This window comes from Oceanobacillus sp. FSL K6-2867 (assembly GCF_037963145.1).
Lineage (GTDB): Bacteria > Bacillota > Bacilli > Bacillales > Amphibacillaceae > Oceanobacillus.
Genome location: NZ_CP150144.1, coordinates 3,228,447 through 3,286,117, shown reverse-complemented (window position 1 = coordinate 3,286,117; position 57,671 = coordinate 3,228,447). Strand labels below are relative to the sequence as shown.

Below are 57,671 nucleotides of genomic sequence, written 5' to 3'. Positions count from 1 at the left end.
AAACAATTTGATTATGAAAAGGAGGAGTTGGATCGTGTCATCCATCAATCTTAATAATCAACCAGCATCCTTAGCAGGTCTTGACCATCGTCCAGAGAAAAGCGGACGGATCGAGCTTGATCCTGAAGGTGCCGAAGAAGGTCTTGCTCAGCTTGTCCTTACCGTAATTGAGTTATTACGTCAACTTGTCGAACGACAGGCAATCCGCCGTGTAGACGGAGGGAATCTGACGGAAGAGGAAATTGAAAAACTCGGTGTTGCGTTAATGAACTTAGATATAAAAATGGAAGAGCTAAAAGGGATTTTTAATTTTACGGATGAGGATTTGAATATCGATTTGGGACCTTTAGGAAATTTACTATAGGTGTGTAACCTCTATAGGTTGAATGAAGGGTGAAATAGGATTTCCCAGGGAGGGTAAAACATGGCGAACGAAAACTCCCCACAAACAACTGCGGGGTCCAGTAATTTGGTTGATGTGCTTGAAACCGTATTGGATAAAGGGGTTGTCATTGCGGGAGACATACGAGTAGGAATTGCAGATGTGGAGCTGCTTTCCATCAAAATCAGATTGATTGTCGCATCTGTCGATAAAGCAAAAGAAATCGGAATGGACTGGTGGGAAACAGACCCATACCTAAACTCGCAAGCAGCAATGCAAGAACAGGATAAGTTAAAAGAAGAAAATCAAAAGCTGCTCGAACGATTGGAAAAATTAGAAGGTAAACTATCTGGCAATAGCTAGCAAATTTAAATTTCTATTAGGAGGAATAAATCATGACAGAACAAAACAAACAGCAAGTACAAACAAATCAAGAAGAACAAGAAAACCGAAATTCATCCGATAAGGCTTACACCAAAAAAGATGTTATTCGAGGTGGTATTATCGGTTGGGGAGTCGGTGTCGCGACCACCCTATTACTTGCTCCGAAATCCGGAAAAGAGCTGCGTGGAGATATTACCTATCAAGTGGGCTCTGCTAAAGATAAGGCAGTAGATAAATCGCGTGAACTCACTGATTCAGCAATGGACAAATATGCTGCAATCAAAGAAAATACCACAAATAAAACAATAGAGTTAAAGCATAGGCTTACCCCTGCAAAAAGCAAGCAATCAAATGGAGAGGAAACAGAGGCAGAAGACACAGAAAGCAATTCTGCGCCACAATCTAATAAAGCAGAGGAAAAACAAAACGAATCTGCAAGCACGAATAAAAAAGCAGAAGCTAAATCAAAATCCAGTTCTTCCAGCGCGAGTACTAGAAGGACACCAGCAAAACGAAGTTCAGGCTATAACCAAAAAGCACGTACTAAAACAGCCTCAGCTTCTAAATAATAAAGATTACTAAAAAATCAGCATCATCCCGAGACTCATAAAGTGAAGGTAGTAAGGTCTTTCATCCTTCACTTTATGGGTCTTAATTTTATGATAGGAACTTACATAACTACACAGAGAAAAAGGAAAGGGAGATCAAAATCCCTTTCCTTCTTTATCATACATATTAAGTTTTAGTTATGAATTGTTTCTGTTTTTGTTGTTGTTGTTTCGTTGGCGCGCGCGTGCATTCCCGCCCTTTTCGCCAATTTCTTCGTAGAATTCCTGATCGTGATTTCTTGCAGTTGCATTCCCGCCTTTTTGACCAATCTCTTCATAGAATTCCTGATCATGATTTTTTGCGGTTGCTTCACCGCCTTTTTGACCAATTTCTTCATAGAATTCCTGGTCATGATTTCTTGCGGTTGCTTTTCCACCCTTTTTTCCTGCTTGTTCACGAGACATCTTACCATTATTGTTCTTAGCCATTTTTATAGCTCCTTTCAATAGTTGATATTGTTGCTCGTACATTAATTATATTCCACGTTGCCCATTACTTAAACATGAAAAGCAGCTTATAAAAGGCTTGTATTCTAATTGTAACGTTCCTGATAATTTCTGTATTTCCTCTGGAAAACGCAAGCATTCGAATCTCTCATAATTCATTTTTTCATTACCTATTAAACATGCATCCATGAACAAAATGGTTTGTGAGAATGATTGAAGCAGACTGGTTTCTGTTTAAAGGAGTTAGTTGGATTCATAATCATGCTGTTCTAACATTGCAAGAAAAACATAACATATAATTACCAAATATAAATAATATGATCTGCCTAATCTGTCAAAGCTTCCTCCCGAAGTTTATCCCACAGATAAGATCCAGTTCAAAAATAGACTATTTGCAGTCTTATTTGAACTGGATTTTTTATTTTAGTTAAATTTCTTGTCTAAACTCACAAGTTGAAAGCATAGAGTCTAAACATAGGGGGTGTATAACTATTTCCAGTAACCATATTTTGCTAGACACACTGTTATTTGATGATTTCAGCAACTAAACCATTGGAGGTATTATAATGAAAAAAATTTTAATTATTTTTATGTTCCTAACCATATCTATGTTAATCGCTGCATGTAATGATAATAGTGATTCTGATGCCGCTGGCAAGGATGGTAATGGTGAAGATGCATTAGCTGGTGAATTTATTACGATTCTGACAGGCGGTTCATCTGGTGTATACTACCCACTTGGCGGTACATTAGCAAATATTTTCCAAGACTTAGGCGCTAATGCAAACAGTCAGTCCACAGCAGCTTCCACTGCAAATGCAACCACACTTAATCAAGGTAATGCAGAAATCGGATTTTCGATGGGAGATGCCGCACAAGATGCTTATGAAGGGATTGCAAGCGCCGAAGAAATAGGAGCTCAGGAAAACATCCGTACCCTTGCCTCGCTCTACCCAAACTATTTACAAATTGTAGCTACCGAAAAATCAGGCATTAAAACCGTAGAAGATTTAGCTGGCAAAAGAGTTGCTGTTGGCGCCCCTGCGTCTGGAACTGAAATCAGTGCACAACGCGTTTTAGAAGCATATGGCATGACATACGAGGATATCAATGCTGACTTTCTTTCCTTTTCAGAAGGAGTGGAAGGAATTCAAAATGGAAATATTGATGCAGTTGTTATTTCCTCTGGATTGCCAAATGCTGGAGTACTTGAGCTTCAGACAACACAGGATATTGTGATTGTAGAAATTGCCGAAGATATCATTTTAAAAATGCAAGACGACTATCCATCCTTTTTCCCAACAACTGTACCAAAGGATGTATATGACATGGAGAAAGACGTATCAACCATTGGAGTTAATAATGTTTTATTAACACACAGCGAAGTATCAGATGACATAGCTTATGCAATGACCAAAGCTATATTTGATAACCTTGATCAATTACAGAACACTCATAATGCAGCTAACGATATCACATTAGAAAATGCATTACAAAACTTACCTGCACCGCTCCATCCAGGCGCAGCTAAATATTTTGAAGAACAAGGGATAACGGAATAAAAGTGGACTTATCGACTGCTCTATGAAAAAAATATCACTTATTCTTACTATTTTGCTGGTTGGAGTCTGGATCGGTATGACTCCTCTCCAATCAGGCATTTTATTAACGGATGGAGAGGACAATCCATTATTTTTTCTGCCATGGGATTCAGAAAAAGTAACAATCGGGTGGAGACATTCTGTTGAATTAACTCCATGGAAAGAAACTTATCGAATAGCCGATAATGGATATCTGGTGTTTGAATCTACATTGTACCAATCATATGGAGCAGGTACGCCAGATACAGAAGGCAAAGTGGAATTTCTTCCGAATGGGTTTATCCAAGTTACTGAAATAAATCGGGTTATCCCCTATTATTCCCTATTCTATGTTCCAATTTCAAACTATTATCTGAAAGATAATGAAAAAAGATATTCATTATCCGACTTTATTCCGGATGATACAAATGTCCAAATCCATTATGAACAAATACAGGTCTATAAATGGCTGCTGTTAAAGATCCATAAGGAGGTATGGCGCTGATGGCTGATAAACAAAGTGAGATGCCAAAAGAAGAGCTTGTGAAAAACCATGAAGAATTATCAGAAGCAGAAAAACAAAAAATTGTTGAAAAATACGATTCAGAAGCTAGGTTCCGAAAATTGAGCATACCTTGGATGGCCAGGCTTGTTATGATTATCTCAGTTTCCTTGGCCCTATTCCACTTGATTACTTCGTTTACAGGGCCTTTAGTTACATTACAGCACCGGGCATTGCATACGGGTGTAGTAATGGCTCTTGTCTTTTTACTGTATCCCTCACGAAAAAATGCACCACAGACTCGGGCAACAATCATTGATTTTTTGCTTGCTATCTTATCGATTGCAACCATTGTTTATATTTTCACCGATTATATGGGAATTGTAAATCGAGCTGGATTACCAAGCCAGAACGATATTATCTTCAGCCTACTAATGGTTCTGCTTGTTCTTGAAGGAGGACGTCGTGTAGTTGGGAATGGACTGACCGTTCTCTGTACGTTGTTCCTGTTATATGCCTATTTCGGTCCTTATCTGCCCAGGATGGTTGCCCATCGAGGATATCAAATAGACGATATTGCCTCTTACTTGTATTTAACAACAGAAGGAATATTTGGGACTGCAATAGGTGTTTCCGCTACCTATATTTTTCTATTTATCTTGTTTGGAACTTTTTTAAATCGAACGGGAATGGGGCAATTATTTAATGATTCTGCAATGGCTATCTCTGGACATACTGCCGGAGGTCCTGCGAAAGTTTCCGTTGTTTCGAGCGGTTTTCTTGGTTCGATTAATGGTTCTGCCATTGCGAATGTCGTTACAACCGGTTCATTTACCATCCCACTCATGAAGAAAACAGGGTATTCCAAAAATTTTGCAGGAGCTGTAGAAGCAGCAGCCTCTGTTGGTGGCCAAATACTTCCGCCAGTAATGGGAGCAACAGCTTTTATTATGGCGGAAACGTTAGGGATGCCATACGCAGAAATTGCTATTGCAGCCATTATCCCTGGGCTTTTATACTACATGGGTGTGCTTTCAGTTGTTCATTTACGCGCAAAAAAACTCGGTTTAAAGGGATTATCCCGACATGAACTCCCGAAAATGAAAGATGTTTTAAAAGAACGAGGACATTTACTGATTCCGCTTATCATCCTCATTTATATGTTATTTGGTGGGTTTACCCCAATTTATGCTGCAGCATGGGCAATCATTTCGACTGTAATCATTTCTTTATTAAGAGCAACAACGCGAATGAATCTAAAAAGTCTTTTTCAAGCGCTGGAAGATGGAACACGCAGTGCACTTGGTGTGGCAATGGCCTGTGCAATGGTCGGAATTATTGTAGGTGTAGCTTCGTTAACAGGATTTGGCTTAAAAATGACCTCGGCAATTCTTATTCTTGGTAACGACACACTCATTTTGACATTATTCTTTACAATGATTGCATCTATCATTTTGGGAATGGGTCTCCCTTCCATCCCAACGTACATTATTACGTCCTCTATGGCAGCACCAGCATTGGTACAGTTCGGTGTCGAGCCTTTTGTATCCCATATGTTTGTTTTTTACTTCGGTATTTTGGCAAACTTAACACCTCCAGTAGCCCTTGCAGCATTTGCTGGAGCAGGACTGGCAGGTGGCGAACCGAATAAAACTGGATTTATATCACTGAAACTCGCAGCTGCTGGGATTCTCGTGCCATATGTTTTCGTTTATTCGCCTGAGATGCTGATGCAAGATGCTGACGCTTTAAGCATCCTATTGATCGCGATTACAGCAATTATTGGTGTTGTGTCTCTGGCTATCGCACTTGAAGGATACTTGCTGGAAAATCTAAATTGGGTTTTAAGAGTAGTTTCAGCGATCGCTGCAATCGTATTAGTAATACCGGGAATGTTGTCCGATGCGATTGGTATCCTTTTACTCGCGATTGTCATAGCTGCACAAATGTTAAAAAGAAAAAGGACGGCACAAGCTGAAGCTTAATCTGCCTATATTGATGATATGGTCACATTATTTCACGAAAGGTCGTCATCGATGATGGTTAACGTAAACAAGCAAAAAAGTCGCAATTCTAAACAGCATATAATTAAGCTGGCAAGTATTTTGATCGCCATTTCTGTTTTCTTGTTTTTATATTTCGGATTGCCGGATACATTTTCACATTCAGCGCGGCTGATGGCTGGAATTGTTAGTTTTGGAGTCATACTGTGGACACTTGAACCAATACCGATGGGGCTGACAGCATTACTGATACTTGTTATGATGTTAGTATTCAATTTAACGGATACCGAAGTAGTGTTCAGCGGGTTCGCTTCGCCTGCTACACACCTTGTTATTGCTGGTATGATGGTAGCCAAAGCAGTAAATGAAACTCCACTTGTAAAAAGAATCAGTTACTTGATCTTAAAAAAATGGGGAGGCCGTGCAAACGGATTGCTGGGCAGCTTAATACTCGTCCAGCAAGTCCAGGCCATCTTTATTCCATCATCTGCGGTTCGTTCCACCCTTATGCTGCCTATCTCCTCGATGATTGTAGAGACAGTAGGAGCAAAACAAGGAAGCAATTTACGTAAAATGATTATGATCGGTGTTGCTTTTGGTGGTAATGTTAGCGGAACTGCAATTATGACAGCAGCTGTTGGCAATATTTTAACGGTAGAGCTTTTGTATCGTTTTGCCAAAATTGAAATAACCTATTTTGAGTGGTTTCTGTATACATTTCCAATATGGATTATTCTCATACCGGCAATATGGGGCTTACTCATTAAACTATATCCGCTGCCTAAAAATGAGCAATCATTTCCCCAGCTCAAAAAAGAAATGCATTTCAAATTGAAGTCGCTTGGACCAATAACTAATCAAGAATGGCGATGTTTAATTATCCTGCTTATTATTGTAGGACTATGGATAAGTGAACCATTTCATGGCATGCATCCAAGCATACCTGCATTGATCGGCGCCGTCATAATGTCATTGCCTATGATAGGTTGTGCTAGATGGGAAAATGTTGTGCAAATAAACTTTAATACAGTTTTGCTTCTAAGTGTCACCTTGTCAATGGGCTATGCTTTAGTAGATTCAGGAGCAATCGCAACCCTTAGCGCATATTTAAGTGTGGGATGGTTCTTATCCATTGTGCAAAATCCATTACTGGCAGTGATTATCATTATTCTATTAACCCAAGTATTTCATAAAATGATCTCGAATGTGCCAGCTGCTGTTGTTACACTGATTCCAATTACGATAAGTGTCGCGGCAAACGCTGAGATCGACCCACTTGCTATGGCATTTACTGCTGGATTAACAAGTCTTTATGGATTTTTGCTAGTTGTTGAAACAATGCCGAATTTACTTGTCCATAGCACTGGTCTCATTTCACAGCGGGATTTTCTAAAGCCAGGCGTATATGCCACGGTAATTACGATTGCTGTAACTATCATTATTGCAGCTACTTGGTGGAAATGGCTGGGATTAACATAGAATTCGTAAATCCATCCTGCAAACCACGTATTCGGCAAGTAAGCTATTATATCTTTCAATAAAAACAATGTGAGGAAGAACTTTTATGTTCTTCCTCACACTGCCCAAATAGGTTATGAATTGTTTCTGTTGTTATTGTTGTTTCTTTGGCGCGCACGTTTGTTGCCGCCCTTTTTACCAATATCTTCATAAAAGTCTTGGTCATGGTTTCTTGCGGTGGCTTCTCCGCCTTTTTGTCCAATTTCTTCATAGAATTCCTGATCATGGTTTCTTGCGGTGGCTTCCCCGCCTTTTTGACCAATTTCTTCATAAAATTCCTGGTCATGGTTTTTGGAGGTTGCTTCCCCGCCTTTTTGACCAATTTCCTCATAGAATTCTTGGTCATGATTTTGTGCAGTTGCCTTTCCGCCTTTTTGACCAATTTCTTCATAGAATTCCTGGTCATGATTTTGTGCAGTTGCCTTTCCGCCTTTTTGACCAATTTCTTCATAGAATTCCTGGTCATGATTTCTTGAGGTTACGTTTCCACCTTTTTTTCCTGCTTGTTCACGAGACATCTTACCATTATTGTTTCTAGCCATTTTTAACAGCTCCTTTCAATAGTTGATAGTCTTGCTCGTACATTAATTGTGTTCCACGATATAAATTACTTAAACATAAAAAAACAGTTTTTATAGGTTAATATTCCGATTGTAATACTTTAATTACTCAGATAACCCTTGCCACTCTTGGGGAGAGTAGTATATAGACGATTTACTTCTTTTTATTTTTTTCATTCAATTTATCAAATACTTTTTCTGTTGCTGTTTCTTTTTCCTCTTTTTCTTTATCTTCCAATTCAAAGTCGAGGCGATCCTCTGTGGGCAAACTAAAAAACGAATCCTTTGATGACTTCTTTTCTTTGGAAACCATAAGCTCATTCCTTTCTGATTTTAAAATCGAGCATTAATTTCAGAATTCACATAGTTTTTCCGTTTCATCCATACAAACCCATCACCTTTTGTGATGACAGCCACATCAATTGGTGGACCAACAGACTCTGTTGCTCTTGTCACACGTCTTTTAAAGGAAGTAAGACTAATAAGCATTTCTGCCATATCGGCCAGCTCTTCTTTTGGCAAGGATCGCACAACACCAAGTAATGGCTCAACATAATTTGTTTGCTGATATTCCTTTACTGCATCTTCTATCGACTCATACACTTCTTTACCCAAGCTTTGCAGTTCTGTAACTTGTTCCTCGGTAAAATCTATCGATACATGCTTTTGAATTTGCTCTGGATAGTCTTTTAACACGTTAGCAATAATGTCAAAGATAACATCTTCCATATTCGGTTCCATTCCGCCTATGAATGAATCGACCATTTCTCGTTGCGCAAAAGCGGTAACAGCAGCTGTTCCATCCATTTTATCTGTCGTATAGCCAATCCTTTTTTCTTTTAGCTTTTTGTATTTCAATTGGTCAAATACAAAGCCTTCTAAGCGGTAGTTTAATAATTGGGGGAAAATCTCTTCTTCACCATATCCAGCAATTACAAATCCCGTGCTTCCTATACTGAAGTAATCCTTTTTTGTGGCTTCAAAAGCAAGCTCATATAATTTTTCCGTCTGCTCACTGGGAATTTCATACGTAATCAGCTCTTCTTTCACTTCATGAATAACAGAACCGAATTTTTCTTTAAATGCATGATAATGGAGCTCTAAAAAAGACTTTTTCTCATTTTTGTACGATTGTATATTCTCATTAATACATGTAACTAACCAATCCGTTACTTTTTCGGCAAAAATATCCCCATCTTTATTCTTTTCCTGCCTGATTATGTCCTCCACTTCTTTTACAATACGCTTTAGATTATCAGAAAAAATACGATAAATAATTATTTCTTCTACATCTTCATTTTTAAATCGCTCATCTTGCTGCAAAAAATTGAAGAAGTCCTCCACATAGTTGGTTAGATTAGCGAATTTCCGTTCACCAAGATTATCTCGATACGATTTAATAATGACGTCCCATGGCACCTCCATAAACGATGCAGCACCATAAACCATAATTCCGATTGGATGCTCACTTGATAAGGAGAATAGTTTGTTTGCTGTATTATAAACCTTTTGAACACCGTCTCTGCCACTTGTTATCGCACTATCAGCAGCCAAAGAAATACCTTGCTTATTCATTATCGCTATCTCTGCTGTCATATAACTCCCCTCCCCTTTCTTACTATGTATGTATCACGAATCAATGGATATGAAACGAAATCGATTATGCTGTTCCATCATGAAAAACAGCTAATAGTCCAGAAAGCTTAATAAATAGAAAAAAGGGTAATACAACATTAAATTGATTAAACATTTCAGAAGGTGGGATGAATCATAGAAACTTCCATAAGCATTAAAATAATTTGCGGACTTTTAGCCTTGCTGCTTGTTGTCCGTCTATTAGGAAAAAAAGAACTCTCACAAATAACACCATTTGATCTTGTCTATCTATTAGTTCTTGGTGGCCTGCTCGAAGAATCTATTTATGATGATATGGTAACTGTATGGCAAGTACTGTATGCGATAGGTTTATGGGCGGTTTTAATTTATATAATAGAACTGATTGTACGAAGATTTGACAGAATGAGAACGGTTATTAAAGGGGAACCATCTATTATCATAAGAGATGGAGAGCTTGATGTAAAAGCACTCAAAAAGAACAAGCTGGAATCCGAGCAGCTCCGAACAATGCTTCGTCAACAAGGTATCTTTTCTTTACAAGAAGTAAAATACGCAGTTCTGGAACCGAGCGGACAATTAAGTGTCTTGAAAAATGAATTATCATCACCAGTTACTGCTGAAATGCTATCCGTTAACCCCAAAGAAACTGCTTTAACACATTTGATCGTTGATGAAGGCAGGATAGAGAAAAAAGCATTAAAACGTATTCAAAAAGATGAAAAATGGTTACGAGCTCAATTAGCTGAAATGGGTTATAAAGATATACGTAAGATTTATTATGCTGAATGGTCCAGCGTAAATGGGATTGTTGTTAGAGGGGCCCAAAGGGATGACGAAGCTTTGTAACATAGAAAGAGTCAGCATATGATGTTTATAATAAGTCAAACAAGACAAGGCTTGCTTGCACCTTGTCTTGCTTCCCCGCATTATTGCGGTATATTCATAACTCCAAGCAACACTAAAATATTTACGATAACCCCTACTGCAATAGCTCCCATAGGGCCTACAGCCATTCGCACAATTGGGCGCCCAGCAGCTTCATTCAACAGATAGAATCCAGCAATAAAGAAGAAACCAAATCCTGGTGCAATCATATTTGCAGCGTTCGCACCACCAATTAATAAGGCAACTTCAAGCAACTTCGTCATGGCACTGCGGATATTTTCTCCAGAGTTACGTACTCCCGGATATTTATCTAAGAATTTAGCAATATAGCTCAATAGCATTACTTCTGCAAAAATTACTGCCGCACCAATGATAACCGCTAACCATACATTTGGTGAAAATAATCCAACCACGAAAATTAATGTAAATCCAACCGGACTATAAACTCCAGTCGCAATTGCTGTACTTGCAACTAATGGGATAAAACCAATTGCTCTGGCTGCAGCAGCAATTCCAGCGTCCGTTTGTTTGCCTTCTGCAAGTAAGTTAAGTGAAATCGGATCACCAGCCATCAATAATAGATTGGTAGCTCCAGCAATTAAAGCGCCAATAATCATAAAATACACAACATTTTTCTTAATACGTAATACCTTTTCACTGAAAACGGAGGCCAAATCAACAGATGATCCTTCTTCTGCTTTTTCTCGCATTGCATATGCGAATAAGAAAATCATGCCAACAATTAATGCCATACCTTCTTGGTTTAATGAAATAACATTATCACCGATTGTCAGCAAGCCTTGTTCATTTACTAATACTGCAAGTTGCCTTACCAAAGCTGCTGCCGCAAAAGTCAGGATACCTTTCTTAACACTGAATTGCATGGCAACTGCAAGTGCTGGAAAGGCCATAAATGTGACAACAACCGGTGTACCTACTTCTCCAAGCGGCTCTAGGAAATTAACTGGAAGGTATTCAAATAACTTCACAAAACCTTCCAGACCAGTGAGAAGACCCCATCCATACAGACCACCGACAATTGCTGCGACCGGAGTACCCCACTTGTTCTTAGGTGTTAATAATCCAATAATATCGGTTCCTAATAAAATACTGTGAATTAAAATAATACTTGCCGATAAAGTAAACGGTATCCCAAATCCAATCACCAATCCAAAACTCATAGCAAATGCAGTTAAACCAAGTTCTCTACGCTTTAAGCTCCCATCAATATGTTCTGAAACAATTGGCCGTAATCCGTCATTAAAAACAGCAATATTTTGATTTGCTAAAATAGCAGCCACTGCACCTATTAATATGACAAACAATGTTTCCATTTATTTGTCCTCCATTCTATGAATTTGTTTTAATCGCATTTAATATCATTGGTACCGCTGTCTCCACATGATCACCTGTAAATCCAAATGCTTTTTTTCCATTCTTGACTGCTTCTTCTACATTCTCTTCTTTAGGCTTTTTTCCTGGCATTGATACGGTTTGACAGAGATTTCTTCCAAGCATGGCAATTGCCATAGCTAATGCTCCTCCACCGCCGGTATGACATGCACCAAAATAGTAATCTGCTTTGCCTGTTTTCATTTCCATCGCTGCTTCTAAGTCAGACTTGACAACGGTTTCAATCGAAGGATCCAATTCCTTTATTAATCTTTCAATCTCCTTTTTCTCCACTTGCCCGCCAATAACAATTTTCATCGTAATTCCTCCTTGTATAAATTTGTATTTAATACTGTTACATAATGCATATAAAGAAATTCCTTTTCTCCCTGCGGCAAAGCCCGCATCCACTTATTCTCGATAAATGCTATTTGCTCTTCAGCTATAGCAAAATGCTCAGATTGTTTCACCTCACGCATTATTTCCACTGCTGGTGCTTCTGCTTCTTCACCCGCTTCAATTCTTGTAAGCGCCATTGGCAGGTGGGTAAAGAGCATCTCAGCTTGTTCAATATCTGTTTTTCCAACAACCTCCATGATCTGCTTAAATGCCTGTAAGGCAACTTCATGGGCAGCACTTGAAATTACCTTTTGATCGAGCAATAGTTGCAGTCTTTCGTTATAGGCCTGTAAATTCATAGAAATACCTCCAATAGTTCTAATTGCTGTAATTGATGGTGACTACCAAAAATCCAACCGGGAAACTCGCTGATCATTTTCTAAATAGTATCTTCTCCAAACCTCTGGCAAACGAATAGCTCCCTCCAGCTGCAGTGCTAAATCAAAAGCGTATCCACAATGAGCGATTCCGCTTTTGGCAATTATCGTGATGCCACTAGCCAACGTACTTGTCGGAACAGTAATAGCTGTCGTTTGACACATATTAGCAGCCCGAATAAGGTATTTACCATGGTTTTTGGTTAAATTTATACCAGCTTCTCCAAAATGCTGTGGGATTGTTTCCCCATATCCATATACGTCAACAGGTCCTTCACATGTTAGAATCATATCCGCTTGTCTCTCTTGAAAACAATATTGGATAACTTCGATTCCTTTCTTTCTCTCATCGATCCCATTCATATTAATCTCTTCAATTTGATAGTTTCTTAATTCAATAGAAGCTAACTGTTCCATTACTTTATCGTGCATATCTATCTGATCGGGACTGATTATAGATCCCTTTTTAGGAATTACAATTTTTAACCTTTTCTCTGAAGATGGCGTTAGCTTTTGTTCAAGCATGCATTCCATTACTTCTTTTAACATCGAAATACGCTTTGCAATGACACCTATACTCCCTGTAAATTCATACTGGTCAGTGGACAACTTTTTATTTTTTACGAACAGGCCGGTTCCTGCACCAATTATAGATGGCAGCTGGCAGCTCATTGCAGGTGCAAGCACCGAACCACCTCCATCTGTGCCTATAACAAAATCGTTGATTCCCTTTAAAATATTGATAGGACCGCCGCTGGTTGACCCTGTCATAACACGATATGTTAATGGATTTATAAGATCCGAATCGATCGCCCTCCCCTTATCAGCAGATTTATCAATGGTCAGCCAAGCAAAATTTGCATGTGTCCGAACCCGCCGGATTATGCTTTCCGGAATTTGACTTGTGTTCTTTATTCCAAAATAGAACATATCCCTGTTTTTATCCCTTATTTCATTCACTATCATCGGATTAACCGCAATTACAGATCTGCCTATTTCTCCTTTTGCTAGCTGGATTTTATCTATCAAGCCTGGCATGACAGCTCCCTCCACATTTTCTTCATAACAAGTTATTATTGTAATACTTACCATTCCTTTTCATTTATTTATTTCTAAATTTATTTGTCTCCATTATTAGCTGGAATAACATGTCCTGCTGAATCATAAATCCCTAACAGCTTTGGACTGGAATTTATATTTTCAACGATTGCTATCTGGGCATTTGTCACAAATACCTGTGTACGGAACGCATAAATAACGGTATCACCTACATGTACATCTTCAGTTTTCAATGTTCCATAATAATCAATATTTGCCGGGTCATTTTCAATCACTAGTACTCTTTTCAAATTCTCTTTATCCGTTGCAACTAAAGCACCCTCCATACGTGATCTTGGATAGAAACCACCTCCAAATACATATGCTTGCTGATTATATATGTGAGAGACCTCGGTTACATAAACCATCGATGGCTTTTCAGGCAGGTCACCTGAAGCATGTAAAGGAGTTGTGCCAGTCATAGCATGACCTGGCTCCCCTTGTGTAGCACCATGCTCTTTTAAGAGTTTCATGGTAGCTGTAGAGGTTGCACTTGGCATATTCATCTCTAAGTCATGGATACCTTTTTCAGCTAACAATTTCTTAGCTTGTTGCATCGTAAAAACGTTTTGTGTTACCTGTGGTGAATTATCCTTAATTAATACACATGGAAAACTCGTTAATCCCGCTATTTCGATACCTGGTAATCGTATGAGATTTTCCAAATCATATATCAGTTGAGCTAATGTAAAACCACCATTTTGACCGTTATACAAAAAATCCTCTGTATCAGCGATCCGTAAAAATATTTTCTGCCTTTTATTCATTTGTACAGCAATATCACTAATCTGACGTGCATTTTCATAACTAAAAACGGTTACAAATTCTGGATCTAATTGCAAAATTGTACGAATCATCCCCTTAGGAATTTGTACCAAATGTCCAACATGGCCAATTTCAACCCCATATTGATGCAATGTGATTGCTTCCCAGGGATCTACTGCTACGGCCTTCTTAATACCAGCTTCCACAATAGCCTTCGATACTAGTTCGTTTCTGCCAAACTGTTTCGTCATAAACAGTAATTCAATATCCTGTTTTTTGGCTTCTCTGGACAGCATTTCAACATTACGCCTCACCATATCCAAATCAAGTACATATGTGTTCGGTGTGATAAGCCCTTGCTGATGAAATTGAATGGCTGTTTCAATTAATTCTCTATTCTGCTTCAATGTTGCATTTAAAAACATACGAAACTTCCTTTCTACTTTATTATTAAAGGAAGAAATGACGTGCCATTTTCGGTCCTATCCAATCCTAAATAAGCTGCACCTGTAGCAGCAATATCAGATAATGTCTCTCTTTCCCCAAGGTATTCAGGATCTTTCTGCTTCTGATACGCTAATAGATATGTTTTTTCTCGAGTATGCTGATTATGACCAATCGTTGGGTCATTTCCATGATCAGCACTCAATATTAAAAGATCTTGTTCCGTCATTTTTTCGATAATTTTTGGTAAATAGCGATCGACCAGCTCAATTCGATTTGCATACCGTTCAGGGTTTTGAGCATGCCCTGCTAAATCCGTCTCTTGAATCGTAGCTGCAATTAATCCATGCTGCACCTGATTCATCTCGTCTATAATGTCTTTCATGACCTGTTCTGTATCAACGCCGGGAAATTTTGCAGCACCTTCACAGTAAATAACATCCTGCATCTTCCCAACGAGCGATACATCAAGACCTGCTTTTATTGCCAAAGTAGGCAGTTGACGTTCAGGTGATATTCCATATCCTAAATGCCGTACCTGATATCCTTTTTTATAGACATTTGATTTGGGAGAGTTTACACCTACCAGACCATCTTCCCTTCTCTCCACTGATTTCTGTAAATGCTGTGGTGTTACGTTTTCTCCACCGAGTGCAATAACACGGTTCACTCTCACATTTTCACGTACACATTGACCAATTTTTAATACATCTTCAAAAGCTATATAATCAAGCGGTGCGGTTACATTATAAATTTGGCCAAAATCTGTTTCGATATTGTCCGCAACAATAACTAAATCATTTACTAATAAATAGGCTAAATTAGCATCTGGAATTTTCACATCATATCCTGCTTTTTCCAGTGCAAGTTTTACCTCTTTCATATTGTCAATAAATGGGGCTAAATATGTTTTCTTTGGTTTAGAACCCATGATTTCATTATGACCCTCAAAGCTATCAGCACCATTATGCATCAAATTTAAGCAGCCATAGCTAGCAAGATTATTTTCATTTGTCTTCAAGGCTGGATGATTCACAATCTTATTAATTCCCAGTTTCTCCAAGACAGGAATTTGAATGGATGGAACCGCATCCACAATATGATAAAATGTATTTGCTCCTATATCCTGCGGGTGGTAGTATTTGGCATCCGCCATATAGCCAACACCTAAACTGTCCAGGATGATTATCATAACCCTTTTTTTCACGATAACTCCCCCCCTATTAATGTCGCCGTTTTGCTTGCTCAATGGATAAGGTAAGGATTCTAATTACGGTCTCGGCCCCGCTTCGCAACGGATTAATTCGAATCATTGTTTTCTGCAGATCTGGATCAGAAGCTAAAAACGTACCGGACACCTTATAGAACATTGGTACAAATTCATACTTTGATTCAGCTCCTATCGGATTCGGTGCAGCACCAAGTTCATTAGCCTGAGTGAGTACTTGTTCCGCAATTGGTTCGTCGAATTCCACGAGCAGTACCTTTGATTGAGCATTTGCGAGAAGGGCCCTCTTCACACCTGGTACGGCTCCTTGATTAAGCTGCTTGACTAATTGCTCATTTACGCCAGCTTGGATAGCCAGCATAACAGGAGCATAAATTAGACCTCTTAATGCTTCTAATGCTTCATAGCCTTGAACCTGACTCCCGCCAGAGTAGTTAAATGCTTCTATTTTTTCGATTAAATCTGCCTTCCCTGCAATAAGACCAATACCTTCTGGTCCTAATAATTTAAACAGGGAGAAGGTTGATAAATCGGCCCCTATTTGCGTTCCAATCTGTTCTGCTTTCATCGCAGCATAGTTATCATCCGTAATAATAGTCAGAGATGGTTTAACCGATTGAATGACTTTAATTATTTCAGCAAAATCATAATGATCGTTTATTTGCTGACGTGTATGCTGGATCAGTACGCCCTTTAAATCAGGATGTGCAGTAATTACTTCTCTGACTTGCTCATGATTATGAAAATCAACTGCAATTGAAATTATTCCCATTGATTCTAGTGTCGTTTTACTAGTTGGATAGATTGGGGCATCATGCACTAAGATCTTATCATTTGGTTTTAAGAAGCTCATAAACCCATAACGTAATGCACCGGTTCCAGCACCCCGAACTAATTTCGCCCGTTCAGCACCAAAGAACTCTGCTAATACTTCCTCTACCTTTTTGGTGTAAGTCGGTTTATTCAGTCCCTTTACAACACCCAAATCACCAAGCGAAAGAATCTCATCACCTCTAAAGTGCTTTGTAATCACATCAATTAGTAAAAATTGTCTTTTCTGTGCTTCCTCCAAGGAAATACTCTTTAGTGGACTTGTTTGCATTAAAACCACCTTAGCCTTTCATAAACGTGATAGGATTTTTTATGAGCAATTTATCAATGGAGGTTTCTGTAATTCCAGAACGTTCCAGCATCGGAATAAATGCATCTAATAAATATGCATAGCCAAGTCCACCTTGATACTCTAAATGTGACTTTCTTGTTATATCCATTGATAAAACGACTTGATCCATGTAGCCTTTTTCTTGTATTTCCTTTAATATACCTGCCCGTACTTGATCCGGCATATAATTTTCCTTGCCGATTGTATCAAATTCAACAAAGGCTCCTTCCCGCAACATGTGGAGAATATAGTCTTTATCCCCGGTTAAATCAACATGTCCGATAATAACTCTGCTTAAATCAATCCCATTTTCTTTGAAAAATGCTACCTGTTCATGCCCGAGTGTTCCTAAAGTCGTATGGGTTGTAATCGGCTTGCCTGTTTCTTTATGTGCAATGACAACCGCTTCAAATACCTTTCTTTCTGTCTCAGTCCATTTATGATGGCTCGTGCCAATTTCTCCAATGATTTCAGCCTTTACAGATGTTCCTTTTATTCCCTCATTTATTTCCTTAATCATTCTCTCCGCGAGTTGTTCCCTTGTTTCCCTGAATACTTGAATCGGATAAAATTTCTCCTGGTAAAAGCCGGTTGAAGAAATTATATTGATACCACTTTCTTCAGCCACTTTTTGGACATATGGAATATTTCTCCCCATCCCAAAGTTCGTTACATCAATAATATTCCGAACACCTTTGTCGTATAACTTTTTATACTCCCGAACTGTTTCCGAAAATACATCCAGCTGACAATCTTCATTATTCTTAATTTCTGATAGATTAATCGTTGTATGCTCATGCATATAGGTTATTCCATCTACTAACAACTGTATCACTCTCCCATAAGGGGGGCAGGGGATAGGTTCCTGATTTCTTTGTCTGCATTGTTAATACCTTGGAATTTTCTCCCCTGACTCAACCAGCTTTTGAATCGCTAAAATGCTTTTTATTTCCACAGTCCCCCACTTTTCAGCGATTTCTTCCTCCCTGTCACCATCAATTATAATAACTGCTTCTGATGTTTCTTCTGCGATTTTCTTTGCTTCCGACATCTGAAAATCAATCGCTTTAAAAGACTTGGTTATTCGTTTGTCATCTATACTCCAGATAGCAGCATCTAATTGCTTCGAATCCAGCATATCTAATAGCTGCATATAATTAATATGCACATACTCTACATCCAACCCTTTACATTCACTGAACGTTAACTCCTTTTGGTCAGGTGAATCCATATCAACCCCTACCCGCATTCCACTTCGAATCGAATTTTCATGTTGGTCAGCCAGAAAAGTCTTATGTGCCGATACATAACTGTTTATCCCTAATTCCTTCATGATTTTTAAGTTTGGATATTGCATTAAGCTACTAACTGCTGTCATCTTTGAGACAATAGAAAAATCACTTCGCTTTGTGCGAACAGATTCAATCCGATTTAATCCCCCGCGCATGTAGGATAGATTAATTTTTTTACCAGATAATTCAAAGGCTTCAACCATACCAGTGGCGAGCCCTTCATATTTTCTTGAATATGGAAGTGGCATGGAACCAATCAACGGTGCTATACCAGCAATTTGCTGCAGCAGCTCACTATCTTTATCAACTAAATAGGTTCCTAGATGCCCTCTCGCGTCCAATCGAATTGCTTTTAATTCTTCTAATAAACCTAGAGCGATTTGTACAGTTCCTCTGCCAATCGAGAGTTTCACACTATAGTCAGTAACTCTAGGAATCTTATTACCAATTTCTACGTCTAATAATTCTTTGGCAATATTCTTTGCTGTCAACCCATTTTTTGAATATAATTTTTCCCACATAACATAACCTCAAATCAATATACTATATTTTGTATATTGTAATTATAAGCGTTTGCAACTGGTAAATCAATGGGTTTATCGAATCATAAAATTGTTACTAAAACAGTTTTCCGGGATTTAATCGGTTGTCTGGATCAATCGCATTTTTAATTTTGCGCATCAATTCCAATTCTACAGGGTTACGCATCTTTTCTAAATAAAATTTCTTGATAATACCTATCCCATGTTCAGCTGACGGTAATCCACCCAATTCATTAACTTTTTTATAAAGATCATCTAATAGGGCTTGTCGCCTTACCTGCCAAGTTGCCTCATCAAGATCTTCCTTCATTAATACCGTATGGATATTGCCATCTCCCGCATGTCCAAAATTAATTACTTTCAAGCCATGCTTCGTTTGTAATTCTTTTGTATAATTAATCATCTCACTGAATTTATTAATTGGCACAACTTCATCTAGCATTTCATATTCTGTAAACTGCATAAGTGCAACTAAAATATTATCCCTAAGTAACCAAGCCCTTTCCTCTTCTTCTTTGGAAAGCAAAGGAATAATTTCTGCTGCTTGATCTTTTAAAATACTTTTCACCATATCAACCTTATGAGATACTGTCTCCTCTTCATTACTATCGATTGTCATTAAGACATATGCTTCTCCCTTTTGACTTTGTAATGAAACCTTTGTATATTTTTCACTATATTCAATCGTGCCTCTTTCAAATAATTCTAATGCCGTTGGTTCGATACCATTTTGAAGAATAGCTAATACGCCATTTGTCGCAGCTTTTAATGTATGAAATGCCAATAGAACCGACTGTTTATATTGTGGCAGCGGCAATACCTTTAATTTGATTTTCGTTGTTATTCCTAACGTCCCCTCTGAACCTATAAATAGGTTCTTCAAATCGTATCCAGAACTGCTTTTTATGTTTAAGCTTCCCAGTGTAACCTTTTCCCCATCTGGCAAGACAACTTCCAGTTCACGAACATAGTCTCTTGTTGTACCATATTTCACTGCACGCATACCGCCCGCGTTTGTAGCAATATTACCACCAATAGTGGAGTTTTTTGAGCCTGGATCTGGTGGGTAAAAATAACCTTTACTTTCAACAAATGCTTGAATTTCACTTAACTGCACTCCTGGTTCCACGGTTAATGTCATTGTCTCTTCATCTAATGCTAGAATGCGATTCATTTGATGAACATCCACTATTAATTCTCCCCCATTTATTGGAACCTGAGAGCCAGCCACACCTGTACCAGCTCCACGGGCAATAATTGGGATATTTTCTGTATTGGCAAACTTGACTAAGTCGATTACTTCTTGGGTTGTATTCGGGAGCGCAACCGCATGTACAGCAGCAACTTCTTTATAAAAGATATCTGTTTTATATACTTCAGGCACTTCTTCTTTCAGAAAAAGACGTTCTTTATCAGTTATGATATCCTGCAATTGCATTTAGATCCTCCTCTGCTTTTAGTAGACTTTTAGATTACTTTTTCTATTACCCAATATACTAAATTTCGTATATTTACATTGTAAACGTTTTATTTTTACTTTGCAAGGGAAGGGAGAGGAAGCCTTATCGATATATCATCTCAAGCAATTAAGGTAAACTTTAAATCTGATATAAAAATTCATGACAGAATGACGGACGCTCTTTTTCCAGGCATGAATTTTCGCACAAATGCGACAGCAAATATTGTTAAGCATTTAAGAACGAAACTTCATATGGTAAAATGTAAGTCAAAACTAAAAATTATGGAGTGCATACTATCTTATGAAAAATAAAGAATCGCTTCCCCATATGGATGGACATGGAACATTTATACAAAAACTTCTAGACGTTCGAAGTGATTTGCCAAAAAAGCAGAAACAAGTATGTGATTATATGATTGAACACCATCAATCAATCGGTGTATTAACGTTATCCGAATTAGCAGATCAGGCAAATGTCGGAACAACTACCGTTATGCGTTTGATTAATAATCTCGGCTATGAGAGTTATCTCGATGTTAAAAAGGATATATTTGATGCATCCATGCAAACGACTTCTTCAGCTTGGTGGCACTTACAAAAATCTTTTACAACAACGAATCAACAAGATCATACTATACTAGAAGTGTTGTCGGAAGTAAAATCAATTTTAGATCAAACGGTCACCCCTTCGTTAATCTCTAACTTTGATACAGCGATTCAATTATTGCTAAACTCAAAGCGAGTCAATATTTTAGGCGTTCGAACGAATAAAGCACTGGCAACTTATTTTGGCTATTTACTACAAGAATTCTTCCATAAAGTTACCCAATTAAGTGATGAAACAGAATTTATTTTCGATCGCTTATTACGAATGGAAAAAGGCGAATTACTCATCTTATTCGATAATTCTCCATTTACAACAGTTGGGATTGAAGCTGCTAAATATTGCCATGAAAATGGTCATTCCGTTATATTAATTACGGATCATTTATCTTCACCAGCTACTGACTACTCAACGGTCGTATTAAATACAGCCGCCAGTTCCAAACAATATTCTGTCGTCCCGACACTTTTTACAATCGAGTCGCTTATCATTGAGATAGGAAGAAAAACCTCCAGACAATCAATAGCTGACTTAGAAAAGCTCAGTAGCCTACTTGAGAGAAAAAACATTACTCAACCATTTTCGTTTGATCAAAAAGAAGAATCTTAAACTCTACTAACTAGTCAGTCAAGTTTAGCATCATCATAGATTGCCCTTGATTTTAGTAATAAAAAAAGGGGGGGGTCATTAGCAACACCCCCCCTTTATCTTATAAAATGACCTTCATTTCAAACATTAAGTCATATGAACCATATTGCATGTTATATGAGACTGACACATTTGTGAAACTCTTATTTAATGTTTCATCTAGTATGGGTAGGTCTTCCTGAGTCGCTTATCCGGGAAGTAAATATCCTTTTCTATAAGACAATTAGAATCCGTTTTTTTACTTGGCTTCTAAATCTTCTATTGAATCAATATCCATATAACCTGGAACTGCTAAACCAATCATTGTTCCCTTATCTAAATTCTTCCCTACCTCAATGAATTTATCTTTGTTAGCTTCATAATAGTCTTTATGCGTAATCGGCATCCAGACGCCTGTCACTGCATCCATATCACCATTTGCAACTGATTCAATCATGACTCCAACATCTAAAGGCGTAAGTTCAACGTTAAAGCCTTTTTGTTCCATGACTTCAACAAGCGCATACCCTAACGGCAAATCGGATTCCCAGTGATTCGTTGTCAGCTTAAAAGGTACCCCATCAACATCATCGACACCTTCTGTCCATTCCGCTACCTTATCTGGATTATCTGCAACCCACTGCTTCGTTACTTCCTCAATGCTAACTCCTGACTCTTCTGCTTCAAGAATAACTTCTTCTCTATCTTCTAAACTCCAATACACTTGCTCCATTATCTTAAATGCCTCAGGGTTATCTTCTTCTAACCCTAATCGTACAAGTGTAACAATATCCCCAGGCTCACCATAAATATTTTTTGGATCTTCCAATACTTTTAAATCAGGATACTTTGCAAATAACCAGTGTGGACTCCAAGCCGTAATAATGATTGGTTCTTCATTATTCAATGCCTTTTCAAGTTCCACCGTCATTGCTGTTGTTGAGGATTGTTCAAATTGCCACCCATCTAAACCATATTGTTCCATTGCTGCCTCCGTAGTAAGATTAATTCCCGCGCCAGGTTCAATTCCATAAATCGTATAATTTATTGATTCACCCGTATCTTCACTTCCAGCATTTGTACTACCTGAATCTGTTTCACCCGATGAGCTATCCGCTACGTCTTCTCCACTACATGCCGCCAAAAATAACACCAAGAACATAGTAATTAAAACAAGCCCTTTCCAATATGGTTTTAACATTTCAAACTCCCCTTTATAATATATTTTAAGATTTCAAGTCAAATCATGAATCACACATCTTTACTTGTCCTTAAACTTTTTGTAAATCGATCCATAATAATCGCTAAAATTACAATTCCGATTCCGCCAACAAATCCTGCTCCCGTTTCCGCTCGTTGTAAGGCAGATAATACCTGCATTCCTAACCCTTTCGCACCAATCATTGACGCAATAACAACCATTGACAAAGCTAGCATAATTGTTTGATTAACCCCAGCCATAATCGACTCTCTCGCCATTGGTAATTCCACCTTGAATAACTTCTGAACCCCTGTACTTCCATATGCATCTGATGCCTCAATCAATTCTGAGGAAACTTGTTTAATACCAAGGTTTGTTAATCTTACCGTTGGTGGTGTTGCAAAAATCAATGATGCAAAAACACCTGGTACCATACCAATACCGAAAAAGGCAACGGCAGGTATTAAATATACAAACGCAGGCATTGTTTGCATAAAGTCTAGGATAGGTGTTAGAATTGATTCGGCTAACCTATTTTTCGACATCAGTATTCCAACTGGTATCCCAATTACAACGGATAATAAACTTGCAACAATTACTAAAGCAAACGTATGAATAAGCGAGTCCCAAACCCCCTGATTATACACCAACCAGAGACTAATAACTGAAAATATTGAAAGTCCTAGTTTCTTACCTGAAGCAAAAAAGGCTAGTACCGCAATAAACAAAATCAATATAACCGGTGGAATTAGTGATAGTGTTTCAGAAAATAAATCCATGAAATTACCAAAATGAAGTTTAAATGGGTTGAAGAAGAAAGAAAACATAGTTGTTATCCGGTCCACGGAATTTGCGATCCAATCAGCAATTGGAATCTCAGGCAAAAAGCCCAGTACATCATAAAGCATAATTTAAATTCACCTCGCTATCCTTAGCAAGTGCTCCAATAACTGCTCCACGTACAATTACACCGATCAGCTTCTTATCTTCTACAACAGCGATTGGTATAGGTGAATTATAAATAATGTTAAATATACTGTGCATTGGCGTATTTTTATTCACTTGTAGAATATTCTTTTCCATTACGTCTCCTAAATTTTGTATTCCTTTCCCCCTTGCATCCAGTAGGAGATCTGCTGTCACAAACCCTTTCAAATAGCGATTGCTGTCCACCACAAAAAGCCCTGAAATTCCTACTTCTCGCATTCTTTCAAGTGCTACATTCGGGCCATGTTTGTCCAAGTTTACAGTTTCTGGACGTTTCATAATATGTTGCGCAGTTAATATTTTTGAACGATCTACATCTTCAACGAATTTTTCCACGTAGCCATCCGCAGGAGCTACTAAAATTTCTTCCGGAGTACCAATTTGAACGATTGCTCCATCCTTCATTAACGCAATTCGATCTCCTAAGCGCAGCGCTTCATCCAAGTCATGTGTAATAAATATAATCGTTTTCTTCATCTTCGATTGTAATTCTATTAATTCATCTTGCATTTCTTTTCGAATAAGGGGATCCAGTGCAGAAAACGCTTCATCCATTAATAAAACTTCAGGATTATTTGCTAACGCACGCGCTAACCCCACACGCTGTTGCATTCCACCGGACAGCTGACTTGGATATAAATCTGCATATCCCTCTAATCCAACCAATTCCAATGATTTTCGTGCTTGTCTCTCTCTCTCTTCTCTTGGCATTTTTTGAATTTCCAATCCAAATGCAGTGTTTTGCAAAACTGTCTTATGTGGAAATAACGCAAACTTTTGAAAAACCATCCCAAGCTTTTCTCTTCGTACTTTACGTAAGGATTGTTTATCCATTTTTGCTAACTCTTCACCTTCTATCAAAATACTTCCCTCTGTTGGTTCAATCAGACGGTTAATTAAACGAATTAATGTCGACTTTCCACTACCAGATAACCCCATTATTACAAAGGTTTCCCCAGTAGAAACAGAAAAAGAAGCCCGATTCACACCTATCGTACTACCTGTTTTTTTAAGTATTTCATTCTTGGATATCCCTTCATTTAATAACTTTATTGCCTGCTTAGCATTTTTTCCAAATACTTTAGTCAAGTTATTAACGGATATGACCGACACAACCTTCACCCCTTCTATCTTTTTAATAAGATATTTTATTGATTTCAAACCTACTGTTTTTCCAGTGTATAAAAAGGAAACTAATTAGAGGCAAGGACAAATGTGTTTTTAGCAACTGGAATCCGTACATGAATGGTGCAAACATCCTGCTTCGAAAATATACTTTGCGGATCCAGAGGCTGATGGTGAACCATATTGTACAACTTCACTTCAATGTCTCAGAAGTATATATTTTCTACGCTAAATTTGTCGTTCGGTTTTTAAGTTAAATATTCTAGTTATGTCCCAACCTCATGTTCAATTGCTCTTCACGAAGACCCTGACCTATAAAATATTTATTAGTAAACAATGTCATGAACAAAGATAAAACGTTATTTAATACAACAACTTCTCTTCAAATGGAAAGTCTGAAAATCTTACAACCCCTTCCGGAGTCACTAAATACTCCTGTTCAAGTTTTACACCCTCTGCCCCTCCTTTTGCCCCGATATAACTTTCAACGGATAAAACCATATTTTCCTCAATTACCCCATCGAATCCCCTTTCATCAAAGTCTGCCTTAGGTACGATATAAGGGTACTCACTACTAAATCCGCATCCATGGGCAATTGCCGAGTATCGATTAGCAAAAAATTCCTTTGGTATTTCCCAACTTTTATCTGCAAATTCTCTAAACGTCATGCCAGGTTTTATAATGGAAGCATTCCATTCTATATGCTCGAATGCCGTATTATACAGTCGCCGTTGTTCATCTGTTGGTTCACCTTCCCCGCAATAAAATGTACGAGATATATCAGCATAATATCCAAAGGGGCCAACTGTATCCGTATCCAATACAACCAATTCCCCTGCTTGAATAACGCGGTCGCTTGCCTCCTGAAAAAAAGGATTCGTTCGCGGCCCTGAGCTAAGTAACCTTGTATCAATATAGTTCCCACCATTTGAAATATTTGTTTGATGCAATATAGACCAAAGTTCGTTCTCTGTTATACCAGGTTGAAGTGCTGTTCTTATCTTGACCAGTGCCTCATCAACAATTTTCATGGAAATACGTAAACACTGTATTTCTTCCTCTGATTTCACAGCTCGTGCACGTTCAATCGGAGTACGCCCATCAACCACTTTTATACCTTCTTCCATAAGAGCGATGACTGAAATGGGAGGTATTCCATCTATCGCAAGTGCACTGCCAACCCCACCATGTTTCTTAACTAAGGTTCGGATTTCGCTAGCAAATTTTTTCGCATTTTCTCCAAGTCTGTTACCAGATACACCATAAGACACAGTAATCCCGGAACGGACTTCATCAATTGTTTCCAGCCCTTCCGCTAAATGCTCACTTCCTGGGTAATCAAACAAAACAATGGGGCCATCTACAGGGATATAAACATATTGAGAAGGGTTACGCATCATATATAATGCCATATTACGAAAGCCTGTCGTATATAGAATATTAATTGGATCGGCAGTTAAAAGACCGCCATATCCCAGTTGTGTTAATTGTTGTCTAACACGATTCAATCGATATTCCCTCATGCGAACAGCATCTATTTGTGCCTTTTCATTACTTATTGTCCCAAATGGGGACCGTAAAATTTCCTTAGCACTCGTCATATTCAATTGTAACCTCTCCTTTTGTTTATCCATTAATTTCAAGGAATCTACCATTTATTTACTAAAGTTATTCTTTATACCACATGCATGCTACTTATGGAATAAGAACTACTTTTCCAATTTTCCCTGATTCTTTAAAGTAACTTTGTGCTGCTTTTGCTTCTTCTAATGGGAATGTACAATCCAGCGTCGGTTCCACTTTTCCATCTGATATTGCCTGTAATAAATCTTGAAATTCCTTTATTGTCGATTTTGCACCGGGGGTAGATCCAATTAAAGTAAGATATTTCAAATATAATGTTCTTAAATCAAGTTCAGCAACGGAACCGGCAATACCACCTGATGTGTTAAAGCGACCTTCTCGCCTAAGAACAGCAAGTGAAGTAGCAAATAAGGGTTCACCTACAACATCAAGAACAGCATCTACGGAACCATTAGCTACATCAAGAATATCTTCCATCAATGTTTCCGAGCGGTAAGAAACGACATTACTAGCTCCTAAATGCAGCAATCGATCTTTTTGATTTAAATCACCGACAACTGCAATCACTTTCGTTCCAAATACTTTAGCAGCAATTTGTACATTAAAAGAACCGACTCCCCCCGTTGCCCCAGTTACAAGCACGGTCTCTCCTTCTTTCAGATTCGTTCGATTAATTTTATGCCAGGAGGTTAAAGCACTAACAGGAAATGTAGCACTTTCAGCATATTCCTTTAAAGGGATAGGGAAACATAATTCAGCCGGCCATACTACATACTCAGCATAACCCCCATCATATTCGGAGCCAATGTACGTAATATCTTCCTCGCCATTTTTAAACTGTGATTGAAACGGAAACAAAATGACTTTTTGATTTAAATAATCTTTTCCTACATCTGCACCTATGTCCATAATTTCGCCCACAATATCCGAGCCGGGAATTCTTGGAAAAGTAACCCCTTCTCTTCTCCAGCCAGCCAACTGTTCCTTATCAATATCCGTACCATAGGCACCTTCCCGCATATTGATATCTGATTTATTGATCCCACATGCATGAACTTTAATCACTACTTCACCAGTCTTTGGAACTGGAATGGGTACTTTCGCTACTTCAAGCTTATCCAAACCTCCATACCCTGTTACTCTCACTGCTTTCATATACTAAATCCTCCCCCTATGAATTTGCATATTGCTCATTAATAAGCCATGCGCTGCAGCTAATATCCATTTTTTCGAACGTTTTTAGTTAACTCAACTTTTTCAACGATACTTCAGTATTTTGCAAAGCATCTATATCAATGCTACTTCCCTTATTAATCAACTTTCGAATAGGCAATACATTTTTAGGTTCGTTTACAATCATAGCAGCAAGAATGACATTTTCTTTATCCAAATAAAAGTACGTAAATTCTCCAGCATCCTTATTTCCCCGTACCACCGTTTTATTCCAGCTTTTCGCATACCCAATATATTGTAAACGAGTATTATACTGATCTGACCAGAAATATGGGACGCGTATATACCTTTCAACTTTTTCATGAACCATATTCTTTGCAACGACTTGCCCATGGTTTACCGCATGATCCCAGTGTTCCACATGAATTAGCTCATCTTTGTACGGCCACATCACACAATCTCCGGCAGCATACACATTTGGTAGGGATGTTTCTCCAAATTCATTTACAATATACCCTCTATTCACTTCTAAGTCTTGATGTGTAAAAATCATGTTCGGCTCTACGCCAATACCGATAACAACAGCTTGACAATCAATACTTTTACCGTTTGTTGTCTCAACCTTCTCCACTTTTTTGTCTCCGTGAAACGCTTTGATTGAATCATTTGTGATGAAATCAACACCATGATTGTGATGAAGCCGCAACACATATTCGCCAATTTCTTCTCCTAAAACTTGAGCCATTGGCACACTAGAGCGCTCCATAATCGTCACCTCTATTCCTTGCGCACGGCAAACAGAGGCTAATTCTGCTCCAATGAAACCTGCACCAATAATAACCACTTTATTAATTTCACCTAGTTGTTTCTTAATTTTTTTCGCATCAGATAATGTTTTTAAATAGAAGATATTATCAAGTGTGCTCCCTTCAATCAGCAGTTTTCTTAACGTCGAACCTGTGGCAAGTAATAATTTATCATAGAAATACGTCACACCATCTTCTGTTCGAATTTCCTGTTTATGAGGATCAACATCTTTTATTAGGACGCCTAGATGTAAATCAATATTTAGATCCTCAAACACCGAAGGGTCAACTAATAAAACATCTGATTCTTCCACTTCTCCTAACATAAACTCTTTTGATAAAGGAGGGCGATCATAAGGCATATCTGGCGTGCAATCAAACAGACTAATATTCCCTTTGAATCCACCTTTTCGTAATTGTAGTGCAGCGTTTGTGCCTGCAATTCCTCCGCCAATAATTATGATAGATTGATAATCTGGCATGATAACCCTCCCTCATATAATTATTCATTTATCCAAATCTTCCCGTCCCTTTCCTCAACTTCATACGTCGTAAGCGGTACATTCGCAGGACCTTCCAACACTATTCCATTCCGAATGTCAAAACAAGCAAAATGCAATGGGCAAACTAAACAATGTTCATCCAAATCTCCATCTATTAACTCTGCATATGCATGGGTGCAAATACCTTCTACAGCGTATATCTCTCCTCCTATTCGTGCTACCAAAACAACATTGCCATTAACCACAACATCCTGAGGTTCTCCCTCAATCAGCTCTTCACTTTTTAACACAAACACCGATTGCTTCACACCCTTCATGGTGAATCCCTCCGCATAAAATTATTGGGTTTAATCGGATGAAGACTCTACTTTGGACTGGACATAATGTTTAAATTCTGCTGTTCTCCATTCAGTTGGTGTTAGGATTCCACCATCCTTATAGGCGATTGAACGATTTCCTAGATGCACTAACTCACATTCTTCAAAATCCTGTTTATTCGTGGTGTCCCAAAAGTCAATTGCATCTTGAATAAATTCCTCATTGTCAACGACATGCTGTTCAAACATCCAATATGCCTGAACGATTGTTTCCTCAGGACTGACCGGAAAAAACGACACCATCACCACATAATCCGCTGCCATTCCAATAAATGAATGGGGATAAATATGCAAATAATAAATCTTACGTGTTTCTTTTTCATCGAGTCCTGGGAAGGTTTTACGATATGCTTTTCCGTCAATATTTACACGATCGAAACCTCTTCGTATATCCATCCCCCCCGTATGTCTCACTACTTCCGTTTCTGGTATATCATCATCGATTCTTACTCGAGCACGGCTCGGTGGAGTTACTCGACTTAATTCCGGATGAATATTTCCACAATGGTAACATTCAGAGGCATTTTCCATAATAAATTTCCAATTTGCTTTAACGGTATATGTCCTTTTCTCCGCTAACTTTAAATTCTTCATATCATATTGGTTGTATCGTTTCCAAGACGCTGGTAAGTTGAAACTTTCTTTTAAATCTGGTGCATTTTCATCAAAATTAATCCAAATATAACCATCCCATATCTCTGTCTTTACTCCCATAAGGGAACGTTCCGATTTATCGAAATCCTGATCATCTTCCGGTATATTGGGAGCGTTCACTAATTCACCGGTACTTCCATCGTACATCCAGCTATGATACGGGCAGGTAATGAAACCGCTAGTAAAGTTTCCGTCTTCTGTACCGCATAACCTTGATCCTCGATGGCGGCAAACATTGAAAAATGTGTTAATCGAACCATCGTCCGAACGTATAATGATTACGTTCTCATCGGCTATTGTAGCCGTAATATAATCTCCAGTTTTTGGAACTTCTTCTACCCTTCCTGCACATAGCCATGTTTTAAACCAAATATTACTTAATTCTTTATTAAAATATTCTGTATCATAATATGCGCCTCTTTTAAATGTAGGTTCAAATCGGGCGTGTTCTGGAAATCCACCTTCTATTAATTTTGCCGACATTAAAATCTCTCCTCACTTTATACCATTTTTTGATAATCAAATACTTTTTCTCTAATAATCCATAATTGCCTAAACTTTTTTATGTTCTTACCGCAGTAAAGTTTTTTAAACGAATGTTAGTTTTTCGCGTGCACTTACAGATTCTCAGAAATCGTTTTTGAATGTACAAAGTTCATTAGAAATTCATGGGTTCCGATTTTAGATCCTGTACCTGACATATAATATCCACCGAACGGCTGCACACCTACGACTGCACCTGTACATTTTCCGTTAATAAACAAATTCCCACATACCATTGTTTTATGTGCATTTGCTTTTCTCTCATCGCTTTCTGTAAAGAAAGCCCCTGTTAAGCCGTAATTTGTATTGTTGTAGACATCGATTCCTTCTTGGTAATTCTTTACTTTAGAAATTGATAAAACTGGGCCAAAAATTTCTTCCTGCATAAGGTTAGACGATGGCTTGGCATCGATAAAGATTGTTGGTTCTATAAAATAACCTGTTTGTTTATCTGCTTTTCCGCCATATATTAAAGATGATTCTTTTTTACCTATTTCAATATAGGAAGTAATTTTTTCATACGCACTTTCATCAATTACAGGTCCAATAAACGTATCATCTATAGATGGGCCGATGGACAATGTTTTTGTTCGTTCGATAATTTTATCAATTAACGCTTCATACACCTCTTCGTGAATAATCGCTCTTGACCCTGCCGAACACTTTTGTCCTTGATATCCAAAAGCTGAGTTTACAATGGCATCTGCAGCTCGGTCTAAGTTCGCCGTTTCATCTACAACAATACCGCCTTTCCCACCCATTTCAGCAACCACTCGTTTTACGAATCGTTGGTTGGGAACTTGCTGATGGGCCAATTCATCAATTTGCAAAGCTGCTTGCATGGAACCTGTAAACGAAATGAAACTAACGTCTCGGTGACTCACCATATAATTTCCTATCTTACTAGACGAGCCAGGGACAAAGTTGATCACACCATTCGGTAGACCTGCTTCTCTTGTGATTTCCATAAACTTTGCTCCTATGACAGGTGTTGACGATGATGGTTTCACTAAGACTGTATTTCCTGTAACGATGGCAGATACGGTTAATCCTAGTAAAATCGCAAGCGGGAAGTTCCATGGAGGAATGATAACTCCAACACCTAACGGCAAATATATCATTTCGTTTTTTATACCATCCATCGCTATTAACGTTGCTCCATCATCGAGCTTTCTCGCCTCTTGGGCATACATTTCAATAAAATCTATTGCTTCGTTTATTTCCCCTTCTGCTTCATTCTTATTTTTTCCAGATTCATAGATAAGCCAAGCAGTTAGTTCAAGTTTTTTTTCGCGTACCAAGTGCCCTATTTTTTCAATATATTGAGCACGTTCTGTAAATGTCTTCGTACTCCAAACTTGAAATGAATCCTCAGCAGCTTTAATCGCATCATTAATATGTGCTTTATCTGCCTGACTTACATAGCCGACCACTTCTTCATGATTACTAGGATTAATGGATGCTTTTTTTTCTTTCGTCATTATCTTTTTATCCGATATGAATAGCGGGTAATTGGTATTAAATTGCTTCTTCACGTAATCTAGTTCTTTCTGTAACTTTTCAATTTCCTCCTTCCCCCACACTATTTCCGGCTCATTGACAAAAGTTTTTAATACCATAAATAACACCTCTTTACCGTTTATTGTAAAAAATTTGTGCTTCCCATTGCATTGCCGCCCAGCTGCTCCAGCGGAATTTAACTAGACTAATGAATCATTAGAATCAATTTCCCATTGTCCCAATACCAATTATCGCTACATCTGCATCCATCAGTACACACCCCTTTCTATTTAGAGTTTAAAATGTCCATTATGCACTTCTTACGTATCTTGGAATTTGTTAATCCAGTGTTTTTGCATCTCCCACTCATTACCAACCTCACAATCATTGATAACGCTTACATTTTCGTCTTTATAAATGGGTAAACAATAATATTTAATATGCGCTCCATAGTAATCTAAATTTTTGTAACCTTTCAAATAAATATACTAAACTAAAAAAGGAAAATAATCAATTGTTTTTATAAAAATAATTATATTTTTTCCTTATTTTATAAATGCTGGTTATTTTCTTTGAAATAAAAAGCCGAAATTTATTTACGTAATATTGACAATATATAGAATATATATTATATATTTAAAGAACTTAAATATAGTATTGTCTAGAAAATAGGTGTTTCTTTACTAAAATAGGAGATTAGAATGGAGGTATTTTGAATGCCTATAGAAAAGGTACTGGATTATTTAGAACATGAAAGTTTTCAGTCTTTGCCAACTAACGTTGTTGCAATGGCTAAAAAGTCCTTACTTGATTTTATTGCCGCTTCATTTGCCGGTTATCAAAATAAGAAGGTCTCAGCAAGTGCGCTAAAATCATCCAAGTGGCTCGGAGGAGAAGCAACCTGTACTGTATTAGGTAGATCAACTAGCGTCTCCCCTCTCGCAGCTACTTTTATAAATGCCACTTTGTCAAGTTGTATGGATATAGATGATGGACACCGACAAGCAGTTGGGCATCCTGCCTGCACAATTATTCCGCCAGTTCTAGCAATGGGGGAAGTTACTCCAAACTGCTCAGGTAAAGATCTTATAACAGCAATCGTATCGGGCTATGAGATTGGGATTAGATGCGGGATCGTGATGAATTCAAATCATAATACTTTATTTTATGGTTCAGGCGGATGGGCACATTTTGGTTCTGCAGCTGGGGTGTCAAAAATAAAAAAGATGACTAGGAATTTGACAGCACATGCAATTTCTATAGGAGAGGTTTACGGTCCAACAGCACAATGCGGAAAGTCCATTGCAGCTGGTTCAATGACGAAAGAAAGTGTAGGCTGGGGGGCCGTGACCGGACTAATGGGCGTGTTGTTGGCAGAGACTGGTTTTACTGGTACGAGAAATATATTGATGGATGACCATCTTTACAATAAAAACGCAAAGAGAGTATTTGAGAATTTGGGAGAAATTTATGAAATAGAACGTATTTATTTTAAAGAGTATCCTGCATGTAAATGGGCACACTCACCGATAGCGGCTGCTCGATTGATTAAAGAAGAAATTAATCCAAATTTACAAGAAATCGATGAAATTATAGTTGAAACATTTAGTAAGGCGATTACTCTTGATCATATTTCTCCTCAAACATCGGAAGCTGCACAATACAGTATTCCTTTTACTGTAGCTACTGCTTTTTGTTATGGGAATGTCGAGCCATACCATGTATCAGAAGAGCATTTGAATAATGAAGCAGTATATGATGTGGCTAAGAAAATTCGTTTAAAACAGGTGGATGATCTTGAAGAGATATTCCCTGAAAAAAGACCAGCTCGTTTAAAAGTAAAAATGGGTAATGGAAAAGTATTCGAAAGGGAGGTTCATATTGTTAAAGGAGATGCAGAAAATCCACTTAATTGGGATGAGCTAGTTAAAAAGTTTGAAATGTGTGCAAAAGATTATATTACTTCTGATCGCCAACTTGAAATAATTGACCAAATTAAAAACTTGGAAAATTTACCAGACTTAAATAGTTTTATAAGTATATTAAGATCATAGATTTGTTCATATCCTGGTTTACTTCTAACACCAGCAGATATAAATGATCAAAGGCAGAACATACAAGCAAGTTTTATTACGCTGAATGGTCTAAGCGGATGAGTTTACTGTTAGAGGGGCAGATAGGTTGGGTACTCCCCCTTTAAGGGAGTACCACCCATCCGCTAAATGTAAGTTACTATAACTATAATTTTATCAAGATTCTTATAAAAACTCTATACGTACAGCAATTGAATTTAGTAGTAACTATTCGTCATATTCATGTTAAAACAGAACTTCCTAAACTGTATATTCCTCTTTCTCTATAACTATATAATACCAATGTTCTTCAATTTAATAGAATAATTCTTTCTAATTTATTTATCAGTTCATATGAATGTATACCTCTATTGAGCATTAACTAGCTCATCTAAAAAAATATCCAATAACTCTCTCGCACTATACACTACCTTATCTGGCGTAACAGATCCCTCAGGCATATCCCGTTTTCGATGGTTCATCCAAACCGCATGCCAACCCGCTTGCTTTGCACCGACGATGTCGTTTGCAAATGAATCCCCAATATAAACCGTCTTATTCTTGTCCAGTCCAAGCTTATTCTCAAGAACTGTGAATACTTCTTGGGAAGGCTTCGCATGACCGACAGCACCAGAAATAAATGTATTCTCTTTAGAAACCCATCTTTCCAGCTTTAATTGATTGATTTTCATGGATTGATGCGCTTCATCTCCATTTGTCAGGATTGCAAGCTGCTTGTTATTCGCTAAAAGGAGATCCAGTAGCTCGATAACTTCATCGAATAAAGCAATTTTTTGCTGTTCAGCAATATAAGCTTCTTGAAAATCCAAAGCTTGCCCGTTTGTTATGACAATACCCATTTCTGTACATGCATCCTTAATGCGGCGGATATGCATTTCCTCAGTCGTTATTTTCCCTGCCACTTGATCATCGAATAATGCATCACTATGCTTGCGGCTTATGATATAAAGTTTATTTAATTCCTCATCAGTAAAAGGTGCATCCATCATTTTTTTGCATGTATTTTTAAATGAGGCTGCTTGATCGTATAATGTATCATCAACATCAAAAATAATTGTATCCATGTTATCGACCTCCATTTCTATCATACTATACTTTATAGAACAGGAGAAGCGCGTGAACCACCCACCACTTAGCTAACCTTACGGTCTGCTTGAAGTGGGGGCTTCTCGACTTATCGTTACTTTTACTAGCTAACGAAAACGGACCGAGCTAACCCTCTTGTTCCAAGAGTTTTGTTTTTATACGAATCCCAATATGCGTAATCCTTCCTTTTTGATGTTGATCGCTGAATTGTGGTCACGATCTGCCGCATAACCGCAAGAACATTGATAGGTACGTTCAGATAATGACATGATTTTTTCTGCACCACAACAAGAACATCTTTTAGTAGAAGGAAACCATTTGTCAATTTTTATTAGTTGCTTCCCCAGTTCTTTTAGTTTGTATTCTAAAAACGTAGTGAACATACCCCAGCCATTATCGTGAACACTTTTACCAAAGTTGAGGGCCTTAGACATCCCTTTCATATCTAAGTCCTCCATAATGACAGCATCATAGTCTGAAGCTAATTCTTTTGACTTATGATGCAGGAAGTTTTTACGTTGATTTGCCGTTTTTTCTTGCAATCTAGCTACTTTCAATCGTTGCTTTTCCCAACGTGCAGAACCTTTCTTTTTGCGGGATAGGATACGCTGTTCTTTTGCTAGGTTGTCTAATGATTGACGATAGAAACGAGGGTAATTGGCTTTCTCACCCTGTTCGCTTTCAACATAGAGACCATCCATGGCAAAATCTAATCCAATAACATGTTGAACGTTTACAGGCTTAATCTCTTTCTCATATTCTGTCAAAATAGAAATATAATATTTTCCTGACTTTGTTTTGGTAATCGTACAGGATTTTATTTTATAATCCGTAGGAATTTCTCTATGCTGTTTGATTTTTATTGTCTTTTTTATTTTGGGCAATTTGATATGACTATCTTCCAATTTGATATTTTCATTTACCATATTTGTTGTATAAGATTGTTTATTTTTTTGGCATTTGAATTTTGGGTATTTTGCACGGCCTTCAAAGAAGTTTCATAAGCTTCTTGCAAGTTAATCTGTGCATTTGCCAAGGCCAATGAATCCACTTCTTTTAGGAATGGAAATGCCTCTTTATATTTAGCAGGAGTCGGAAACTTTTGTTTTTTGAGTTTTTTATTGTCATCTTTGTATTTCTCATACGTTTCTTTACGGTCTGCTAACATTTTGTTGTAGACAAAACGAACACACCCGAAAGTTTTAGCAAGAAATATTTCCTGGTCTTTATTCGGTAATAATCGAAATTTGAAAGCTTTATTTTGCTTGGTCATATCCATTCACCTACCCCCCCGATATAGAATGTATGTTCTTATTATATCATAGTAAGGGAACCTTGGCTATCGCCAACCGAAATTCATCTCACGCATACTCGTTGGGCTAACGCCCTTCATACTCCTTGAGGATGGGAGACTTCTTTCGGAAATCTGTTAAAAGTTTCATTCCTGAAAAATGGAACATAAGCGCTTCTAGGCTTCTTCACTAATTTAATCGGACATTAACACAGACTCGGGACAAATGCATAATATGTGACTGAATGAATTTAGAGAGGGAGCATGATACATGATGCATCGAAATTGGAATTACCCAAATCCATATAACCAGCCACAACAGCCACAGCCCCATTGGCAAAATCAAGGCTGGAATGACCAGATAAATTACAACCAAGCCCCGCAATTTCAACGGCAAATTACCATTCAAGAAGCGATAGATATTGCACTTGCACAAGTACCTGGCCAAGCTGTAAAGGCAGAATTGGACACAAAGCAAGGTGTAAGGGTTTATGAAGTGGATGTTATCACGGCCCAAGGTGTAAAATATGAAATAGCAGTAAATATAAATACTGGGGAAATAGTTGAAATCGAGTTAGATTAATAGATGACGAATTAAGGTAGCCTTTTAAATAATTCTTTCGAAAATACTCTATTGATGAGCAAGAATTTAATTTCTTATACAGAAAAAGCCAGGCATCTGCCTGGCTTTCCCTATGATAAATCAAATTTTATGCAATGAAATCCAGCGTACGGAATAGGCACTGACAATTCCAGCAAAAATAATATACAAGACAAGGTAAACAGGGAATCCATCCGTTAAGCTTAACAAATAAGTGGCAATCATTGGTGTCAGCCCGCTAGCAAATATGCCAGAAAACTGATATACGAATGATATCCCAGTATATCTCACTTTTGGATCGAAGAGTTCAGCAAATAATGCTGCCTCCGGGCCATAAACCGCTGCATAAAAGATACCTAATGGAATAATAATGGAAAGCCATATTACTAACGTATTTCCTCCACTATTTATCATTAGCCAGAACGCAGGTATTGCTGAAAATCCAGTTACCAGGCTTCCATACCAATATGTCTTCGTTCTCCCATAACGGTCAGAGATATAACCAAAGACAGGAATAAAGAAACACATTATAAAAGCCGCGGCAGACACACCGAGCAAAGCGATATTTTGTGAGATTTCCAGATTTTGAGTTAGAAAGGTGATCGAAAATACACCCATAATATTGAAGAATACACCGTCAATATATCTTGCACCCATACCTGCAAGGATAGTTCCCACATTCCCTCGCCACATTTCTTTAATTGGAATGCCTGTATCTGTTTTCTCTTCCTTGAACTTTTTAAATTCCGGACTTTCATCTACATTCAAGCGAATCCAGAGACCTAAAAATACCAATAGAGCACTAATCGCAAATGCTATGCGCCAGCCCCATTGGAGAAATTGATCATTTGCAAGGATTAACGACAGAAAACCTACAACTCCTGAAGCTAATAAAAGACCGATAGCAAGACCAATTTGAGGAAGACTGGCATATAGTCCCCGCTTTTTTTCGGGAGCATGCTCGAAGGTCATAAGAACAGCGCCACCCCATTCTCCTCCTAATGCAAGACCTTGAATCATACGTAAAAGAACCAAGAACAGCGGCGCTAAAATGCCTATCTGCCCAAATGTTGGTAAAGCAGCTATTAAAGCGGTGCTAATCCCCATAATTGTTAAACTCAATACGAGCATACTTTTTCGTCCAATTTTATCTCCAAAATGCCCAAATATAATACCGCCAACTGGTCTTACAACAAAACCAGCTGCAAACGTTCCAAAAGCGAGCATTGTAGAAACAAAAGCATTACCTGTAGGGAAATACAGCTGGTTGAATACAATACCAGCTACAACCCCATAAAGAAAGAAATCATACCATTCAATTGTCGATCCAATTAAGCTTGACGCTACAACACGCCGAAGCATTTTTTTATCGGGAATAGTCATGATTTTTACACCTCCTAAAATCTAAGGCTACTCCAACGAATCTAATTTATCTGGAGTCCCCATGTGTATGGTCTATTTAACATTACATTTAAATGTTGTTTTAATTGCATATGAAAATCGATTGGACCCCTAAGAGGCCTAATAAAGATGGTCTCCCCCTTTCTGAAATATAGTCTGTGTATCTCATAATTCATTAAAACAGAACGCCATTTTAACCAATCAAGCAAGGGGATGTCAAGGGTTCTGAAGATATTCCAAATACAGCATAAAAACACTATTTTCAGAAGTTAATTTCATTTATTATACAGCCGTTTACGAATAAAAAAGAGTAAAAAAATTCATAGATAGGAGTCGTTTTTATCATAAAAGGAGTACTCCTTCCTTAGGTATTCATATCTCTATTAAAAAATTAACTTGATATCTTGGCGCCTTTTAATAAGTAAGAATCGAAACTGTCCGAGCACTGCGTTTTTTGTAACTAAATGTCGTACGATTATCAGCTAAAGTTTGTTCTATTAATTTCTAAATTTTATTATAATTCAAGTAATTATAGTACCTACTTTAGATACGCGAACAAAAACTATGATTAACGGAGTTGATAGGATGACTATATTACTTTGTTTTTCTTTTCTTTTATCTCATCAACCAGTAAAACACCCATTTATAGATGAGATACAGACAGCTATTAGAACAAATCTGTTTGAAGAGCATTATTTTGCAACTATTGATTATTCATTAATTGCTGATAAACTAACAAACTATGAAAAAACCATAACGATAAGTGCCGCAGGGGATGTCACCATTGGCAGTGATGACAGTTTTGGATATCATGGTACATTTCATTATGAAGCTGACCAATCTGGCCTTCATCATTTTGGAAAAAATGTTTCCCCGATTTTTAAAGAAGACGACTTGACTATTGTTAATCTAGAAACCACTTTAACTGCCAGTCCATATAAAGCAGAAAAAACATTTCGGTTTGCTGGAAAACCTTCCTACACAGAGATTTTAAATTTAACGGGTATAGAAGCTGTGAACCTGGCCAACAATCATACACTTGATTATTTGGAAAAAGGATATGAAGACACAATTACCAATCTTGATACATACAGTATAAATTCATTCGGGTACGACAGACTTTTTGTAAAAGAAGTAAATGGCATAACGATAGGTGCTTTTGGATATAAAGGATGGAATGATACAAGTGAATTACGTGAACAAATTGAAAAAGATATCTTGTTACTAAGAGAACAAGGGGCACAAATCATTATTGCTAACTTTCACTGGGGAGAGGAGCGACATTATCATCCAAATGCTACTCAGCAATCACTGGCAAGGTTTGCAATTGATGCAGGCGCAGATTTAGTACTTGGTCACCATCCCCATGTGGTGCAAGGGATTGAGGAATATAAATCAAAATATATTGTCTATAGTCTGGGAAACTTTATGTTCGGCGGAAATCGAAACCCTGATGACAAAGATACTTTTATTTTCCAGCAAACGTTTCATTTTGCCTTTAATGAACTAACGGACAAAAAGAATATAAAGATTATCCCAACAAGTATTTCTTCTCTTGCAAATCGAAATAACTACCAGCCAACTCCGCTCGAAGGAATAGAGGCTGATCGAGTACTGAAAAAAATACTGACATTAAGTGATGAAATACCCGAAAATGATATTGCCTATAAAGATTATCGGATAGAGGAAAGTACCGCAGTTTTTTCCAGTGCTGATTAGGACAGTTTAACAGGTTTTTCATCATTAAAAGGATAAGCTGTCTGTCACATTATCATTCCTTAATAACGTCTTATTTAATAATTGGACCAATAAAGAAATAACCATTTTATTGGAGCATTAAAAAACAGCACACATTCAAATTAAATGTGTGCTGTTTTAACATTATCTATACGTTTTTTATTATTTGAAATTATTATCTTATTTGGGAAGATCCTATTTTTATTATGTAGTTGATTGATTAATCAGAAGTTTACCATAGGATAAACAGAGAAAATACTGATTGCTGCTAACTAATACTGGCGGAGAAGGAGGGATTTGAACCCTCGCGCCGCTTACACGACCTACACCCTTAGCAGGGGCGCCTCTTCAGCCACTTGAGTACTTCTCCGGATGGCTCCACAGGTAGGATTCGAACCTACGACCGATCGGTTAACAGCCGATTGCTCTACCACTGAGCTACTGTGGAATATGCGCGCCCTAGAGGATTCGAACCTCTGACCCACAGCTTAGAAGGCTGTTGCTCTATCCTACTGAGCTAAGGGCGCAATGTATAAACTATATATTAACATACTATTGTATGGAATATGAAAATATAGTAATGGGCCTGAGTGGACTCGAACCACCGACCTCACGCTTATCAGGCGTGCGCTCTAACCAGCTGAGCTACAGGCCCATATATATGGTAATTTGGAGCGGGTGAAGGGAATCGAACCCTCATCATCAGCTTGGAAGGCTGAGGTTTTACCACTAAACTACACCCGCATTGTATGATATAAAATGAAATGGTGGAGGGAGTAGGACTCGAACCTACGAACCCGATGGGAGCGGATTTACAGTCCGCCGCGTTTGGCCAACTTCGCTATCCCTCCATTATTAATTTAAAAGTGGTGGCTCGGGACGGAATCGAACCGCCGACACACGGATTTTCAGTCCGTTGCTCTACCGACTGAGCTACCGAGCCAAATAATATGTATTTTATAGAAGTTAAATGGAGGAGGTAGAGGGATTCGAACCCCCGCGCGGTTTGACCCGCCTGTCGGTTTTCAAGACCGATCCCTTCAGCCAGACTTGGGTATACCTCCAGATTAAGATGAACCTATAAATGGACCCTGCAGGACTCGAACCTGCGACCGATCGGTTATGAGCCGATAGCTCTAACCAACTGAGCTAAGGGTCCTTGTTACATATTATAATGGGGCGACCGGTGGGGATTGAACCCACGTATGCCGGAGCCACAATCCGGTGCGTTAACCACTTCGCCACGACCGCCATTATGCAATTACTTTATTTAATTATGGTAGCGGCGGAGGGGATCGAACCCACGACCTCACGGGTATGAACCGTACGCTCTCGCCAGCTGAGCTACGCCGCCAATATTCAAATGGAGCCTAGCGGGATCGAACCGCTGACCTCCTGCGTGCAAGGCAGGCGCTCTCCCAGCTGAGCTAAGGCCCCGTGTAATGTATGCATGATGAATTCAAGTCTTGAAATAGGTCTTGTAAAACCTAACGCTCATTAAAAGCTACTTTCTGGAATAACGCGCCCGAGAGGAGTCGAACCCCTAACCTCTTGATCCGTAGTCAAACGCTCTATCCAATTGAGCTACGGGCGCATATAAATAATCTCAAGACAAAATCAAATCTTTTACTTTCGTCTCGATGAGTAATGATAATGCGGGTGAAGGGACTTGAACCCCCACGTCCGAAGACACTAGATCCTAAGTCTAGCGCGTCTGCCAATTCCGCCACACCCGCAAATGGTGAGCCATGAAGGATTCGAACCTTCGACCCTTTGATTAAAAGTCAAATGCTCTACCGACTGAGCTAATGGCTCAAATGTAATGTGTCATCTAAAGAATGATGGCGGTCCGGACGGGACTCGAACCCGCGACCTCCTGCGTGACAGGCAGGCATTCTAACCAACTGAACTACCGGACCATTTTATAAAACAAATGATTTGGTTGCGGGAGCAGGATTTGAACCTGCGACCTTTGGGTTATGAGCCCAACGAGCTGCCAGACTGCTCCACCCCGCGATAGGAATGATTTATCTTATTGTTTAAAGATGGTGGAGGATGCAGGGCTCGAACCTGCGACCCCCTGCTTGTAAGGCAGGTGCTCTCCCAGCTGAGCTAATCCTCCATATTGGTGACCCGTACGGGATTCGAACCCGTGTTACCGCCGTGAAAGGGCGGTGTCTTAACCGCTTGACCAACGGGCCAGTTAATTTTTCTCAAGTATAAACAAATAAATAATTTCACAGGTAGATTTTGAAAAACAAACTTCAAATCTACGGCCAATCGACGAATAGTCGTTGTGCTACCACCTAAGGTACTGTGAAATAATCTTTTGCCTGGCGGCGTCCTACTCTTGCAGGGGCAAAGCCCCAACTACCATCGGCGCTGAAGAGCTTAACTTCTGTGTTCGGTATGGGAACAGGTGTGACCTCTTCGCTATTGCTACCAGACATCTATTTTTTTAGGTTTATACCTTAAAAACTAAATAAGAGTAAACCAGACATCAAATAAAGAAGTTAGTTAAGTCCTCGATCGATTAGTATCCGTAAGCTCCACGTGTCGCCACGCTTCCACACCGAACCTATCAACCTCATCGTCTCTGAGGGATCTTACTCACTCGAAGTGATGGGAAGTCTCATCTTGAGGGGGGCTTCATGCTTAGATGCTTTCAGCACTTATCCTTTCCACACGTAGCTACCCAGCAATGCTCCTGGCGGAACAACTGGTACACCAGCGGTGTGTCCATCCCGGTCCTCTCGTACTAAGGACAGCTCCTCTCAAACTTCCAACGCCCACGACGGATAGGGACCGAACTGTCTCACGACGTTCTGAACCCAGCTCGCGTACCGCTTTAATGGGCGAACAGCCCAACCCTTGGGACCGACTACAGCCCCAGGATGCGATGAGCCGACATCGAGGTGCCAAACCTCCCCGTCGATGTGAACTCTTGGGGGAGATAAGCCTGTTATCCCCGGGGTAGCTTTTATCCGTTGAGCGATGGCCCTTCCATGCGGAACCACCGGATCACTAAGCCCGACTTTCGTCCCTGCTCGACTTGTAGGTCTCGCAGTCAAGCTCCCTTCTGCCTTTACACTCTTCGAATGATTTCCAACCATTCTGAGGGAACCTTTGGGCGCCTCCGTTACCTTTTGGGAGGCGACCGCCCCAGTCAAACTGCCCGCCTGACACTGTCTCCGAACCGGATCACGGTCCTGGGTTAGAATGTCCATACAGCCAGGGTGGTATCCCACGGATGCCTCACCGTAAGCTAGCGCTCACGAGTCCAAGGCTCCCACCTATCCTGTACAAGCTGCACAGACATTCAATATCAGGCTACAGTAAAGCTCCACGGGGTCTTTCCGTCCTGTCGCGGGTAATGCGCATCTTCACGCATAGTATAATTTCACCGGGTCTCTCGTTGAGACAGTGCCCAAGTCGTTGCACCTTTCGTGCGGGTCGGAACTTACCCGACAAGGAATTTCGCTACCTTAGGACCGTTATAGTTACGGCCGCCGTTTACTGGGGCTTCGGTTCAAAGCTTCGGGCTAAAAGCCCTAACCCTTCCCCTTAACCTTCCAGCACCGGGCAGGTGTCAGCCCCTATACTTCGCCTTTCGGCTTCGCAGAGACCTGTGTTTTTGCTAAACAGTCGCTTGGGCCTATTCACTGCGGCTCCTCCATAAAGGAGCACCCCTTCTCCCGAAGTTACGGGGTCATTTTGCCGAGTTCCTTAACGAGAGTTCTCCCGCTCACCTTAGGATTCTCTCCTCGCCTACCTGTGTCGGTTTGCGGTACGGGCACCTATGATCTAACTAGAGGCTTTTCTTGGCAGTGTGAAATCAGGAACTTCGGTACTAGAGTTTCCCTCCCCATCACAGCTTGAAATTGCCAGACGGATTTGCCTATCTGACTTTCTCACTGCTTGGGCGCACCTATCCATCAGTGCGCATTCCTTATCCTTCTGCGTCCCCCCATCGCTCAAACAATCATGAGGTGGTACAGGAATATCTACCTGTTGTCCATCGCCTACGCCTTTCGGCCTCGGCTTAGGTCCCGACTAACCCTGAGAGGACGAGCCTTCCTCAGGAAACCTTAGGCATTCGGTGAAAGAGATTCTCACTCTTTTTTCGCTACTCATACCGGCATTCTCACTTCTAAGCGCTCCACCAGTCCTCACGGTCTGACTTCACAGCACTTAGAACGCTCTCCTACCATTGTTCGTAAGAACAATCCGCAGCTTCGGTGATACGTTTAGCCCCGGTACATTTTCGGCGCAGAGTCACTCGACCAGTGAGCTATTACGCACTCTTTAAATGATGGCTGCTTCTAAGCCAACATCCTGGTTGTCTGGGCAACTCCACATCCTTTTCCACTTAACGTATACTTTGGGACCTTAGCTGGCGGTCTGGGCTGTTTCCCTTTCGACTATGAACCTTATCACCCATAGTCTGACTCCCAAGTAAAAGTAACTGGCATTCGGAGTTTGACTGAATTCGGTAACCCGGTGAGGGCCCCTAGTCCAATCAGTGCTCTACCTCCAGTACTCTATTTCTTGAGGCTAGCCCTAAAGCTATTTCGGAGAGAACCAGCTATCTCCGTGTTCGATTGGCATTTCACCCCTACCCACACCTCATCCCCGCATTTTTCAACATACGTGGGTTCGGGCCTCCAGTCAGTGTTACCTGACCTTCACCCTGGACATGGGTAGATCACACGGTTTCGGGTCTACGACCGCATACTCATTCGCCCTATTCAGACTCGCTTTCGCTGCGGCTCCGTGTCTTCCACTTAACCTTGCATACGATCGTAACTCGCCGGTCCATTCTACAAAAGGTACGCCGTTACCCATTAACGGGCTTCGACTACTTGTAGGCACACGGTTTCAGGTTCTATTTCACTCCCCTCCCGGGGTGCTTTTCACCTTTCCCTCACGGTACTGGTTCACTATCGGTCACTAGGGAGTATTTAGCCTTGGGAGATGGTCCTCCCGGATTCCGACGGAATTTCACGTGTTCCGCCGTACTCAGGATACACTCCGGAGAGAATTCTTTTTCAATTACAGGGCTCTTACCTTCTTTGGCTGACCGTTCCAGGTCGATTCGTTTAAAGAATTCCTTGGTAACTCCAATGGAATGTCCTACAACCCCAGAAAGCAAGCTTTCTGGTTTGGGCTCTTTCCGTTTCGCTCGCCGCTACTCAGGAAATCGATTTTTCTTTCTCTTCCTCCGGGTACTGAGATGTTTCAGTTCCCCGGGTCTACCTCATGCACCCTATGTATTCAGATGCATGTACTGTTCCATTACGAACAGTGGGTTCCCCCATTCGGAAATCCCCGGATCAAAGTTTACTTACAACTCCCCGAGGCATATCGGTGTTAGTCCCGTCCTTCATCGGCTCCTAGTGCCAAGGCATCCACCGTGCGCCCTTATTCACTTAACTAAGTTACAGTAAATAAGCGTACTAATTATTAGCCTTGCTTTATTTAATCCAGCTTCAGCTCCTGAGAACAGTCACTTCAGCCTTTTACATTAATATTGATGTCGTTGTTACTCTTATTTAGTTTTCAAGGTACAAATAGAGAGATTTGCTCTCTCAAAACTGAACCAAACAACACAGTATGTCGGGCCTACAGGATGTAGGTCATGCCGATGTTGCCACAGGACGTGGCGATCTTAATCGGCCTTCCTTAACCCGTAGGGTTCCGTAATAATCCTTAGAAAGGAGGTGATCCAGCCGCACCTTCCGATACGGCTACCTTGTTACGACTTCACCCCAATCATTAGTCCCACCTTCGGCGGCTGGCTCCAAAAGGTTACCTCACCGACTTCGGGTGTTACCAACTCTCGTGGTGTGACGGGCGGTGTGTACAAGGCCCGGGAACGTATTCACCGCGGCATGCTGATCCGCGATTACTAGCGATTCCGGCTTCATGTAGGCGAGTTGCAGCCTACAATCCGAACTGAGAATGGTTTTATGGGATTGGCTTGACCTCGCGGGTTCGCTTCCCTTTGTTCCATCCATTGTAGCACGTGTGTAGCCCAGGTCATAAGGGGCATGATGATTTGACGTCATCCCCACCTTCCTCCGGTTTGTCACCGGCAGTCACCTTAGAGTGCCCAACTAAATGCTGGCAACTAAGATCAAGGGTTGCGCTCGTTGCGGGACTTAACCCAACATCTCACGACACGAGCTGACGACAACCATGCACCACCTGTCACTCTGTCCCCGAAGGGAAAGCTCTATCTCTAGAGTTGTCAGAGGATGTCAAGACCTGGTAAGGTTCTTCGCGTTGCTTCGAATTAAACCACATGCTCCACCGCTTGTGCGGGCCCCCGTCAATTCTTTTGAGTTTCAGCCTTGCGGCCGTACTCCCCAGGCGGAGTGCTTAATGCGTTAACTTCAGCACTAAGGGGCGGAAACCCCCTAACACCTAGCACTCATCGTTTACGGCGTGGACTACCAGGGTATCTAATCCTGTTCGCTACCCACGCTTTCGCTCCTCAGCGTCAGTTACAGACCAGAGAGTCGCCTTCGCCACTGGTGTTCCTCCACATCTCTACGCATTTCACCGCTACACGTGGAATTCCACTCTCCTCTTCTGTACTCAAGTCCTCCAGTTTCCAATGACCCTCCACGGTTAAGCCGTGGGCTTTCACATCAGACTTAAAAGACCGCCTGCGAGCGCTTTACGCCCAATAATTCCGGACAACGCTTGCCACCTACGTATTACCGCGGCTGCTGGCACGTAGTTAGCCGTGGCTTTCTGGTTAGGTACCGTCAAGGCTGGGTCAGTTACTACCCAACTTATTCTTCCCTAACAACAGAGTTTTACGATCCGAAAACCTTCATCACTCACGCGGCGTTGCTCCGTCAGACTTTCGTCCATTGCGGAAGATTCCCTACTGCTGCCTCCCGTAGGAGTCTGGGCCGTGTCTCAGTCCCAGTGTGGCCGATCACCCTCTCAGGTCGGCTACGCATCGTCGCCTTGGTGAGCCGTTACCCCACCAACTAGCTAATGCGCCGCGGGCCCATCTGTAAGTGACAGCCGAAACCGTCTTTTATCTTCTCACCATGAGATGAAAAGTATTATCCGGTATTAGCTCACGTTTCCGCGAGTTATCCCGATCTTACAGGCAGGTTGCCCACGTGTTACTCACCCGTCCGCCGCTCATTCCACAAACATCACCTCAGATGAGGGTCAGTTTGCTTCCTGCGCTCGACTTGCATGTATTAGGCACGCCGCCAGCGTTCGTCCTGAGCCAAGATCAAACTCTCCAAAAAAGTTTGTAATACTTAGCTGTTGTAGAAGCTGACTTCTACTTGTTTTAAAAAGAAAAACGAGTTTCCTTTTTCTTGACATACTGGTTGTTTTGTTCAGTTTTCAAAGAGCAAATTTGTTTGTCGTTTTTCAAAAGCGACTTTATTAGTCTATCACATATCATATTGTGATGTCAATCACTTTTTTAATTATTTTCTTAATCGCTTTGAACGTTTTTAGCGACAAGAAATAATTTACCACACTACTAAACTAAAAGTCAATCACTTTTTTATTTTTTTAGTTCTTGGGGTGAAGTCTTATCAAACCCATGGTTAAATAATGCAATATTAATTATCGTGAAAAGTATAGCTATCCTTCTTACTATTCTATTCTTAAAGGATAAATGAAAGCTTTAGTTCAAAACTATTATAGGTTTTATATTTTTTGTAAGTATTTATGATAGATTTTAGCTTACTTTTATGTGGAAACCAAACAGAAAAACAGCACACTCATCAAATGAGTGTGCTGTTATATTATCTCTGTATCGTTATTTCCGTCACTAACGGTAAATGATCTGATGCTTCGGAATTGATTACCTTCTGATTTGCAGATTTAATATCTGGTGAGGTGAGAATATAGTCAATTCTTTTATTTGGATTAACCACTGGGAATGTATTCGCATTATCGATTCCGGCAAATGTATCAGTGAAATTACCCGCGTTTAGTAACGTGTAGAATTCTTCACTGTCCGGTTCAGCATTTAAATCACCTACTAACACGCTTGGTCCCTCAAAAGAAGATTTTAAATCAATTATTTCTTCAACCTGTGCAATTCTTTCAGCAGCACTTAAGCCTAAATGTGTATTATAAAAATTAAGATGTACTCCTTTAACGTTAATTGTTGTCCGCAGAATACCTCGTTGTTCATTTCCGAAGCTGCTTAAGAAAATATTCTCTGAATCAATAATTGGATATTTACTAAGTATAGCTGTTCCATATTGTCGATTATTTTCTTGCCCCACGGCTGGATCTAGATTCAGGTTTGCTCCATAAATATAGTGATACCCTAATAATTTCGCTAATTCCTTTGCCTGATCCTGAAAATTACTTCTATCTCCATAAAAACGATCCACCTCTTGGAGTCCAATTATGTCTGCATTTGCATCTTGAATTTCCTTAGCAATTCTCCCTAAATCTAATTCACCATCAAGACCAACACCATGGTACATATTGTATGACATTACATTTACATCTACTTTTTTTCCATAACCATCCGCAAACACATTACCAATTAATGAAAATACTAGAATAATACTCAAGCCTGCTCCTGCAAATGATTTCTTTATCATGGTTATCTCTCCTTGTTTTCTCACTTGTAATGTCACTTCTTAATTCTTCACGGGATGCGGATAAACATATTCAGGAAAGTCCGTAATAATACCATCAACTTCACGTTCAAATAGGTTATCGGCTTGTTCCTGGGTGCGTACAGTGTAAGCATAGATTTCCATATCAGCGAGATGAACGCGTTCTACCAGCTCATCTGTCACGATATTCATATTCGGATTGAAAAAATCAGCATATGTTGCAAATTGTGCCAGCTGTTCATCCGAGACATCTGCCCATGTTACCCCAGCAAGGACACCATGAGGAATATTTGGAAGAAGTTCCTTTGATTGGTGCACCGATTCATGGTTGAATGACTGGATAATCACTTTACCATTCTTAGACTTATGCAGATTACGCTCGGTCAGAGCTTCGGCTACCTTTTCTTCCATACCTGGATACAATTCAGGTGATTTTAATTCTATTAACATTCCTATCTTTCCGCGATATTCATCGATTACTTCCTCAAATGCAGGAATTCGTTCACCTGCAAACTCTTCGCTAAACCAGCTACCGGCATCTAATTGCTGAATTTCTTCAAGTGTATAATCTCCAACAAATCCATTACCATTTGTTGTACGATTTACAGTTGTATCATGGATAGCTACTAACCTTCCATCCCGAGTCATTTGCACATCAATTTCTATATAATCAGCTTTCATCTCAAATGCCCTTTCAAATGCAGCCATTGTGTTTTCCGGGGCATGTCCTGATGCACCACGATGTGCGACATTAACCATTTCACTCTTACCATTGGATGCGAATACAGGAACTGTAAACAGAGACATAAAGAAAATTGCCGACAATGCTAAAACCGTAAGTTTTCGTATCATCATTAGAACCTCTCCCTTTATCCGTATTTATCTTTAATTATAGGGGAAATCTATTAAATGACTGTAAATTGCAAGATAAAGAAATGTATGGAAATCCAAGAAATTCGTAGTGCTTCGAAAGACCCTGGATAAATTCCTTCAGGATAAAATGAGAGAGTGATGGATGGGTTTGGGATTTGACTGGAGGCAACCATCAATCTTTCTTTTGCTCGTTCATGGTTGTTTCAGGAGTAATATCTATCACTTGTTCACGGCGACAATCATAATAGTCTCAACTACATATTCTAATAGGATTCCTGCTAGTAACGAATCTTTTTTGTATCATTTTTTTATTCCTCTCTACCAATAATATAATGCTGATAAAATTGAAATCATCATAAAGACAATGCTAAACACCAGTCCGATACTATATTGCTCTTTTTTTGAAAGAATTCCAGTTTCAAAAGCTAAATATGTTGTCGTTGAGTGAATAGGGAGAACCATCATGCTACCCACGATTAGAATCACTAATAATGCTAATTGCAATGGTTCGATTCCAAGTAATTCTGAGTAAGACATAACGATAGGAAAAATAACAACCAAAGCTGCAGAAGGAACAATAAAACAAAAGCGTAAAATAAATATAATAACTGCAATAACAATTACTTTCATTATCATCCCTGCATTAGCCGGTATTAGCGCAACTAAAAGATTTGCAATAGCTTCAGCTGTCCCGTTCTTCATCAGTAACATTCCTAACGAAAAAGACACTCCGAGCATAAGGAAATTCTCCCAGTCGTACCCCCGAACCATTTTATTCGTAAATAACCCCATTTTTGGAATAGCATAAAATGCAATTAACAGCATAGGCGGTAAAATAAGCGGTACTTTTTCTTCATCTGTAAAAATCCAAACAAGGATCATCATGAAGAAACTAAACAATGTTATCCAAAACTTAAAAGGTAATTTCTTTTCTCCAGATTCGAGCTTATGGTCAGTTAAAGTCGCAGTAGCTTGCTTTAAATCATTTGAATGTAGGTGCTTTAAATAACTCCAGATATACAGCACCATAAGAATAGATCCTATCCATAACGGTGGCGCCAGCAGGAGTATCCACTCTAACCAGCTAAGATTTGCAACCTGATAATCCTTTAAAAGCTGGTGAGCCAGAATCGGAAATCCACCACCTGTAAAAATGACGAGTGTGGCATTTTGATTAACCATACCAATGAGAAAAACACTGTATTTATGAAAAATGCTCTTATTTTCATACCCATAAAAATGATTCAAGCTATTCATCAGGGGAAGCATCATTTTAAATCTCGCAACTGCGGAAGGAAGCAAAATAGGCATAACTAAAATGACAATAGGCAGTCCTACTATCACAAAATGAGGACCACCTTTACTGAACTTAATAAGTAATCTAGCAAATACTTGATCAACTTCTACTCGCACTAATGCTTTACTTATTAAAGATAGGACTAGTATGAAATACAAAGCTGGTGTTAAAAAGCCAGCTAATGCTTCTTCAACAGAATCTACTAAATTAAATAAAATCATGAGTGACAGAATGAGTAAACTACTTGCAGCTGTCGGAATTGGAGTGGTAATCCATATATAAATCGCTATCAGCAAAAGTAAAAGTGTTAATTGCTGTTCTAAAGAAAAATGATGAAGAAAGGACGTTCGGAAAAGCCCTAAACCAATCAATAACAAGCCAATGAAGCTGATGAAATTATGACGATAACCCAATTTTAAAAAGCTATTCTTCACGTTCAACTACCCTTTTCTCTTACGTAATTGCCCTATTAATGGGAAAACAAATGAAAGCAGTGACAGAATTAATAGTGCTAATGAGATTGGATTTGTTAAGAAAATCATTACATCTCCATTTGAAATTGTTAATGATTGTCTGAATGACTGCTCCATCATCCCACCTAAAATAAATGCCAATATAAATGGCGGTGCTGGGAAAGCAAACAGCCTCATGATAAAGCCAATTAATCCAAATAGTAAAAGCATATACAAATCAAACGTATTAAAACTTATTGCATAAACACCAATCATACTAAAGATAATAACCAGTGAAATAAGTAATGGTCTAGGTATCTTTAATACCTTTGCAAAATAAGGGATTAACGGTAGATTTAAAATAAGCAAGAAGATATTACCGATATACATACTCGCGATAACTCCCCAAAAAATTTCAGGGCGTTCTGTCATTAACATGGGACCAGGTTGTACACCGAGCACTAAAAACGCACCGAGCATAACTGCAGTTGTACCTGATCCTGGAATTCCTAAGCTCAATAAGGGAACGAAAGCACCACTTGTTGCAGCATTATTTGCGGTTTCAGGACCAGTTAATCCTTTTATCGAGCCTTTTCCAAACTCTTCTGGCTTCTTAGCTATTCGTTTCTCTGATATATAAGCAATAAAGGAAGCTATTGTCGCACCAGCTCCTGGTAACACTCCAATAATAAAACCGAGAAACGATTGTCTAGACATCGGTCCGGACATTTCTTTGAAATCTTGTTTCGTAAGCTTTAAACTTCCTATGTTATGTGCATTTCTCATGGATTGATCCTTACGATTTAATACTAAGGAACAAACTTCCGCAATGGCAAATAACCCCAATGCAATGACCAGAAAATCTATGCCCTCAAGCAAATTTATATTGCCAAATGTATAGCGCTGTGTACCTGTCTGTGGATCAATTCCAATTGTAACAACCATAAATCCAGCAACGGCTGCAATTAAAGCTTTAATGGTTGACCCTTCTGACAAGCTCGCTATTGCTGTTAAACCTAAAACCATTAAAGCAAAATAGGCTGGAGGTCCAAAAGAAATCGCTACATTTGCAAGCAGGGGAGCGAATAGCATTAATAAGATAACACTGACCGTTCCACCGACAAATGAAGCAATCGCTGAAATTGCAAGTGCTTTTCCCGCTTTTCCCTGCTGCGCCATCGGATACCCATCAAATGCAGTAGCAACTACACCCGAAACTCCCGGCGCATTAAGCAGAATAGATGATGTGGAGCCACCGAATATTGCTCCGTAATAAACGCCAGCCATCATAATTAATGCAGTACTAGGATCCATTCCGAACGTCATCGGAATCATAACAGCGATTGCACTAATGGGGCCTAAACCAGGCAACATTCCAATAATGGTACCTACAAATACACCTAACATGACAAATAAAATTGCCTCTATACTAAAGGCTGTCTGAAACCCTGTAATTATTCCTTCTAATGATCCCATAGTTCCCCCTCCTTAAAAAGGCAATACTCCGCTTGGTAAACTAATCTTCAATAATTCTGTAAACATCAGATACAAAATGATAGGAAATAGAACAGAAACAAGTCCATTCACTAAATGATTTTTATAGCCTAAAAACCGTGAACAAACGAAAATAAATAAAGCTGTTACAACTACAAATCCTAATATTTCTAAAAGCATAATATAAAACAGTATCATTCCACCGACACCGAGCAGCATCCCAACTTCTTTTTTAGGTATCTTTCTCCTTGCTTTTTGTTCCTCAGTTTCCGAGTCTTTTGACAAAAACAAAAGTACAGAAAGGAAAATCAACAAATATCCTAAAACTTTTGGAATAACGTCTGCATCTACTTGTGTATATGGGTACGAAGGAATTTGATAAGCTAATATAAGATAACCTGCACCAATAGCCAAAAGTACGAGGCTGACTTTTTGATTAACAGTTTTTAACATCCTCTCACTTCCTTATCACATTGCTAATACGGATTGTATAGAAATCGAAGTCAATGACCTGAGCCATTGACTTCAAGTTTATGTTAATTTCCTAGACCAAGTTCTTCTATTAATTCTCCTAGACTCTCTTTTTGTTCATCAAGGAACTGACTATATTCCTCACTGTTTAAATATTGTTCTTCCCAGCCAAATTGATCGCGAATTTCCGCGAAAGCCTCTGAATCACTTAATTCTTTAAATTTAGCTTCATAATATGCTAGAGCTTCGGGATCCATATTCGGCGGGCCAAAGAAACCTCTCCAATTAACAAATGTTTCATCAATACCTTGTTCAATCATAGTTGGAAAGTCCTCTAATACTTCTCCTTTTAATCTTTCTTCAGAAGATACACCTAATACTTTAATATTACCTGCCTTTACTTGTTCCACCGTCTCAGCTACACCCGTAGAATATACATCTACACTGCCATTTAATAATTGTGTCAATCCTCCACCGTCTTGAGCAGAGACATATTTAATTTTGGTAATGTCAACACCCGCTGCCTTAGCAATCTGTACAAACTGCATGTGATCCATACTTCCTGGTGAGGACGCTCCTACCACTGTAATGCTTGCAGGATCCTCTTTCATATCATCAAATAAATCATTCATACTTTCCCACTCAGCATCTTCACGAACGGCAAATGCTGCATAATCTGCAATTAGATTCGCAATTGGTGTGAAATCTTCATGACCATATTCCGATTGGCCATTTAAAGGAATGAAAATAATCGGTGGCGATGCAACAAAAAGCTTGTGAGGATTCCCATCAAAGTTAGCAATATATGACCAGCCTACTGCTCCTCCGCCACCTTCTTTATTCACAACACCAATACTTTGATCAATAATTCCTTCTTCCGAGAATACTTGTGCTGCCATTCGTGCAGTAGTATCCCATCCGCCACCTGCTCCTGCTGGTGCGACAAATTCAATTGCCTCTTCCGGCTTCCAGTCGTCTGATTCAGAAGCTGTTCCTGAAGTTTCAGCAGCATCTTCTCCGGCACTGCAAGCAACAATGAATGCCATCATCAATAGAATTAAAAATAGTAGATTCCTTCTCATTATTCTCCCCCTCTTTTTGTTTGAAGTAAGTACTTATATAGGACTTACTTTTCAATATAGATATTTCCTCCTACTTTGTAAACGTTTTCATATTAATGGTCAATTAATTTATTAAAAATATTCTGTTCATATTGTTCATGGATGTGCGTGGGAAAATGACTACTTCTTATAAGAGGGAATAAGAGACTGGGGTATAACGAAAGTGTTTCATGTTAAAGACGGACGATGCACAGCGTAGGAAATATACATAGACTACTGCGGGAGGAAAGGCATAGGTGTGACACCGACAAAGGGGCTCACCTATGCCTTTGAATGGGCGAAGTATATTTCCAGAGAGAGTTATTTACAACATTTTATTGCCTCCTTTACCTCAGCTTATATCCTTTTGATAATAAATTCTTTCGGGCCTGCCAATTGTTCCATATTCCAAATCAGCAGTAATTTCACCTTGTGCAATTAAGAATTCTAAATATCTTCTTGCAGTTGTTCTTGATGCACCTATTTTTTCCCCCATTTTTTCTGCTGATATTCCTTGTTGAATTTCTGCGATAATTTCTTTAACTTTTTCTAATGTTAGTGGATCAATGCCTTTTGGGGTAGGTTTCAATGCTTCTAACTCTTTGCCTGCCGAGACACCAAAATAGTGATCTAGAACTCCTTGTTCAACATTAGCTTGTTCCACCAATTTACTTTGTAAGCTTTTATAACGTTCTATCGTGTTTACTAACCTTTCTTTGATGACAGGCTTTATAATATAGTCAAAAACCCCGCTGCGAATTACTTTGCCAACAGTCTCTTTCTCAGAAGCAGCCGAAATAATAATAAAATCAACATCTTCTTGATGCTTCCTTAGTTCTTGTAAAACCTCAACCCCCATCATATCCGGCAAATATAAATCCAATAAAACGAGGTCAATATCATTTTTTGAAGCTAAATCAATTGCTTCCTTTCCTGTCAATGCTTTTCCAACTATATTCACATAGTCTACTTCCATCAAAAATCGCTGATGGATATCTGCTAACCGATAATCATCCTCAATAATAAGTATTTGAATCACGATAACTACACACCTTTCTTCTCAGACAAGTGCTGGTATTTTGGTATGAAAATAGAGAAAACAACACCACCAATTGGTTGATTTTGCACTATAATCTGTCCATTTAAATCGTCCAATGTATCTTTTACAATCGATAACCCATAACCTCTTCCTTGCTTTTGCTTCGTTGAAAAACCTCTCTGAAATAATTGCATCATGATGTTATCTGGAATGATTTCCCCATTATTAGAAACTTCAACGACAATATCATTACCTAAATCTGTTGCAGAAAAAACAACTCTCCCATGCGGTATACCCTTTACCGCTTCGATTGCATTATCTAATAAATTCCCAATAATCGTAATTAACTGTGCCGGTTCAATAAAATCGGGGACCTTGTCTAAATTACAATTCGGTTCAATTATTAAATCGATTTTATTTTCTGAAGCCAGTCCAATTTTACCTAAAACAATCGCTTGAATTGTTGGATCTTTAATTTGCTCAAATAGTATTCGATTCTGATTCTTTGTTATTTCCGACTCTGTTTGGATTAATTCAATGGCCTCATCAAAATTTCCGAGCTGCAATAAACCAGAAATCACATATAGTTTATTTGTGTATTCATGCGTTTGTGCTCGTAAGTCCTCTGAGTACTTTCTGACTTCAGATAAAGTATTAACGAGCTCCTTTAAATCCGTTTTATCACGAAAACTTACGACAGCCCCAACAACTTCTTCATCCTCCATCATCGTTGTTGAATTAACGATAACATTTCTTTCATTAACGGTTGTTTCTATATTCTTAAGACCATTCGCTTCCTCTATAATTCTATTTCTATCTATATGCGGAAACATTTGCTCAAACGATAAAGTCCCTTCTTCACAACTCCCTGCCAGCTTCTTAGCCGAGTTATTCATCAGAGAAATCTCTCCCTTCTGATTCACTGCAATAATTCCTTCATGAACAGAAGAAAGAATAGCGTCTCTTTCCCGAAATAAGCCTGCAATCTCATATGGCTCCAGTCCCATTGTATCTTTTCTGATGTTTCTCGTTAGCAAAATACCTCCCAAAATTCCAATAAGGTTTACAGCTAACGACGTTTGACTGATTTTTAATAGCCTTTTATAAATGATTGACTGAATGTCTTGAATCATAAAACCAACTGAGACAATACCAACAATTTCACCATTCATCCCTATAATGGGTGCTTTTCCTCTTAACGACGGACCCAGACTGCCAACTGCTTCTGATATGTACGCTTCACCGTGAATTAATGCCTGATCGTTATCTCCACCGACCATTTTTTCACCAATTTTATTCGGGTCTGGATGTGCATAACGAATACTATCGGTATTACCTACAACGATAAATTCTGCACCTGTATATTGTATAATTTCTTCTATTAGCGGCTGTATAATTTGTTCAGGCTGTTCTGTATAGAATGCATTAATTAATGTTGGTAATCGTGTAATGACATTTGCTGATTCCAATGCTTTTTCGCCGATTTCCTTTTTAGTATCATTAAATTCATAATAAGAGAAAATCCCTGTTAATAATAAAGTAATCATAACTACTAAACTGATAATCAGTACAAGAATCTTAGTTTGTAAAGAGACCTTTCCTTTCATTTGTCTCCCTCTCCTTAAGCCAGCAAAATAAAAACAAGTGAACAATACCTAATCGTTGTACTTTGAAGTAAAAAATGATGTTTTTTACTGTATGATACCATATCTTCTATATTTTTTGACTATCCATTTTGAAGCGTTTACATTTTCGAGTTTGACATACCTAATATCTTTGCTTCCAA

General features: G+C 39.1%; 46 protein-coding genes, 19 tRNA genes, 3 rRNA genes and 1 pseudogene (1 of these 69 only partly in view). 13 read left to right on the top strand and 56 right to left on the bottom strand.

All coding sequences use genetic code 11. The features are described 5' to 3' along the window. The 4 genes in view from NSQ77_RS15940 to NSQ77_RS15925 are tightly spaced (at most 60 nt apart) and all read left to right on the top strand, a layout consistent with a single transcriptional unit that may run on beyond the window. Positions 1 to 54: the end of a gas vesicle protein gene (locus NSQ77_RS15940; protein ID WP_339227020.1), read on the top strand. The gene continues 195 nt to the left of window position 1, outside the view; only the last 54 of its 249 coding nucleotides appear in the window; its start codon lies off the left edge, out of view; its stop codon occupies positions 52 to 54. Continuing rightward, the gene (locus NSQ77_RS15935; protein ID WP_339231042.1) at positions 44 to 364 is read left to right on the top strand and encodes a gas vesicle protein K; all 321 of its coding nucleotides are present in this window, start codon (positions 44 to 46) and stop codon (positions 362 to 364) included. Before NSQ77_RS15940 ends, NSQ77_RS15935 begins: the two co-directional genes overlap by 11 nt. A 60-nt stretch (positions 365 to 424) precedes the next feature. Further along, positions 425 to 745 carry a gas vesicle protein gene (locus tag NSQ77_RS15930; RefSeq protein ID WP_339227019.1) on the top strand — a complete coding sequence of 107 codons (321 nt, stop codon included), beginning with the start codon at positions 425 to 427 and terminating at the stop codon, positions 743 to 745. Between the two features lie 32 nt (positions 746 to 777). Next, positions 778 to 1,335 carry a YtxH domain-containing protein gene (locus NSQ77_RS15925; protein ID WP_339227017.1) on the top strand — a complete coding sequence of 186 codons (558 nt, stop codon included), beginning with the start codon at positions 778 to 780 and terminating at the stop codon, positions 1,333 to 1,335. A 177-nt stretch (positions 1,336 to 1,512) separates the two neighbouring features. Here the strand turns inward: NSQ77_RS15925 and NSQ77_RS15920 are convergent, their stop codons facing one another. After that, positions 1,513 to 1,803, bottom strand: coding sequence for a general stress protein (locus tag NSQ77_RS15920; RefSeq protein WP_339227016.1), 291 nt, complete (start codon positions 1,801 to 1,803; stop codon positions 1,513 to 1,515). 584 nt (positions 1,804 to 2,387) lie between these two features. Here NSQ77_RS15920 and NSQ77_RS15915 point away from each other — a divergent pair. The 4 genes from NSQ77_RS15915 to NSQ77_RS15900 are packed head-to-tail and all read left to right on the top strand — an operon-like array spanning position 2,388 to position 7,385. Continuing rightward, a complete protein-coding gene (locus tag NSQ77_RS15915) occupies positions 2,388 to 3,383 on the top strand; it encodes a TAXI family TRAP transporter solute-binding subunit (protein ID WP_339227014.1) in 996 nt (331 codons plus the stop codon). Positions 3,384 to 3,405: 22 nt separating this feature from the next. Next, a complete protein-coding gene (locus NSQ77_RS15910; RefSeq protein WP_339227013.1) occupies positions 3,406 to 3,906 on the top strand; it encodes a DUF1850 domain-containing protein in 501 nt (166 codons plus the stop codon). After that, positions 3,906 to 5,888: a TRAP transporter permease gene (locus NSQ77_RS15905; RefSeq protein WP_339227012.1), complete on the top strand. Its 1,983-nt coding sequence runs from the start codon at positions 3,906 to 3,908 to the stop codon at positions 5,886 to 5,888. Before NSQ77_RS15910 ends, NSQ77_RS15905 begins: the two co-directional genes overlap by 1 nt. Before the next feature lie 51 nt (positions 5,889 to 5,939). After that, the gene (locus tag NSQ77_RS15900) at positions 5,940 to 7,385 is read left to right on the top strand and encodes a DASS family sodium-coupled anion symporter (RefSeq protein WP_339227011.1); all 1,446 of its coding nucleotides are present in this window, start codon (positions 5,940 to 5,942) and stop codon (positions 7,383 to 7,385) included. A gap of 113 nt (positions 7,386 to 7,498) precedes the next feature. Here the strand turns inward: NSQ77_RS15900 and NSQ77_RS15895 are convergent, their stop codons facing one another. From NSQ77_RS15895 to NSQ77_RS15885, 3 genes are all read right to left on the bottom strand, one after another. Beyond that, positions 7,499 to 7,966: a general stress protein gene (locus tag NSQ77_RS15895; protein WP_339227010.1), complete on the bottom strand. Its 468-nt coding sequence runs from the start codon at positions 7,964 to 7,966 to the stop codon at positions 7,499 to 7,501. 172 nt (positions 7,967 to 8,138) lie between these two features. Further along, the gene (locus tag NSQ77_RS15890) at positions 8,139 to 8,297 is read right to left on the bottom strand and encodes a hypothetical protein (protein ID WP_339227009.1); all 159 of its coding nucleotides are present in this window, start codon (positions 8,295 to 8,297) and stop codon (positions 8,139 to 8,141) included. Positions 8,298 to 8,317: 20 nt separating this feature from the next. Further along, on the bottom strand, positions 8,318 to 9,580 hold the full coding sequence (locus tag NSQ77_RS15885; RefSeq protein ID WP_339227008.1) for a hypothetical protein: 1,263 nt from the start codon (positions 9,578 to 9,580) through the stop codon (positions 8,318 to 8,320). A 171-nt stretch (positions 9,581 to 9,751) separates the two neighbouring features. Between NSQ77_RS15885 and NSQ77_RS15880 the strand changes: the two genes are divergently transcribed. Then, positions 9,752 to 10,447, top strand: coding sequence for a DUF421 domain-containing protein (locus tag NSQ77_RS15880; protein WP_339231039.1), 696 nt, complete (start codon positions 9,752 to 9,754; stop codon positions 10,445 to 10,447). Between the two features lie 80 nt (positions 10,448 to 10,527). On the opposite strand, the gene NSQ77_RS15875 is transcribed toward NSQ77_RS15880, so the two are convergent. From NSQ77_RS15875 to NSQ77_RS15830, 10 genes are all read right to left on the bottom strand, one after another. Further along, positions 10,528 to 11,820 carry a YhfT family protein gene (locus NSQ77_RS15875; protein WP_339227007.1) on the bottom strand — a complete coding sequence of 431 codons (1,293 nt, stop codon included), beginning with the start codon at positions 11,818 to 11,820 and terminating at the stop codon, positions 10,528 to 10,530. 16 nt (positions 11,821 to 11,836) lie between these two features. Beyond that, positions 11,837 to 12,196 (bottom strand): DUF2620 domain-containing protein, encoded by a 360-nt coding sequence (locus NSQ77_RS15870; RefSeq protein ID WP_339227005.1) that lies wholly within the window; start codon positions 12,194 to 12,196, stop codon positions 11,837 to 11,839. Beyond that, positions 12,193 to 12,576, bottom strand: coding sequence for a PRD domain-containing protein (locus NSQ77_RS15865; RefSeq protein WP_339227004.1), 384 nt, complete (start codon positions 12,574 to 12,576; stop codon positions 12,193 to 12,195). The genes NSQ77_RS15870 and NSQ77_RS15865 overlap by 4 nt, the downstream gene beginning before the upstream one ends. 42 nt (positions 12,577 to 12,618) lie before the next feature. Further along, positions 12,619 to 13,692, bottom strand: a complete 1,074-nt coding sequence (locus tag NSQ77_RS15860) for a hypothetical protein (RefSeq protein ID WP_339227003.1) — start codon at positions 13,690 to 13,692, stop codon at positions 12,619 to 12,621. A gap of 80 nt (positions 13,693 to 13,772) precedes the next feature. Then, positions 13,773 to 14,942, bottom strand: a complete 1,170-nt coding sequence (locus tag NSQ77_RS15855; RefSeq protein ID WP_339227002.1) for a YhfX family PLP-dependent enzyme — start codon at positions 14,940 to 14,942, stop codon at positions 13,773 to 13,775. A gap of 14 nt (positions 14,943 to 14,956) precedes the next feature. Then, complete coding sequence (locus NSQ77_RS15850) at positions 14,957 to 16,168, bottom strand: phosphopentomutase (RefSeq protein ID WP_339227001.1); 1,212 nt, start codon at positions 16,166 to 16,168, stop codon at positions 14,957 to 14,959. Between the two features lie 16 nt (positions 16,169 to 16,184). After that, positions 16,185 to 17,291: an aminotransferase class V-fold PLP-dependent enzyme gene (locus NSQ77_RS15845; RefSeq protein ID WP_339227000.1), complete on the bottom strand. Its 1,107-nt coding sequence runs from the start codon at positions 17,289 to 17,291 to the stop codon at positions 16,185 to 16,187. Between the two features lie 10 nt (positions 17,292 to 17,301). After that, positions 17,302 to 18,177 (bottom strand): phosphotriesterase-related protein, encoded by an 876-nt coding sequence (locus tag NSQ77_RS15840; protein WP_339226998.1) that lies wholly within the window; start codon positions 18,175 to 18,177, stop codon positions 17,302 to 17,304. A gap of 60 nt (positions 18,178 to 18,237) precedes the next feature. Next, on the bottom strand, positions 18,238 to 19,164 hold the full coding sequence (gene yhfZ / locus NSQ77_RS15835) for a GntR family transcriptional regulator YhfZ (protein WP_339226997.1): 927 nt from the start codon (positions 19,162 to 19,164) through the stop codon (positions 18,238 to 18,240). Between the two features lie 97 nt (positions 19,165 to 19,261). Continuing rightward, positions 19,262 to 20,623 (bottom strand): FAD-binding oxidoreductase, encoded by a 1,362-nt coding sequence (locus NSQ77_RS15830; protein WP_339226996.1) that lies wholly within the window; start codon positions 20,621 to 20,623, stop codon positions 19,262 to 19,264. Positions 20,624 to 20,945: 322 nt separating this feature from the next. On the opposite strand from NSQ77_RS15830, the gene NSQ77_RS15825 reads away from it, so the two are divergent. Continuing rightward, the gene (locus NSQ77_RS15825) at positions 20,946 to 21,857 is read left to right on the top strand and encodes a MurR/RpiR family transcriptional regulator (RefSeq protein WP_339226995.1); all 912 of its coding nucleotides are present in this window, start codon (positions 20,946 to 20,948) and stop codon (positions 21,855 to 21,857) included. A 277-nt stretch (positions 21,858 to 22,134) separates the two neighbouring features. On the opposite strand, the gene NSQ77_RS15820 is transcribed toward NSQ77_RS15825, so the two are convergent. The 9 genes from NSQ77_RS15820 to NSQ77_RS15780 all read right to left on the bottom strand — a co-directional run bounded on the left by NSQ77_RS15820 (position 22,135) and on the right by NSQ77_RS15780 (position 32,448). Beyond that, positions 22,135 to 23,076: a glycine betaine ABC transporter substrate-binding protein gene (locus NSQ77_RS15820; RefSeq protein ID WP_339226994.1), complete on the bottom strand. Its 942-nt coding sequence runs from the start codon at positions 23,074 to 23,076 to the stop codon at positions 22,135 to 22,137. A 50-nt stretch (positions 23,077 to 23,126) separates the two neighbouring features. Beyond that, positions 23,127 to 23,984, bottom strand: coding sequence for a proline/glycine betaine ABC transporter permease (locus tag NSQ77_RS15815; protein WP_339226993.1), 858 nt, complete (start codon positions 23,982 to 23,984; stop codon positions 23,127 to 23,129). Beyond that, positions 23,974 to 25,176 carry a glycine betaine/L-proline ABC transporter ATP-binding protein gene (locus NSQ77_RS15810; protein ID WP_339226992.1) on the bottom strand — a complete coding sequence of 401 codons (1,203 nt, stop codon included), beginning with the start codon at positions 25,174 to 25,176 and terminating at the stop codon, positions 23,974 to 23,976. The genes NSQ77_RS15815 and NSQ77_RS15810 overlap by 11 nt, the downstream gene beginning before the upstream one ends. Positions 25,177 to 25,551: 375 nt before the next feature. After that, positions 25,552 to 26,790: a Xaa-Pro peptidase family protein gene (locus tag NSQ77_RS15805; RefSeq protein ID WP_339231038.1), complete on the bottom strand. Its 1,239-nt coding sequence runs from the start codon at positions 26,788 to 26,790 to the stop codon at positions 25,552 to 25,554. 94 nt (positions 26,791 to 26,884) lie between these two features. Next, a complete protein-coding gene (locus NSQ77_RS15800) occupies positions 26,885 to 27,928 on the bottom strand; it encodes a zinc-binding dehydrogenase (protein WP_339226991.1) in 1,044 nt (347 codons plus the stop codon). 88 nt (positions 27,929 to 28,016) lie between these two features. Further along, the gene (locus NSQ77_RS15795) at positions 28,017 to 29,234 is read right to left on the bottom strand and encodes an FAD-dependent oxidoreductase (protein ID WP_339226990.1); all 1,218 of its coding nucleotides are present in this window, start codon (positions 29,232 to 29,234) and stop codon (positions 28,017 to 28,019) included. Between the two features lie 20 nt (positions 29,235 to 29,254). Then, complete coding sequence (locus NSQ77_RS15790) at positions 29,255 to 29,572, bottom strand: Rieske 2Fe-2S domain-containing protein (protein ID WP_339226989.1); 318 nt, start codon at positions 29,570 to 29,572, stop codon at positions 29,255 to 29,257. A gap of 30 nt (positions 29,573 to 29,602) precedes the next feature. Further along, on the bottom strand, positions 29,603 to 30,769 hold the full coding sequence (locus NSQ77_RS15785) for an aromatic ring-hydroxylating dioxygenase subunit alpha (RefSeq protein ID WP_339226988.1): 1,167 nt from the start codon (positions 30,767 to 30,769) through the stop codon (positions 29,603 to 29,605). 134 nt (positions 30,770 to 30,903) lie between these two features. After that, on the bottom strand, positions 30,904 to 32,448 hold the full coding sequence (locus tag NSQ77_RS15780; protein WP_339226987.1) for an L-glutamate gamma-semialdehyde dehydrogenase: 1,545 nt from the start codon (positions 32,446 to 32,448) through the stop codon (positions 30,904 to 30,906). 597 nt (positions 32,449 to 33,045) lie between these two features. On the opposite strand from NSQ77_RS15780, the gene NSQ77_RS15775 reads away from it, so the two are divergent. Next, a complete protein-coding gene (locus tag NSQ77_RS15775) occupies positions 33,046 to 34,383 on the top strand; it encodes an MmgE/PrpD family protein (RefSeq protein WP_339226986.1) in 1,338 nt (445 codons plus the stop codon). 386 nt (positions 34,384 to 34,769) lie between these two features. Here the strand turns inward: NSQ77_RS15775 and NSQ77_RS15770 are convergent, their stop codons facing one another. Next, positions 34,770 to 35,486, bottom strand: a complete 717-nt coding sequence (locus tag NSQ77_RS15770) for an HAD family hydrolase (RefSeq protein WP_339226985.1) — start codon at positions 35,484 to 35,486, stop codon at positions 34,770 to 34,772. Positions 35,487 to 35,663: 177 nt separating this feature from the next. Beyond that, positions 35,664 to 36,781 (bottom strand): annotated as a pseudogene (locus tag NSQ77_RS15765) (RNA-guided endonuclease TnpB family protein). A 289-nt stretch (positions 36,782 to 37,070) separates the two neighbouring features. Here NSQ77_RS15765 and NSQ77_RS15760 point away from each other — a divergent pair. Continuing rightward, entirely contained in the window at positions 37,071 to 37,382 is a 312-nt protein-coding gene (locus tag NSQ77_RS15760; protein ID WP_339226984.1) for a PepSY domain-containing protein, read from the top strand. A 120-nt stretch (positions 37,383 to 37,502) separates the two neighbouring features. Here NSQ77_RS15760 and NSQ77_RS15755 read toward each other — a convergent pair whose 3' ends face one another. Beyond that, the gene (locus NSQ77_RS15755; protein ID WP_339226983.1) at positions 37,503 to 38,783 is read right to left on the bottom strand and encodes an MFS transporter; all 1,281 of its coding nucleotides are present in this window, start codon (positions 38,781 to 38,783) and stop codon (positions 37,503 to 37,505) included. Positions 38,784 to 39,386: 603 nt separating this feature from the next. Between NSQ77_RS15755 and NSQ77_RS15750 the strand changes: the two genes are divergently transcribed. Continuing rightward, positions 39,387 to 40,520: a CapA family protein gene (locus NSQ77_RS15750; protein ID WP_339226982.1), complete on the top strand. Its 1,134-nt coding sequence runs from the start codon at positions 39,387 to 39,389 to the stop codon at positions 40,518 to 40,520. A 297-nt stretch (positions 40,521 to 40,817) separates the two neighbouring features. On the opposite strand, the gene NSQ77_RS15745 is transcribed toward NSQ77_RS15750, so the two are convergent. The 30 genes from NSQ77_RS15745 to NSQ77_RS15600 form a co-directional block, all read right to left on the bottom strand. Next, positions 40,818 to 40,908 (bottom strand) — tRNA-Ser (locus NSQ77_RS15745). A gap of 3 nt (positions 40,909 to 40,911) precedes the next feature. Next, positions 40,912 to 40,986 (bottom strand) — tRNA-Asn (locus NSQ77_RS15740). A 5-nt stretch (positions 40,987 to 40,991) separates the two neighbouring features. After that, positions 40,992 to 41,065: transfer RNA gene (locus NSQ77_RS15735), tRNA-Arg, on the bottom strand. Between the two features lie 54 nt (positions 41,066 to 41,119). Beyond that, a tRNA-Ile gene (locus tag NSQ77_RS15730) sits at positions 41,120 to 41,193 on the bottom strand. 15 nt (positions 41,194 to 41,208) lie between these two features. Further along, positions 41,209 to 41,282: transfer RNA gene (locus NSQ77_RS15725), tRNA-Gly, on the bottom strand. A 21-nt stretch (positions 41,283 to 41,303) separates the two neighbouring features. Beyond that, positions 41,304 to 41,389 (bottom strand) — tRNA-Tyr (locus NSQ77_RS15720). A 16-nt stretch (positions 41,390 to 41,405) separates the two neighbouring features. Then, positions 41,406 to 41,481: transfer RNA gene (locus NSQ77_RS15715), tRNA-Phe, on the bottom strand. 28 nt (positions 41,482 to 41,509) lie between these two features. Further along, positions 41,510 to 41,602 (bottom strand) — tRNA-Ser (locus NSQ77_RS15710). A gap of 21 nt (positions 41,603 to 41,623) precedes the next feature. Further along, a tRNA-Ile gene (locus NSQ77_RS15705) sits at positions 41,624 to 41,697 on the bottom strand. 16 nt (positions 41,698 to 41,713) lie between these two features. Then, positions 41,714 to 41,789, bottom strand: a tRNA-His gene (locus NSQ77_RS15700). A 26-nt stretch (positions 41,790 to 41,815) separates the two neighbouring features. Continuing rightward, positions 41,816 to 41,892: transfer RNA gene (locus NSQ77_RS15695), tRNA-Met, on the bottom strand. Between the two features lie 10 nt (positions 41,893 to 41,902). Then, a tRNA-Ala gene (locus NSQ77_RS15690) sits at positions 41,903 to 41,975 on the bottom strand. Positions 41,976 to 42,058: 83 nt separating this feature from the next. Further along, positions 42,059 to 42,132: transfer RNA gene (locus tag NSQ77_RS15685), tRNA-Arg, on the bottom strand. A gap of 60 nt (positions 42,133 to 42,192) precedes the next feature. Next, positions 42,193 to 42,274 (bottom strand) — tRNA-Leu (locus NSQ77_RS15680). Between the two features lie 3 nt (positions 42,275 to 42,277). Continuing rightward, positions 42,278 to 42,353: transfer RNA gene (locus NSQ77_RS15675), tRNA-Lys, on the bottom strand. Positions 42,354 to 42,380: 27 nt separating this feature from the next. Continuing rightward, positions 42,381 to 42,457: transfer RNA gene (locus NSQ77_RS15670), tRNA-Asp, on the bottom strand. Positions 42,458 to 42,477: 20 nt separating this feature from the next. After that, positions 42,478 to 42,554 (bottom strand) — tRNA-Met (locus NSQ77_RS15665). A gap of 30 nt (positions 42,555 to 42,584) precedes the next feature. Then, positions 42,585 to 42,660: transfer RNA gene (locus NSQ77_RS15660), tRNA-Val, on the bottom strand. A gap of 4 nt (positions 42,661 to 42,664) precedes the next feature. Beyond that, a tRNA-Glu gene (locus NSQ77_RS15655) sits at positions 42,665 to 42,739 on the bottom strand. 130 nt (positions 42,740 to 42,869) lie between these two features. Next, positions 42,870 to 42,985, bottom strand: a 5S ribosomal RNA gene (rrf, locus tag NSQ77_RS15650). Between the two features lie 66 nt (positions 42,986 to 43,051). Further along, positions 43,052 to 45,973, bottom strand: a 23S ribosomal RNA gene (locus NSQ77_RS15645). Between the two features lie 278 nt (positions 45,974 to 46,251). After that, positions 46,252 to 47,815: ribosomal RNA gene (locus NSQ77_RS15640) — 16S ribosomal RNA — on the bottom strand. Together the 16S, 23S and 5S rRNA genes with 19 tRNA genes alongside form the textbook arrangement of a ribosomal RNA operon. Before the next feature lie 510 nt (positions 47,816 to 48,325). Beyond that, positions 48,326 to 49,141 (bottom strand): endonuclease/exonuclease/phosphatase family protein, encoded by an 816-nt coding sequence (locus NSQ77_RS15635; protein WP_339226980.1) that lies wholly within the window; start codon positions 49,139 to 49,141, stop codon positions 48,326 to 48,328. A 39-nt stretch (positions 49,142 to 49,180) separates the two neighbouring features. Further along, entirely contained in the window at positions 49,181 to 50,011 is an 831-nt protein-coding gene (locus NSQ77_RS15630; protein WP_339231037.1) for a glycerophosphodiester phosphodiesterase family protein, read from the bottom strand. A gap of 339 nt (positions 50,012 to 50,350) precedes the next feature. After that, the gene (locus NSQ77_RS15625) at positions 50,351 to 51,763 is read right to left on the bottom strand and encodes an SLC13 family permease (protein ID WP_339226979.1); all 1,413 of its coding nucleotides are present in this window, start codon (positions 51,761 to 51,763) and stop codon (positions 50,351 to 50,353) included. Positions 51,764 to 51,769: 6 nt separating this feature from the next. After that, entirely contained in the window at positions 51,770 to 53,257 is a 1,488-nt protein-coding gene (locus NSQ77_RS15620) for a tripartite tricarboxylate transporter permease (protein WP_339226978.1), read from the bottom strand. Between the two features lie 12 nt (positions 53,258 to 53,269). Further along, positions 53,270 to 53,728 (bottom strand): tripartite tricarboxylate transporter TctB family protein, encoded by a 459-nt coding sequence (locus NSQ77_RS15615; RefSeq protein ID WP_339226977.1) that lies wholly within the window; start codon positions 53,726 to 53,728, stop codon positions 53,270 to 53,272. Positions 53,729 to 53,811: 83 nt separating this feature from the next. Further along, positions 53,812 to 54,828, bottom strand: coding sequence for a tripartite tricarboxylate transporter substrate binding protein (locus NSQ77_RS15610; RefSeq protein WP_339226976.1), 1,017 nt, complete (start codon positions 54,826 to 54,828; stop codon positions 53,812 to 53,814). A 370-nt stretch (positions 54,829 to 55,198) separates the two neighbouring features. Further along, positions 55,199 to 55,885 carry a response regulator gene (locus NSQ77_RS15605; protein ID WP_339226975.1) on the bottom strand — a complete coding sequence of 229 codons (687 nt, stop codon included), beginning with the start codon at positions 55,883 to 55,885 and terminating at the stop codon, positions 55,199 to 55,201. Between the two features lie 5 nt (positions 55,886 to 55,890). Further along, positions 55,891 to 57,492 (bottom strand): sensor histidine kinase, encoded by a 1,602-nt coding sequence (locus NSQ77_RS15600; RefSeq protein WP_339226974.1) that lies wholly within the window; start codon positions 57,490 to 57,492, stop codon positions 55,891 to 55,893. Positions 57,493 to 57,671 lie beyond the last annotated feature (179 nt).

Coding starts and splice junctions, on each gene's coding strand:
- NSQ77_RS15930 (WP_339227019.1), top strand. CDS start 425: ATGGCGAACGAAAACTCCCCACAAACAACTGCGGGGTCCAGTAATTTG.
- NSQ77_RS15925 (WP_339227017.1), top strand. CDS start 778: ATGACAGAACAAAACAAACAGCAAGTACAAACAAATCAAGAAGAACAA.
- NSQ77_RS15920 (WP_339227016.1), bottom strand. CDS start 1,803: ATGGCTAAGAACAATAATGGTAAGATGTCTCGTGAACAAGCAGGAAAA.
- NSQ77_RS15915 (WP_339227014.1), top strand. CDS start 2,388: ATGAAAAAAATTTTAATTATTTTTATGTTCCTAACCATATCTATGTTA.
- NSQ77_RS15910 (WP_339227013.1), top strand. CDS start 3,406: ATGAAAAAAATATCACTTATTCTTACTATTTTGCTGGTTGGAGTCTGG.
- NSQ77_RS15905 (WP_339227012.1), top strand. CDS start 3,906: ATGGCTGATAAACAAAGTGAGATGCCAAAAGAAGAGCTTGTGAAAAAC.
- NSQ77_RS15900 (WP_339227011.1), top strand. CDS start 5,940: ATGATGGTTAACGTAAACAAGCAAAAAAGTCGCAATTCTAAACAGCAT.
- NSQ77_RS15895 (WP_339227010.1), bottom strand. CDS start 7,966: ATGGCTAGAAACAATAATGGTAAGATGTCTCGTGAACAAGCAGGAAAA.
- NSQ77_RS15890 (WP_339227009.1), bottom strand. CDS start 8,297: ATGGTTTCCAAAGAAAAGAAGTCATCAAAGGATTCGTTTTTTAGTTTG.
- NSQ77_RS15885 (WP_339227008.1), bottom strand. CDS start 9,580: ATGACAGCAGAGATAGCGATAATGAATAAGCAAGGTATTTCTTTGGCT.
- NSQ77_RS15875 (WP_339227007.1), bottom strand. CDS start 11,820: ATGGAAACATTGTTTGTCATATTAATAGGTGCAGTGGCTGCTATTTTA.
- NSQ77_RS15870 (WP_339227005.1), bottom strand. CDS start 12,196: ATGAAAATTGTTATTGGCGGGCAAGTGGAGAAAAAGGAGATTGAAAGA.
- NSQ77_RS15865 (WP_339227004.1), bottom strand. CDS start 12,576: ATGAATTTACAGGCCTATAACGAAAGACTGCAACTATTGCTCGATCAA.
- NSQ77_RS15860 (WP_339227003.1), bottom strand. CDS start 13,692: ATGCCAGGCTTGATAGATAAAATCCAGCTAGCAAAAGGAGAAATAGGC.
- NSQ77_RS15855 (WP_339227002.1), bottom strand. CDS start 14,942: ATGTTTTTAAATGCAACATTGAAGCAGAATAGAGAATTAATTGAAACA.
- NSQ77_RS15845 (WP_339227000.1), bottom strand. CDS start 17,291: ATGCAAACAAGTCCACTAAAGAGTATTTCCTTGGAGGAAGCACAGAAA.
- yhfZ (WP_339226997.1), bottom strand. CDS start 19,164: ATGTGGGAAAAATTATATTCAAAAAATGGGTTGACAGCAAAGAATATT.
- NSQ77_RS15830 (WP_339226996.1), bottom strand. CDS start 20,623: ATGCAATTGCAGGATATCATAACTGATAAAGAACGTCTTTTTCTGAAA.
- NSQ77_RS15825 (WP_339226995.1), top strand. CDS start 20,946: ATGAAAAATAAAGAATCGCTTCCCCATATGGATGGACATGGAACATTT.
- NSQ77_RS15820 (WP_339226994.1), bottom strand. CDS start 23,076: ATGTTAAAACCATATTGGAAAGGGCTTGTTTTAATTACTATGTTCTTG.
- NSQ77_RS15815 (WP_339226993.1), bottom strand. CDS start 23,984: ATGCTTTATGATGTACTGGGCTTTTTGCCTGAGATTCCAATTGCTGAT.
- NSQ77_RS15805 (WP_339231038.1), bottom strand. CDS start 26,790: ATGACGAGTGCTAAGGAAATTTTACGGTCCCCATTTGGGACAATAAGT.
- NSQ77_RS15800 (WP_339226991.1), bottom strand. CDS start 27,928: ATGAAAGCAGTGAGAGTAACAGGGTATGGAGGTTTGGATAAGCTTGAA.
- NSQ77_RS15795 (WP_339226990.1), bottom strand. CDS start 29,234: ATGCCAGATTATCAATCTATCATAATTATTGGCGGAGGAATTGCAGGC.
- NSQ77_RS15790 (WP_339226989.1), bottom strand. CDS start 29,572: ATGAAGGGTGTGAAGCAATCGGTGTTTGTGTTAAAAAGTGAAGAGCTG.
- NSQ77_RS15785 (WP_339226988.1), bottom strand. CDS start 30,769: ATGTCGGCAAAATTAATAGAAGGTGGATTTCCAGAACACGCCCGATTT.
- NSQ77_RS15780 (WP_339226987.1), bottom strand. CDS start 32,448: ATGGTATTAAAAACTTTTGTCAATGAGCCGGAAATAGTGTGGGGGAAG.
- NSQ77_RS15775 (WP_339226986.1), top strand. CDS start 33,046: ATGCCTATAGAAAAGGTACTGGATTATTTAGAACATGAAAGTTTTCAG.
- NSQ77_RS15770 (WP_339226985.1), bottom strand. CDS start 35,486: ATGGATACAATTATTTTTGATGTTGATGATACATTATACGATCAAGCA.
- NSQ77_RS15760 (WP_339226984.1), top strand. CDS start 37,071: ATGATGCATCGAAATTGGAATTACCCAAATCCATATAACCAGCCACAA.
- NSQ77_RS15755 (WP_339226983.1), bottom strand. CDS start 38,783: ATGACTATTCCCGATAAAAAAATGCTTCGGCGTGTTGTAGCGTCAAGC.
- NSQ77_RS15750 (WP_339226982.1), top strand. CDS start 39,387: ATGACTATATTACTTTGTTTTTCTTTTCTTTTATCTCATCAACCAGTA.
- NSQ77_RS15635 (WP_339226980.1), bottom strand. CDS start 49,141: ATGATAAAGAAATCATTTGCAGGAGCAGGCTTGAGTATTATTCTAGTA.
- NSQ77_RS15630 (WP_339231037.1), bottom strand. CDS start 50,011: ATGATACGAAAACTTACGGTTTTAGCATTGTCGGCAATTTTCTTTATG.
- NSQ77_RS15620 (WP_339226978.1), bottom strand. CDS start 53,257: ATGGGATCATTAGAAGGAATAATTACAGGGTTTCAGACAGCCTTTAGT.
- NSQ77_RS15615 (WP_339226977.1), bottom strand. CDS start 53,728: ATGTTAAAAACTGTTAATCAAAAAGTCAGCCTCGTACTTTTGGCTATT.
- NSQ77_RS15610 (WP_339226976.1), bottom strand. CDS start 54,828: ATGAGAAGGAATCTACTATTTTTAATTCTATTGATGATGGCATTCATT.
- NSQ77_RS15600 (WP_339226974.1), bottom strand. CDS start 57,492: ATGAAAGGAAAGGTCTCTTTACAAACTAAGATTCTTGTACTGATTATC.